General features: G+C 40.9%; 47 protein-coding genes (2 of these 47 cut by a window edge). 37 read left to right on the top strand and 10 right to left on the bottom strand.

The genetic code is table 11. The features are described from left to right. Window positions 1–824: the 3' portion of an acetate--CoA ligase gene (gene acsA, locus QT711_RS06595; protein ID WP_317942790.1), read on the top strand. The gene continues 895 nt to the left of window position 1, outside the view; the window shows 824 of its 1719 coding nt (coding positions 896–1719); the start codon falls outside the window, past its left edge; its stop codon occupies window positions 822–824. Between the two features lie 997 nt (window positions 825–1821). Here acsA and QT711_RS06600 read toward each other — a convergent pair. Continuing rightward, a complete protein-coding gene (locus QT711_RS06600; protein WP_317942792.1) occupies window positions 1822–4929 on the bottom strand; it encodes a transglycosylase domain-containing protein in 3108 nt (1035 codons plus the stop codon). A 362-nt stretch (window positions 4930–5291) separates the two neighbouring features. Between QT711_RS06600 and tyrS the strand changes: the two genes are divergently transcribed. Next, on the top strand, window positions 5292–6557 hold the full coding sequence (gene tyrS / locus QT711_RS06605) for a tyrosine--tRNA ligase (RefSeq protein ID WP_317942794.1): 1266 nt from the start codon (window positions 5292–5294) through the stop codon (window positions 6555–6557). Between the two features lie 95 nt (window positions 6558–6652). Here the strand turns inward: tyrS and ku are convergent, their stop codons facing one another. Further along, the gene (gene ku, locus QT711_RS06610; RefSeq protein WP_317942795.1) at window positions 6653–7480 is read right to left on the bottom strand and encodes a non-homologous end joining protein Ku; all 828 of its coding nucleotides are present in this window, start codon (window positions 7478–7480) and stop codon (window positions 6653–6655) included. 98 nt (window positions 7481–7578) lie between these two features. Here ku and QT711_RS06615 point away from each other — a divergent pair, with 98 nt between their 5' ends. The 3 genes from QT711_RS06615 (at window position 7579) to QT711_RS06625 (ending at window position 14027) form a co-directional block, all read left to right on the top strand. Continuing rightward, window positions 7579–9420 carry a DNA ligase D gene (locus QT711_RS06615; RefSeq protein ID WP_317942797.1) on the top strand — a complete coding sequence of 614 codons (1842 nt, stop codon included), beginning with the start codon at window positions 7579–7581 and terminating at the stop codon, window positions 9418–9420. 172 nt (window positions 9421–9592) lie between these two features. Further along, window positions 9593–12370, top strand: a complete 2778-nt coding sequence (locus QT711_RS06620; protein WP_317943013.1) for a sensor domain-containing phosphodiesterase — start codon at window positions 9593–9595, stop codon at window positions 12368–12370. A gap of 19 nt (window positions 12371–12389) precedes the next feature. Further along, window positions 12390–14027 (top strand): thiamine pyrophosphate-binding protein, encoded by a 1638-nt coding sequence (locus QT711_RS06625; RefSeq protein WP_317942799.1) that lies wholly within the window; start codon window positions 12390–12392, stop codon window positions 14025–14027. Between the two features lie 294 nt (window positions 14028–14321). Here QT711_RS06625 and QT711_RS06630 read toward each other — a convergent pair whose 3' ends face one another. The 3 genes from QT711_RS06630 to QT711_RS06640 all read right to left on the bottom strand — a co-directional run bounded on the left by QT711_RS06630 (window position 14322) and on the right by QT711_RS06640 (window position 16157). After that, the gene (locus tag QT711_RS06630; protein ID WP_317942801.1) at window positions 14322–15023 is read right to left on the bottom strand and encodes a hypothetical protein; all 702 of its coding nucleotides are present in this window, start codon (window positions 15021–15023) and stop codon (window positions 14322–14324) included. 371 nt (window positions 15024–15394) lie between these two features. Continuing rightward, window positions 15395–15997 (bottom strand): 30S ribosomal protein S4, encoded by a 603-nt coding sequence (rpsD, locus tag QT711_RS06635; protein WP_317942803.1) that lies wholly within the window; start codon window positions 15995–15997, stop codon window positions 15395–15397. A gap of 25 nt (window positions 15998–16022) precedes the next feature. Next, window positions 16023–16157: a hypothetical protein gene (locus QT711_RS06640; RefSeq protein WP_317942805.1), complete on the bottom strand. Its 135-nt coding sequence runs from the start codon at window positions 16155–16157 to the stop codon at window positions 16023–16025. Window positions 16158–16347: 190 nt separating this feature from the next. Here QT711_RS06640 and QT711_RS06645 point away from each other — a divergent pair, with 190 nt between their 5' ends. Both QT711_RS06645 and megL read left to right on the top strand, forming a co-directional pair. Beyond that, window positions 16348–18213, top strand: coding sequence for a sensor domain-containing diguanylate cyclase (locus QT711_RS06645; protein WP_317942807.1), 1866 nt, complete (start codon window positions 16348–16350; stop codon window positions 18211–18213). A 94-nt stretch (window positions 18214–18307) separates the two neighbouring features. Then, window positions 18308–19516, top strand: a complete 1209-nt coding sequence (megL, locus tag QT711_RS06650; protein WP_317942808.1) for a methionine gamma-lyase — start codon at window positions 18308–18310, stop codon at window positions 19514–19516. 97 nt (window positions 19517–19613) lie between these two features. Here the strand turns inward: megL and QT711_RS06655 are convergent, their stop codons facing one another. After that, window positions 19614–20096 carry a GAF domain-containing protein gene (locus tag QT711_RS06655; protein ID WP_317942810.1) on the bottom strand — a complete coding sequence of 161 codons (483 nt, stop codon included), beginning with the start codon at window positions 20094–20096 and terminating at the stop codon, window positions 19614–19616. A 204-nt stretch (window positions 20097–20300) separates the two neighbouring features. Here QT711_RS06655 and ezrA point away from each other — a divergent pair, with 204 nt between their 5' ends. The 10 genes from ezrA (at window position 20301) to QT711_RS06705 (ending at window position 31256) form a co-directional block, all read left to right on the top strand. Continuing rightward, the gene (gene ezrA / locus QT711_RS06660; protein ID WP_317943015.1) at window positions 20301–21992 is read left to right on the top strand and encodes a septation ring formation regulator EzrA; all 1692 of its coding nucleotides are present in this window, start codon (window positions 20301–20303) and stop codon (window positions 21990–21992) included. A 143-nt stretch (window positions 21993–22135) separates the two neighbouring features. Then, window positions 22136–23266, top strand: coding sequence for a cysteine desulfurase family protein (locus QT711_RS06665; RefSeq protein WP_317942812.1), 1131 nt, complete (start codon window positions 22136–22138; stop codon window positions 23264–23266). A 3-nt stretch (window positions 23267–23269) separates the two neighbouring features. After that, window positions 23270–24478 carry a tRNA uracil 4-sulfurtransferase ThiI gene (thiI, locus tag QT711_RS06670; protein ID WP_317942813.1) on the top strand — a complete coding sequence of 403 codons (1209 nt, stop codon included), beginning with the start codon at window positions 23270–23272 and terminating at the stop codon, window positions 24476–24478. 82 nt (window positions 24479–24560) lie between these two features. Then, window positions 24561–24767, top strand: coding sequence for an alpha/beta-type small acid-soluble spore protein (locus QT711_RS06675; RefSeq protein WP_317942814.1), 207 nt, complete (start codon window positions 24561–24563; stop codon window positions 24765–24767). A 189-nt stretch (window positions 24768–24956) separates the two neighbouring features. After that, on the top strand, window positions 24957–26540 hold the full coding sequence (mbcS, locus tag QT711_RS06680; RefSeq protein ID WP_317943017.1) for an acyl-CoA synthetase MbcS: 1584 nt from the start codon (window positions 24957–24959) through the stop codon (window positions 26538–26540). Window positions 26541–27081: 541 nt separating this feature from the next. Beyond that, window positions 27082–27987 carry an EamA family transporter RarD gene (rarD, locus tag QT711_RS06685; protein ID WP_317942816.1) on the top strand — a complete coding sequence of 302 codons (906 nt, stop codon included), beginning with the start codon at window positions 27082–27084 and terminating at the stop codon, window positions 27985–27987. Window positions 27988–28091: 104 nt separating this feature from the next. Continuing rightward, window positions 28092–29099 (top strand): signal peptide peptidase SppA, encoded by a 1008-nt coding sequence (gene sppA / locus QT711_RS06690; RefSeq protein ID WP_317942818.1) that lies wholly within the window; start codon window positions 28092–28094, stop codon window positions 29097–29099. A gap of 13 nt (window positions 29100–29112) precedes the next feature. Then, complete coding sequence (locus QT711_RS06695; protein WP_317942820.1) at window positions 29113–29697, top strand: RDD family protein; 585 nt, start codon at window positions 29113–29115, stop codon at window positions 29695–29697. Between the two features lie 33 nt (window positions 29698–29730). Continuing rightward, window positions 29731–30237, top strand: a complete 507-nt coding sequence (gene tpx, locus QT711_RS06700) for a thiol peroxidase (protein WP_317942822.1) — start codon at window positions 29731–29733, stop codon at window positions 30235–30237. Between the two features lie 101 nt (window positions 30238–30338). Next, window positions 30339–31256, top strand: a complete 918-nt coding sequence (locus tag QT711_RS06705) for a class I SAM-dependent methyltransferase (RefSeq protein WP_317942823.1) — start codon at window positions 30339–30341, stop codon at window positions 31254–31256. A 57-nt stretch (window positions 31257–31313) separates the two neighbouring features. On the opposite strand, the gene QT711_RS06710 is transcribed toward QT711_RS06705, so the two are convergent. Continuing rightward, entirely contained in the window at window positions 31314–31766 is a 453-nt protein-coding gene (locus QT711_RS06710) for a universal stress protein (protein WP_317942824.1), read from the bottom strand. Window positions 31767–32071: 305 nt separating this feature from the next. On the opposite strand from QT711_RS06710, the gene ald reads away from it, so the two are divergent. Further along, a complete protein-coding gene (ald, locus tag QT711_RS06715; RefSeq protein WP_317942825.1) occupies window positions 32072–33187 on the top strand; it encodes an alanine dehydrogenase in 1116 nt (371 codons plus the stop codon). A 235-nt stretch (window positions 33188–33422) separates the two neighbouring features. Here ald and QT711_RS06720 read toward each other — a convergent pair whose 3' ends face one another. Beyond that, window positions 33423–34523, bottom strand: coding sequence for a M24 family metallopeptidase (locus QT711_RS06720; protein ID WP_317942827.1), 1101 nt, complete (start codon window positions 34521–34523; stop codon window positions 33423–33425). Between the two features lie 103 nt (window positions 34524–34626). Between QT711_RS06720 and QT711_RS06725 the strand changes: the two genes are divergently transcribed. Together QT711_RS06725 and QT711_RS06730 are read left to right on the top strand one after the other, a co-directional pair. After that, window positions 34627–35307 (top strand): metal-dependent hydrolase, encoded by a 681-nt coding sequence (locus QT711_RS06725; RefSeq protein WP_317942828.1) that lies wholly within the window; start codon window positions 34627–34629, stop codon window positions 35305–35307. A 167-nt stretch (window positions 35308–35474) separates the two neighbouring features. Then, window positions 35475–36782, top strand: a complete 1308-nt coding sequence (locus QT711_RS06730) for a DRTGG domain-containing protein (RefSeq protein WP_317942830.1) — start codon at window positions 35475–35477, stop codon at window positions 36780–36782. 24 nt (window positions 36783–36806) lie between these two features. Here the strand turns inward: QT711_RS06730 and QT711_RS06735 are convergent, their stop codons facing one another. After that, the gene (locus tag QT711_RS06735; RefSeq protein ID WP_317942832.1) at window positions 36807–37127 is read right to left on the bottom strand and encodes a YtpI family protein; all 321 of its coding nucleotides are present in this window, start codon (window positions 37125–37127) and stop codon (window positions 36807–36809) included. A 93-nt stretch (window positions 37128–37220) separates the two neighbouring features. On the opposite strand from QT711_RS06735, the gene QT711_RS06740 reads away from it, so the two are divergent. From QT711_RS06740 to QT711_RS06775, 8 genes are all read left to right on the top strand, one after another. After that, the gene (locus QT711_RS06740; RefSeq protein WP_317942833.1) at window positions 37221–38165 is read left to right on the top strand and encodes a DHH family phosphoesterase; all 945 of its coding nucleotides are present in this window, start codon (window positions 37221–37223) and stop codon (window positions 38163–38165) included. Window positions 38166–38184: 19 nt separating this feature from the next. Next, entirely contained in the window at window positions 38185–41247 is a 3063-nt protein-coding gene (locus tag QT711_RS06745) for a DNA polymerase III subunit alpha (protein ID WP_317942834.1), read from the top strand. A gap of 183 nt (window positions 41248–41430) precedes the next feature. Then, the gene (locus tag QT711_RS06750; RefSeq protein ID WP_317942835.1) at window positions 41431–42075 is read left to right on the top strand and encodes a FadR/GntR family transcriptional regulator; all 645 of its coding nucleotides are present in this window, start codon (window positions 41431–41433) and stop codon (window positions 42073–42075) included. Window position 42076: 1 nt separating this feature from the next. Beyond that, window positions 42077–42934 carry an acetyl-CoA carboxylase, carboxyltransferase subunit beta gene (gene accD / locus QT711_RS06755; RefSeq protein ID WP_317942837.1) on the top strand — a complete coding sequence of 286 codons (858 nt, stop codon included), beginning with the start codon at window positions 42077–42079 and terminating at the stop codon, window positions 42932–42934. A gap of 1 nt (window position 42935) precedes the next feature. Beyond that, entirely contained in the window at window positions 42936–43889 is a 954-nt protein-coding gene (locus QT711_RS06760) for an acetyl-CoA carboxylase carboxyltransferase subunit alpha (protein ID WP_317942839.1), read from the top strand. Between the two features lie 69 nt (window positions 43890–43958). Beyond that, a complete protein-coding gene (gene pfkA, locus QT711_RS06765) occupies window positions 43959–44921 on the top strand; it encodes a 6-phosphofructokinase (protein WP_317942840.1) in 963 nt (320 codons plus the stop codon). 29 nt (window positions 44922–44950) lie between these two features. Further along, entirely contained in the window at window positions 44951–46711 is a 1761-nt protein-coding gene (pyk, locus tag QT711_RS06770; RefSeq protein ID WP_317942842.1) for a pyruvate kinase, read from the top strand. Window positions 46712–46813: 102 nt separating this feature from the next. Beyond that, window positions 46814–47197 (top strand): FxsA family protein, encoded by a 384-nt coding sequence (locus tag QT711_RS06775; protein WP_317942844.1) that lies wholly within the window; start codon window positions 46814–46816, stop codon window positions 47195–47197. Here the strand turns inward: QT711_RS06775 and QT711_RS06780 are convergent. Further along, window positions 47187–48161 carry an AI-2E family transporter gene (locus tag QT711_RS06780; RefSeq protein ID WP_317942846.1) on the bottom strand — a complete coding sequence of 325 codons (975 nt, stop codon included), beginning with the start codon at window positions 48159–48161 and terminating at the stop codon, window positions 47187–47189. The genes QT711_RS06775 and QT711_RS06780 overlap by 11 nt on opposite strands. A gap of 177 nt (window positions 48162–48338) precedes the next feature. Between QT711_RS06780 and citZ the strand changes: the two genes are divergently transcribed. From citZ to polA, 9 genes are all read left to right on the top strand, one after another. After that, window positions 48339–49454 carry a citrate synthase gene (citZ, locus tag QT711_RS06785; RefSeq protein WP_317942848.1) on the top strand — a complete coding sequence of 372 codons (1116 nt, stop codon included), beginning with the start codon at window positions 48339–48341 and terminating at the stop codon, window positions 49452–49454. A gap of 82 nt (window positions 49455–49536) precedes the next feature. Then, entirely contained in the window at window positions 49537–50796 is a 1260-nt protein-coding gene (gene icd / locus QT711_RS06790) for an NADP-dependent isocitrate dehydrogenase (protein ID WP_317942850.1), read from the top strand. A 176-nt stretch (window positions 50797–50972) separates the two neighbouring features. Further along, window positions 50973–51911, top strand: coding sequence for a malate dehydrogenase (gene mdh / locus QT711_RS06795; RefSeq protein ID WP_317942852.1), 939 nt, complete (start codon window positions 50973–50975; stop codon window positions 51909–51911). A 171-nt stretch (window positions 51912–52082) separates the two neighbouring features. Further along, window positions 52083–52559, top strand: coding sequence for a MaoC/PaaZ C-terminal domain-containing protein (locus tag QT711_RS06800; RefSeq protein WP_317942853.1), 477 nt, complete (start codon window positions 52083–52085; stop codon window positions 52557–52559). Window positions 52560–52625: 66 nt separating this feature from the next. Continuing rightward, on the top strand, window positions 52626–53333 hold the full coding sequence (locus tag QT711_RS06805; RefSeq protein WP_317943019.1) for a response regulator transcription factor: 708 nt from the start codon (window positions 52626–52628) through the stop codon (window positions 53331–53333). Beyond that, a complete protein-coding gene (gene pnpS, locus QT711_RS06810; protein WP_317942854.1) occupies window positions 53330–54733 on the top strand; it encodes a two-component system histidine kinase PnpS in 1404 nt (467 codons plus the stop codon). The genes QT711_RS06805 and pnpS overlap by 4 nt, the downstream gene beginning before the upstream one ends. Before the next feature lie 263 nt (window positions 54734–54996). After that, window positions 54997–55965 (top strand): FtsH protease activity modulator HflK, encoded by a 969-nt coding sequence (hflK, locus tag QT711_RS06815; protein ID WP_317942855.1) that lies wholly within the window; start codon window positions 54997–54999, stop codon window positions 55963–55965. Further along, entirely contained in the window at window positions 55965–56966 is a 1002-nt protein-coding gene (gene hflC / locus QT711_RS06820; RefSeq protein WP_317942857.1) for a protease modulator HflC, read from the top strand. Before hflK ends, hflC begins: the two co-directional genes overlap by 1 nt. 82 nt (window positions 56967–57048) lie before the next feature. Then, a protein-coding gene (polA, locus tag QT711_RS06825) for a DNA polymerase I (RefSeq protein ID WP_317942858.1) crosses the window boundary here: on the top strand, window positions 57049–57671 show its 5' portion. The gene runs 2005 nt beyond the window's last position; only the first 623 of its 2628 coding nucleotides appear in the window; its start codon is at window positions 57049–57051; the stop codon falls past the right edge of the window.

Genomic DNA, 57671 nt, shown 5'->3' on the forward strand with positions numbered 1-57671 from the left:
TATGGTACAGTGCACCTACAGCATTCCGTATGTTAATGGGAGCAGGCGTGGGACCAATTGAAAAACATGATTTGTCTACTTTACGCCATATTCTGTCCGTCGGAGAGCCCTTGAATCCTGAAGTCATTCGGTGGGGAATGGAAGTCTTTAAACTAAGAATTCACGATACATGGTGGATGACAGAGACGGGAGCACAAACAATTTGTAATTTCGGCTCTATGCCAATTAAATTAGGATCGATGGGTAAACCGGTACCAGGCATTGAAGCAGCAATTGTTGATCATCAAGGAAATGTTTTGCCGCCAAACCGGATGGGGAACTTGGCCATTAAAAAAGGTTGGCCAGCAATGATGCGTGCAATATGGAATAATCCCGAGAAATACGATTCGTACTTCTTAAACGATGAATGGTATGTTTCCGGTGATTCTGCTTACATGGATGAGGATGGTTATTTCTTTTTCCAAGGGCGCGTCGATGATGTCATCATGACTAGTGGCGAGCGAGTTGGACCATTCGAAGTGGAAAGTAAATTACTGGAGCACCCTGCGATTGTCGAAGCGGGAGTCATTGGTAAACCGGATCCTGTTCGTGGAGAAATCATCAAAGCATTTGTTGCACTACAAGAAGGATACGAGCCTTCGGTGGAGTTGGAAGAAGAGATTAAACAGTTCGTTAAAAAAGAGCTTGCAGCACATGCAGCACCAAGAGAAATTGAATTCAAAGACAAATTACCAAAAACAAGAAGTGGTAAAATCATGCGTAGAGTATTGAAAGCATGGGAGTTGAACTTGCCAACAGGCGACTTATCAACGATGGAAGATTGATGGACTAATTTTAGAGTAATAGAAAGAAGCGGAGCCACTCATTTGGTTCCGCTTCTTTGGTGTGCAAGAAATGTAGGGAATTTTTAACTGAGATGAATCTAATTGCCCGTTAGAGCTGAAAACCACTGCTAGCGGTTCAATAGAAGTGCTCTAATTGCCCGTTAGAGTAAAAAAAGTAGGTAGCGGTCAAATAGAAACAGTCTAATTGCCCGATGGAGCTGAAATCCACAGCTGGCGGTTCAATAGAAGTGTTCTAATTGCCCATTGGAGTAAATAAACGTAGGTAACGGTCAAATAGAAACAGTCTAATTGCCCGATGGAGCTGAAATCCACAGCTGGCGGTTCAATAGAAGTGTTCTAATTGCCCGTTGGAGTAAATAAACGTAGGGGACGGTCAAATAGAACCAGTCTAATTGCCCGCCAGAGCTGAACTCCACTGCTGGCGGTTCAATAGAAGTGTTCTAATTGCCCGTTAGAGTAAATAAAGTAGGTAATGGTCAAATAGAAACAGTCTAAATGCCCGATGGAGCTGAACTCCACTGCTTGCGGTTCAATAGAAGTGTTCTAATTGCCCGTTAGACTAAATAAACGTAGGTATCGGTCAAATAGAACCTAGAAGAACTATCAAAAGTCCTCTAAACACCTCTTACTTATATAGAAAGCCGCATAAACTGCTCAAACGCGGCATACTCCCGCCAAACGGCTCATAAATCCATCATTCGCGGCATAACCTTCCCAATCGCCGCATACTTGCCCGAAACGCCTCATAACCCATTAAAGAAAGCAGCCACCTTTTGAAAACTTTTATTTGCTGTGAATAAAAAAGGTATTCAGCTAGGTCCTTCTTAAATCTTGCCTAGCAGAAACATTTCTTCGATGAATAGGTTAAAAAAGTGTATTAGTTTTAAACATAGAAAAACGCACAAACCGAGTGGAGCTCTCAGTTCATGCGTTTTACCTTTATTAATGATTGTGTAGACGAGATGTACTTGGTTAATTAATCTTCATCATCGTCATCCGGTGGGTTCGGCTTTCCGCCGCCACTGCCGCTTCCGCCGCCGCCGCTCCCGCCGCCACTGCCGCTTCCACCGCCACTGCCGTTTCCACCGCCACTGCCGTTTCCATCGCCGCTGCCGTTTCCATCGCCGCCGCCGTTTCCACCGCCGTTGCCGTTTCCACCGCCGTTGCCGTTTCCACCGCCGTTGCCGTTTCCACCGCCGTTGCCATTTCCATCGCCACTGCCGTTTCCGTCTCCACTGCCGTTGTCACCGCCGCCATTGCCTGGTGGTTTTGGTTTCGTATCGTCATCGTCTTCACTAGGTGGTTCAGGAGTGGGCTCTGGTTTTTCAATCGTAATGACATTTGAACTGTTCGATTGGAGACCTGTAATGTCCACCGCTCGTACAGTATAATCTCCAGGTCCAATTTGCATGGACAGAGGGGAACCGTCCTTAATCGTTGCAACGCGCTCGTTACCTTTATAGACATAGTAACCAATTACGTCATTGGAAGGTGATTCTGTCCATGTCAGCGTTGAACCGTTCAGGGATGCTGACACCCCTGCAGGTGCAACATTGTCCGCTGGGAATTCCGCACCGGAGACAACATTTGATGAGAAAATCGAACCTGACGGGAATAGTTTTGACGGGTCCCCGCCCCATGGACCGAGCATCCGATCGATGAATGCTTGATTTACACCTGTTCCGCCTCCAACGATAAATTCGCTTGGCGTAGAAGGGAGCGCCATATAACGACTGCCTTTAACAGAGACATAGGAAGCATTGATAATGCTATCGTCAGCCTTAGTTGGGAGCATCACTTTTGAGTTAAATAAATCAGATCGGACAAGTCCTGCCGCTGAACATGCAGCTGAAGGCGCAAGGCCTGAAATCCCACAGAACGATCTCGATACGACACCGTCCGGCTTCTTAAATGTATTCGATGCACCAACGATGTCCGGTCGAACATCATTTGCCGCATTCATAATACGACCAAATAACATACTCGTCCTTGTTGTTGGATGCATTTGTCCGGTTCCACGTTTATAAAGTTTACGTGAATTGTCATAGTAGCCCAGCCATAATCCCATTGAGATATTCGGATTGTAACCTACGAGCCAAGCATCGCCGTAACCTTGCGTTGTACCGGTTTTTACTGCCAAATCTGTTTTGAAATTCATATAGGTAGGTACTTGTTGTCCTGTACCCCCAGCTTTAAGAACATCTCTTAGCATATCTGTTACGATATAAGACGTTTCTGGACTAAAGACTTCCACTGGTTCGACTTCATGTTGATACACGACATTGCCGGACATGTCTTCAATCCGTTCGATAATATACGATTCTACAAATTTACCTCCGTTGGCAAATGTCGCAAAAGCATTTGTATTCTCTTGAACGCTTACACCGATTGACATACCGCCGTAAGACGCAGACAAATTGACGTAATCACCAGGAGTCAGTTGAGAGAACTTCATTTTTTCCAAGAACTCTGCTGGGCGTCTATCGATAATATCCCGATACAATCGGGCGGTCGGTAAGTTCAATGACTCTGCTAGTGCTTGTCGTGCAGGAATGATGCCATTTTCAACTGAAGCGATATAGTTTGTAGGACTCCATATCTTTCCGTTATCTGGCACTTCAAATTTAACATCGACGACGGGACTACCTGCACCAATCATGCCATATTCTATTGCAGGACCGTACACAAGTAGTGGCTTCATGGAAGAGCCGTTTTGTCTGTACGCTTGCGTAGCGTGATTGAGTGCAATCAGATCATGATCACGTCCACCGATGAAAGAAAGGATTCTACCTGTACTATTTTCCATCATGAAGCCGCCGACTTGGACAGGATCGTCTTTTAATATCATCTCTCCTGTACTATAGTCTTTCTCTTCACGGGTGTACGTAAAGCCATAATGCTCAAACTCTTCAGCGACTTTATTCATCCGATCATATAAGTCTTTTTCAATCGTCGAATAAATTCGATAGCCGCCTGTCCGCATTTCACGTTCTGCTAGAATAGAATATTTCTCTCTTATTTTTTTCTCATCTTCCAAACGTTCTGCATCAATGCCATCTTTCTCTGCTAACATTTTCGCTAAGATTTCAATTGTGCTATTTTGAATTTCCTGCGTCAAATAGGGATAGCGCTCTTGCGCACGTTTTGTTTTTTCACGAAAATCTTTCTTGATGTCATACGCAATCGCTTCTGCATACTGCTCCTCCGTAATGTAACCCGTTTCCTTCATTCGGAAAAGTACGGTTTTCATGCGATCAATACCAGGTTTAATATTTTCGTCTTTTTTCAAACCACCGCCATAATAACTACTTTGGAAGGGTGTGTAGGCGAATGGAGCTTGAGGAATCCCAGCTATATAAGCTGCTTGAGGCAAGTTCAAGTCTTTCGCTTTTACACCGAAAATTCCTTCTGCTGCTGTTTCAATCCCTGCAATGTTTTGGCCAATTGCATTTCTACCATAAGGAATAATGTTTAAATAGGCTTCAAGAATTTCATCTTTCTCCATGAAATGTTCAAGTCGCATTGCCAGAAGGATTTCTTTTGCTTTTCGTTCATATGAAACTTCGTTCGTTAAAATCTGGTTTTTTATAAGTTGTTGGGTAAGTGTAGAACCGCCCGTTTGGTTGGATGAATTTGAAACATCTTGAAAAAGGCCTCTAAAAATAGCTTTTGGGACAATTCCTTTATGTGTTTCAAAATATTCATCTTCCGTTGCGTAGACTGCATCTATGACGAAAGGGGATACATCTTTTAATGTCGTTTCTTTCCGTTCAATATCTGCACTCACTCGTCCAAGATAAATGTCATTTGCAAAATAGATTTCAGATGTTTCTTCAAAGTTGAATATTTCATCACGCATTTCTTTTGATGAGCGAAGTGGCTCTTTTGCAACGAGTGAAGCGAAATATCCTGCGCCGACAGATGTTGCGAACACACCGAATGTCAACCCTACTACTAGAAATAGTAGAAATAGATTCCACATCACTCCTGAAGTGATACGCACACCTTTTGCCCATCGTTTCTTTTTTAGTTCTTCAAACTTCTCTTCTATTAGATCAATCCGATTTTTACGTTTATCGCTCAATTTGCTATCCCTCCTAAAAATCAATTTTATTATAACACATATCCTGGTAATCAAAATAATATGTTTGACAATTACTTAATTTACATTACAATATAGGGTATATAGCATCACATGTCGAAAAAGTCGCAGTAGTGACGGTGAATCCGTATAGAGAGGCAGCGGTTGGTGGAAGCTGTCCGGTACATCGTTTACGAATTACAACTTTGGAGTGTGACGCGTGCGCAGCGATAGAGCGCTTTGAGCGGAGGATTTTTATTCTCAAGCCGGGTGGTACCGCGTTATGTAACTGTATATGACGTCCCTGCATGATTCTTTTTGAATCGTGTAGGGACTTTTTTAATTTTACTGGAGGGGATTTTGTTATGACGAATGCATTATTGGATGATTTAAAATGGAGAGGTCTGTTGTACCAACAAACAGACGAGGAAGGTCTTGCAAACGTATTAAATGAAGAAAAGATTTCATTGTACTGTGGTGTCGACCCGACTGCAGATAGTATGCATATCGGTCACATCGTCCCGTTATTGACATTACGCCGCTTTGCCATGCATGGGCACCGTCCGATTTTGTTGCTCGGTGGGGCAACAGGTATGATCGGTGATCCTTCATTCAGAGCGGATGAGCGACAATTGCAAACAGAAGAACAAGTAGCGAATAACGTAGCAGGTCTTCGTAAGCAATTGGAAAGATTGTTTGATTTTAATGATGAAAATGGCGCCCTTCTTGTAAATAATAAAGACTGGATTGGAAAGATGTCTGCAATTGAGTTTCTCCGTGACTACGGGAAGTTGCTAAGTGTCAACTACATGCTGGCAAAAGAAAACGTTTCTTCACGATTAGAGACAGGCATTTCCTTTACTGAGTTTTCCTATATGCTCATTCAAGGGGCGGATTTCAATCATCTGTACAATGAATACGGTTGCCGTGTACAAATCGGTGGGTCCGATCAGTGGGGGAATATTACAACTGGCCTTGAAGTCATTCGAAAAACACACGATGAAAATGCGAAGGCGTTTGGCATTACGATTCCACTTGTAACAAAAGCTGACGGGACGAAATTCGGAAAAACGGCAGGTGGATCAGTTTGGTTAGATGCGCAAAAGACATCGCCGTATGAATTCTATCAGTTCTGGATCAATTCCACGGATGCTGACGTTATTAAATACTTGAAAATCTTCACCTTTATGGAGCGAGAAGTGATTGAAGCGTTGGAAGTGTCCGTTCAAGAAGAACCACATCTTCGCAAAGCGCAACAAGCGCTAGCTGAAGAGATGACTCGACTCATTCACGGACAAGAAGCACTTGACCAAGCAATCCGTATCTCTAAAGCTTTGTTCAGTGGTGACTTAAAGGCGTTGACTGTTGAAGAAATGAAAGATGCTTTCAAAGATGTACCAACATTCGAGACGACAAAAGAAGATAAAAACATTGTTGATTTCATCGTAGAAGCAGGTGTTTCTCCATCAAAACGCCAAGCACGTGAAGATGTTACGAACGGTGCAATTTCTCTTAATGGAGAAAAAGTTACAGATACTGGATACGAAGTGACTGCTGCAGATCGTTTGGAAGATGCATTTACTATCGTTCGTCGTGGTAAGAAAAACTATAAAATGGTGAAGTTTTCATAAGTCCTTTTCAACTAGTAAAGAACATAAAACCGCGTGAAACGGATGCATTGCCATCATCGTTTCACGCGGTGTTTTTTTAGCCAATCCAGTAGCATTTACGCATTTTTCTTCGCAGCCGCTTTTTTTCGTGTTGTTGGCTTCTTTTTAGTTGTTTTATCCAAAGACGCTTGCAAAGCGGCCATCAAATCACTTGCATTTGACGGTGAAATGGGTTGCTTTTCAGTTGGAGATATTCCGGCATTCGCTGTCTTTTTCTCCTCAATGAGTTCCATGAGAGCGGTTCGATATTCGTCTGTATATTTTTCAGGATCAAAAACAGTTGTCAATTGATCAACGAGCATTAATGCGGTATCAAGTTCTTTTTTAACGACTGTGTCTTCTTTCGGTAAGTTGGGTACGTCTTGCACATGACGTACTTCATCAGGAAAGTGAATGATCTCCATCAGCAAAGCTTCCTTGTAAACCCTAACGACAGCAAGTTGTTCTTTTGATCGGATCATTATTTTCGCGACTCCGATTTTTCCGGATTCCTGCAAAGCTTTCCGTAAAAGTGCATACGCCTTTCCGCCATTAGCATCAGGTGCCATGAAATAACTTCTTTCAAAATAAATCGGATCGATTTCCTCTAACTTTACAAAATCAATAATCTCAACCGCTTTATCCTCTTGTTCCTTTTTTAATTTTTCAAGTTCTTCTTCATCCAATACGACAAATTTGTTTTTTGTATACTCATATGCTTTCACGATGTCTTCACTTTGTACTTCTTTATCACATATTGGGCAAACTTTTTGGTAACTGATTGGTGAATGGCACTCTTTGTGCAGTTGGCGTAGTTTAATATCGTTATTTTCAGTAGCTGCGTGTAGTTTTATTGGAAAATTGACAAGCCCAAAACTTATGCTACCTTTCCAAATTGTATGCATAGGACACCTGCTTTTTATGCTAGTATGGAAAATTTGATGCTTATTATGTATATGAAAGTGAATCCGATGAACACTAAAGAAAAAAACGGAGAGACAAGATGAAACCTATGTTGTTAGCTGATGCAAATGAAATTCCTGTCGGTGAAGATTGGCTGTATGAAGCGAAATTTGACGGTTTCCGCTGCATTGTGGAATGGACCGAAGAAGGGGTACAACTTTGGAGTCGAAATAACAAATTGTTAAACGAGCAGTTTCCGGAAATCCTAACATTTTGTAAAAGCGTCCACCCAGTAGTCGCTCCTTATACGCCATTAAGATTTGATGGAGAAATTGTTCATCTTACCAATCAATTCGTGAGTGATTTCTCCAAAGTGCAAACGAGAGGACGAATGAAGAACGGGAACAGTATTTATCAGCATGCGCAATCCTTTCCTTGTCAATTACTCCTATTCGATATCCTTATCATCAAAGGAAAAGATGTTATGACAAGTGACTATGTTGTAAGGAAGCAAATGCTTATTGATTTCTTTAAAAGAACAAAGCTTCCTAACAGTAGTGAAAAGCAACATTTGAACCCCATTCAACTCATTAACAGTTACAAAGATGGTCAAAAACTTTGGAAACTGATTTGCGATCACAATGGTGAAGGGATAGTAGCTAAGAAAAAGAATGGCGCATGGATTCCTGGGAAGAGGGTCCCCTATTGGCAAAAAGTGAAGAACTGGCGAACTGTATCGGTCTTTATAAGAACATACGACCCGGAAAACAGCTACTTCACAGGTGCCGTTTTTAAAGGGGATGAAATAATTGAGATTGTGTCATTTCGTCATGGGTTAACTGAAGATGAGATGAGGACATTGCGAACATTGTTTCTGACAAAAGGTGCACAAACAAAAGATCAAAAGTGGGAGCTGCCTCCTTCTATCTGCGTGAGTGTCCATTGTATCGGTATTTTTGGGCAACAATTACGGGAACCACGATTCGCTGCTTTTACTCTCCATCATGAACCGATTTTGTGTACGTGGCGTTCAATAATGCGCCAATTGTATCCGATACCTCAAAAAGTACTTATTACGCATAGTGATAAACCGATCTGGCCGAATAGGGGATTGGTAAAAGATGATTATTTACTATATCTACAGACGGTTGCCCCTTATATACTGCCATGGCTGCAAGATCGTTTGTTGACGGCCATTCGCTATCCTCACGGTGTTGGAAGTGAGAGTTTTTATCAAAAGAATCGACCTGATTACGCTCCGGATTTTATTGCGACACACAAGGAAGAGGGAATTGAATATATCGTTTGCAATGACGTGAACACTTTATTGTGGCTTGGCAATCAACTCGCTTTGGAATTCCATATTCCATTTCAAACAGTTAAGACGAAGTACCCAACGGAAATCGTGTTTGATTTAGATCCACCCTCAGTTACAGAGTTTACTCTTGCGGTAGAAGGTGCGTTACGCTTAAAAGACATTTTTGATAAATTTCAATTACGTTCTTATATTAAAACGTCAGGTGGGAAAGGGTTACAACTGTATATACCGCTTTTTGGAGAAAGATGTTCCTATGAAGATACGCGCGTTTTCACACAATTTGCATGTGAATTTTTATGTGAGCAGGAGCCGAAGTGGTTTACGACAGAACGATTAAAGAAGAACCGCGGCGGTAAATTGTATTTGGATTATATTCAACATCAAGAGGGAAAGACAATTGTTGCTCCCTATTCTCCTCGGGGAACGCTTAATGCAACTGTCGCAACCCCTTTGGAATGGGAGGAGTTGAACAACACCTTACATCCTGAACAGTTTACAATTGAATCGGTACGTACACGACTCGAACAAAAAGGGGATTTATTCAGAGAGTGCTCAGTCAAGAGGAAACCCCAGAACTTGGCACTCATTGTGGATAGGTTAAAAGAACTTAAACGATTTAGATAAATTTTCTCATCTCTGCTACGTACCTTGCCATATACCCTTTTTTTGCGTAAAATTCAGTAGATACTTTAGATACATGCGCAAGAACCGATGATAAAAGAAAGAAAGAGGCAATTGAGCTTTCGATTGTCATTTTAGTGAGCATAGAGAGACGACTTGATGAGTGGAGGTATGAATAATGAAGGAACAAACCCGCTATTCCAGACTTGCTAATTTAACCAAATTGATAAATACAAAGCTTGAACTTCGGGAAGTGTTGGAGTACGTCGTATCCGCAATTTCAGAGGAAATCGTCCAATGTGATTCAGTTGGTATTTATTTGCCACAAAAAGATGGTACATTTAGAGGTTTTGTTGGTAAACCGGAAATAATCAATGGAATGACATTGGATATGCATGTTATTGATTTGGAAATGGATTTGCTCGCTAAAGAAGTCATTGAAACACAGAAGACTATTTACATACCGGATACGTCAAAAGATAACAGGCCAGATCCCCGTGCGGTATCCAGTTTTCAAATAAAATCTTTATTAGTATTACCAATATCATACGAAGAAGAGTTGTATGGGGTTGTTTTCCTGTTTGACTACGGAATTCCGATGAATCTCACGGAACTTGAAATACAAAGTGTGGAAGCGTATGTCAATATGGCAGCAGTCGCGATACAAAACGCAAACAATATGACGTATAAAGAAAATTTAATTGCAGAGAAACAGATGCTCTTGGATGCTATTAGAGACCTGTCGATGTGCTCTTCTCTGCAAGAAGTTGTCGAAAAATGCTTCTCATATATTTCAAAGACCATTAATAATATGAACGTCGGGATTCATATTATCGATCCGCTCGATGAAAAAAAGTTTAAGCCAGCAAAGCTCAGTGCGAGCAGTGACTGGTCTGAAGAGGACTGGTTAAAAACGCACGATGAAATCGCCATAAACCAGATAAATGATCTTGTATTCAAAGAAGTCGTCGAAACAAAGAAGCTGGTGATCATACCGGACGTTTCGTTGGATGAAAGACCTAACCATAAAATCTGCCAACATTTCGGCATTAAAGGCATACTCATGATTCCACTTGTCTCCATGGGTGAAGTATTAGGTGTAATCGCTGTTGTGAATCTTGAAAAAGCCGGGCACAAATATGAAGAAGTCGATTTACAGCTGGCACAATCCATCGCAGATGCTACTGCATCTACGTTATCCAATTTATTGTATATGGAAAAACAGGAATGTATCATTAATGAACGAACTGCAGAAATTCAAGTGAAAAACGATGAACTTGAAAAAGTTGTTACGGAAATACAATTACTTAGCAGAGAGAAAGAGTTGATCCTTAACTCAGCGGGTGAAGGAATTTTCGGATTGGATTTAAAGGGAAATATAACCTTTATTAATCCTGCAGGTGAAAGAATGTTAGGGTATACTAATAAAGGTGAGCTCATCGGTAAGTCATCAACCATAATCTTTAATGGAGAAGATAAACGGAACTTATTGACGTTAAGTGATCGTAAGTTGAATCATTACTACACAGATGAATATTTTTGCAGAAAAGACGAGACAAGCATTCCTGTTGAGTATGTCATTTCATTAATTCAAGAAGGGGAGCAGACGGTTGGGCATGTCGTTACGTTCCGGGACATTACTGAAAGAAAACGTATGGAAGAGGAAATAAAATACCATGCATACTACGATAGCTTAACGGACCTGCCGAATAGGATTCTATTGCAAGATAGACTTCATCAAGGATTGACTTACGCCCAATTGAATGGTGAGAGGGCAGCGCTTTTGTATTTGGATTTAGACCGATTCAAATACATTAATGATACACTTGGACATAGTTATGGAGATTTATTGCTTCGTGAAGTGGCCAATCGTATTAAGGCGTGTATGCCAAGAGGTGCAACATTATCACGACAAGGTGGGGATGAATTCACCGTCTTTCTGCCAACCGTGAAACGAGAAGAAGATGTCATGAGTGTCATCAATCTTGTCATCGATAGTTTCTCAAAACCCTTTTTATTGAACGAGCATGATGTGTACATTAAGACAAGTGTCGGCATCAGCTTGTATCCGGAACATGGCGAAACACCTGATGTTCTTATCAAAAATGCAGATACCGCAATGTACAAAGCGAAAGAGATTTCAGGGAACAGTTATCATTTCTTTAGTGCAGAAATGGATACACGCTCTTTTGAAAACGTGAAGTATGAAAATGCCCTTTACAAAGCTCTGGACAATGAAGAATTAGTGCTTTATTATCAACCTCAAATTAACTATCATACGAAACAGGTAGTCGGCCTAGAGGCATTGTTACGTTGGCATCATCCAACAGATGGTTTAGTACCACCGGATAAATTCATCCCATTGGCAGAAGAGACAGGGTTAATCGTTCCAATTGGGGAGTGGGTTTTAAAAGAAGCGTGTCAGCAGTTGAAAAAATGGCATGAAAAAGGCTATGCACATTTAAATATGGCCGTAAATTTATCCGTCAGACAATATGAGCAGGATAATTTGTTCTCCATTATTAAACAAACGCTTGAAGAGGTTCAGTTATCCCCGCAGTGTTTACACCTAGAGTTGACAGAGAATCATATTATCAAAAATACGGATTTGACTTTGCAAACAATGAAGCAATTGAAAGAATTAGGTATTCAAATTGCAATTGATGATTTTGGTACGGGGTATTCATCGCTCGGTTATTTAAAGAACTTGCCCATTAATATGTTAAAAATTGATAAGTCGTTTATTCAAGATATGACAGTCGATGAAGCAGCCATTACGAAAACAATTATTATGCTTGCCCATAATCTTAAGTTGGATGTAATTGCTGAAGGGGTAGAAACGCAAGAACAAGCAGAGTTTTTATATGCGCAAAGTTGTCATTTAATGCAAGGGTATTATTTCAGCAAGCCACTTTGTGCGGAAGAAATCGAAACAAAGTATTTACACAAATAAGTTGCAAGGGGGAGTTCGTGTGAAAGCGGCACGTATGTTATTAGAATGTTTACAAGCAAATGGGGTCCAGTATGTATTTGGCATTCCAGCAGGATCAGTTAACGCGATTTTCAATGAACTGTACGATATGCCCGAAATTACACCAATTGTTTCAAAACATGAAGGGGCTGCGTCCTATATGGCTGCAGCTTATGCCAAGTATACAAACGGTTTGAGTGTAGCAATCGGTTGTAGTGGACCGGGAGCGACGAATCTTGTAACCGGTGCAGCGAATGCGATGCGCGAACATTTACCGGTACTTTTCATAACGGGAGCGGTTCCTGTGAACACGCAAGGTTTGAATGCGTCACAAGAATTGGATGTTGCGCCAATCTTTGCACCGGTTACAAAATATAGTGTATTGGTGAATGATGCCAATGAATTGCAAGACGAGTTGATGAAAGCGATGGAAATTGCACTGTCTGGCGTACCAGGGCCTGTGCATATCGCAATACCAATTGATGTTCAACATGAAATGATTGAAGTGAAAAATCATTCCTATATAGTAGCGAAACAGCAACATGTGCCCGATTCTGAAGGGATCGAACGTGTTGCAAAACAACTGGCTGAACGGAATTCGGGAATCATATTCGTTGGACAAGGTGCTAGAAATTCAGTGAATGCTGTGATGGAGTTGGCTGAAATGCTGGATTGGCCGATCGTTACAACTCCTCAAGCGAAAGGCTATATCCCGCAAAATCACTCACTTGTAAAAGGTGTTTTTGGATTTGCCGGTCATGCAAAAGCTTCGGAACTCATCGCTGAAGGTGAAGGCGATGTGTTGCTTGTTTTAGGTTCGAGCTTAGGCGAGACAGCGACGAATAATTACAATGGCAACTTAGCAAAAGACAGGTATGTCATTCAATTCGATTATGATGAAACAGTCTTTAACCGAAAGTACCCTGTCGACGAGCCTGTGCTTGGCGACATCGATGTGTGTCTTCCGATGCTAGTAGAAAAACTAAAAGATTTAGGGTTTACTAGAAAAGCACACGAGCTAATTGAAGTAGACAATCAGTTAGAAAACCCGGATGAATTTAATACTAGGAACGTATTTGCCAAAATTCAAGCTGCTGTTCCAGCTTCAACAAGATATACCATTGATATTGGCGAATTCATGTCTTATGTCATTCATACTATGAAAGTGTACGATACGGATACGTATAACATCAATGTGCATTTCGGGGCTATGGGGACAGGAATTGGTTCCGCAATCGGCTCAAAGTTAGCGGACCCTGAAAGACCTGTCGTTTGTATTACGGGTGACGGTTGTTTCTTTATGCACGGCATGGAAATACTAACGGCTAAAGAATACAATCTACCAATCTTGTTTGTTGTCATGAATAATGCAAGACTCGGCATGGTGTACCATGGTCATTCATTGCAATTCAAACGCACGCATCCTACTTTTGAACAGGAAGCTGTAGACATTTCAGCAATGGCGGCAGCAATGAACATTCCGAGTGTCCGTGTGGAGAAACTTGAGGATCTCACCGAAGAGGTGTTACAGGACTTGATGAATAACAACGGCCCAGCACTATTGGAAGTGGCGTTAGTTGATCCGAACATTCCTCCGATGGGGGATCGCGTGAAATTCTTATCGTCTTTTGGAAAATAAGAAGTGCTAGAAATTGAAAAGCATGAGGACAATTCGTCTTCATGCTTTTCTTTACGCTTCTTGATGATGGAGTGTTTATTCGTGAGAAGCAAAGTCTACCGGTCGAATAGGAAGTTCTGAATGCCCGCGGGAGTGAAAAACTAAGTCTACCGGTCAAATAGAAGTAATCTAATTGCCTGGGGGATTGAAAACTAAATCACTAATTATGTTGCTAGTTTTAGTCTATTACTAAATAGTAGTTTAATAGATTTAGGTAAATGAAGGAATTCCCTTTTATGCGATGAATGTCTACTATTAATCGATACAAGAAAGAATTGCGCGCATCGTTCTTCCTTTAAATGCGTCTTCAACCGCCTCTCCAGTAGGATTGCAGTAGTACATACCTTGAATATCCGAATTGTATTCGTAGCCGATTGAGGCTAAATTTTGTTGCAGTTGTACTGGTAACTCTTTTAGTCCGGTTTGTTCAATATAATAGTCAGTTGGCAATACCCAAGCATCGATGTCGCCAATACCCGTATGTACGACAAATAAATCGCTAGCTTGTTGCACGATCCACTGTCCTTTTGAGTACAGTGAGATCTGTGTTTTTTCGAGTGAATCAATTGCATCCAAATTGATACCGAAAATGTCGTTAATGAGTAGTCGGATTTCCTGGCCGGTAAGCTGATTTTGTAATTCTTTTAAGTAGTTGTCGATTAGTCGTACATTAAATCCGCACACATAGTCCGCTCGTAAATCTCTCTTTTTAGGCAGTACATATTTTGAGTCGATTTGAATTCCGAAAACCTCTTTGACACATTGACAAATCTGTTTGCCGTCAATAGGGAACTTAAAAGTGCTGACGTACATGTCCATAATATTCACCTTCGGCATGTCGTCTATCTTGGTGATTGTCCCGATTGCCCCTTGCTGCTCATTCACTTCTAGTTCTAAAACTTTTGCGACCGCTTCTACAACGTTTTGCGGATATTTATTTGTCTCGTTCTCTTTCAACAGTACCCCTCCTGTATCTAGTAGGAAAATAAAATATTGTGACCATTTGTGTATTTTGAATTCAGTCACTACTAGAATTATACAGGAAACTAATTGTTTTTGGATGAATTTACTAATAAAATATACTATCTCCTATGGTTAGAGTAGGTCGGCCTTTAATTAGCGCATTTCAAATTGCGCGTAAATTTATTAACATAAGGCTCAATAGCAATAGATGATGGCAAAAGACATTCACCTGAATAGCGATTCGCTCTATTAAGAAACACTTCACTATTGAAATCGTCTTGTGGAAATAAAACAAAAAAGCCTTTGAAACCCTAGTAATAAGGGATTCAAAGGCTATTTCTACTTCACTTTGCAAAGTGAATTTATTAACGAGAGTAGAACTCAACGATAAGAGCTTCGTTGATTTCAGCAGCTAGTTCGCTACGCTCAGGCATACGTACAAATGTGCCGACTTTTGTGTCTGCATTGAAAGTAACGTACTCTGGTACGTAGTTGTTTACTTCGATTGCTTCGTTAACAGCTGTAAGGTTTTGAGATTTTTCACGAAGAGAGATCTCTTGACCTGGTTTTACGCTGTAAGAAGGAATGTCAACGCGTTTTCCATCAACTAAGATGTGACCGTGGTTAACAAGTTGGCGAGCTGCACGACGTGTGCGAGCAAGACCCATACGGTATACTAGGTTGTCAAGGCGAGTTTCAAGAAGGATCATGAAGTTTTCACCGTGTTTACCTGGCATTTTACCAGCTTTGTTGAACACAGTTTTGAATTGACGTTCGTTTACACCGAACATGAAACGAAGTTTTTGTTTTTCTTGTAATTGGATTCCGTATTCGGAAAGTTTTTTACGTTGTGTAGGACCGTGTTGTCCTGGTGCGTAAGGGCGTTTTTCGATTTCTTTTCCTGTACCGCTTAGCGAAACGCCAAGACGACGGGAAAGTTTCCAAGATGGACCTGTATAACGAGCCATGAAAGACTCCTCCTCTGTTTTGGTTTTATTTTGTTGTAAAATAAGAACCAGATGTATTCAATTCTTGCGCCATTCCATTATCTTGCACCTTCGCCTCAGCAGCCTCAAGGTTACGCGATGCACCTTTTTGAAAAGGAATGAACTGGTCAACATGAATCATACAACTGCTGCAACTATTTTACACAAGCTTTATCATAACAATTCACATGTATGGAGTCAAGCACTAATCGTTTTAGGGCTAAAGAAGATAAATGAATAGTCCTATACAAAACACTGTTAAAAATAGGTTTTATGCATTAGAATAGTAAGAAAGATATTTAGTAGTGGAACGGGACAAATGGGGTGACAGGATGGATAATCAAGAATTACTAGTTTTTGAAATGAAATCGGCTATTTTTAATTTATTTTCCAAAAGGAATAGTAAACGCCCGTTGGAAGAAAACTTAACGAATTTTAAATTAATTTTCATGAATTTGTTTGATATAGAATTTGCGGATATATTGTTATACGACAATAACCGATATATACCGATTGTCAAGGAAGGCAAAACGCTAGAACGTTCTTGGAAAAGTGGCGAACCTCAAGTGAAAATTGAGCACCCGCTTTTGCTTGCCTCGTTCATCTCTACTGTCGAGAGCAATGGATACGAATTTGCAGACGATTCCTTAATTATACGGGATGATCACCAATCTCCGCTAGGCGCCCTGCTATTTAAAGCGTCAGAAAAATGGCATGATTTTGCGTCGACGCCCTATTTGAAGGACTTGAAAACTGTTTTTGGAACATATCTAGATCAAAGCATACGGATGTATCAAATTACTGAAAAAGAGATGACGTATAGACGACTTTTTGAAATTGCTGAGTTATTCAACTCTACAATGGAAAGTGCTGTCATTTTGAATGGTATGATGGAAGCGATTCAGGACTCTTTCCCACTCTTTGATGTGCAACTTTTACTGTCGCAAGAACAAAAGGGGACAATGAAAACCTATCGATTGTTTGACTATCTAAACGAACGAGCATCCGCTGTCGATGCGTTTTTATCGGGAGATTTGACGATTGAGAATGTGAAGGATCAAAGTGTCAGTCTAGTGAATGCTCCGATTCGTGGTAGACAAGGGATCTATGGCGTAGTACAAATTTCAGCACCCAATGATGCAGAATTCACAGAGACAGAAAAAGGTTTTGTTCGGATGATTACGAACGCAGCAGGGACTGCCCTTGAAAACGCAAGTTTATATGAGCAATCGCATCGACTGGTCAATGATTTGCAATTGGTGAATGAAGCGTCTAGGAAATTAAATAGTAATTTGGATCTTGTAGAGATGATTGCCTATCTAAAAGGCCAATTTATTACTGCTTTTCAGCCAACTGAGATTGCGTTTGTCCTACGGGATGAGAGTGGAAATTGGAATATATCAGCTAGCAGTACGGATTTTTTTACAAAAGAAGTAGCGAAACAATACATTGAGATGGTAGTGCAACGGTTATCGAGTGGTGAAGAAGCAATATTTGATCCAAATGCGCCACAATCGTCTACAACAAATATTGTATTTAAATCACAAGTGGCACTTCCTATCATCGACCGTGATGAGATGATCGGCTTTGTCATCCTGCTGCATGAAGAGGAATACTTTTTCTCATTTGATAGCTTCAAATTAATGCGTTCGTTGATTAGCCATTCCTCGTTAGCCATTTCGAATATCTTATTGCGAGACCAATTGCAAGAATTAGTGAATAAAGATAATCTTACAAAGCTCTATACCCGAAGATATTTGGACAATGAAGTAGCGACTACCATTAATAATAAAGGAGAAGACTGTGTGTTTTTATTAATGGATGTCGATGATTTTAAACAAGTGAACGATACGTACGGCCATACGACCGGTGACGATGTCCTTCAACAGATTTCAACCTATATACTTACAGCGATAGATGGATTAGGAATCGCATGTCGGTGGGGTGGAGAGGAAATTGCCATCTTCCTTCCGTCGGCAAGTGTGCACGATGGAGTCCAATTTGCGCAAATGCTAGTGAGCTATATACCGACAGTCACAACTCCTCAAGTGACCGTATCGATTGGGATGTCCACCTGGTCAAGTAAAGAGGGAAAATCATATAACGAACTGTTTCAATCGAGTGACAAAGCACTTTATTATGCCAAAAATAATGGAAAAAACCAATTTGTCATGGAAGGAGTGGCTTCAGCAAAGTAATGTTGCTGAAGTTGCTCTTTTTCTTTTAGAAGAAACAAGGTAAAATGAAAACAGGAAATGTAAGTGCTTACAAAACGGGAGAGGTGGTCGTGAAATGAAAAGGAATAATCTTCATCAAGATACGATTGTCATTCATGAAGGGTATGAGGATGCGCAACATCATGGAAGTTTAGCTGTCCCATTATACCAAACTTCGACTTTTTCATTTGACAATGCATTACAAGGTGAACGAAGATTTGCAGGTGAAGAAGCGGGAAACATTTACTCAAGACTTGGGAATCCGACGGTAAGTGTGCTAGAAGAAAGAATGACTGCTTTAGAAAATGGCGAAGGCGCACTCGCATTTGGATCTGGCATGGCGGCTGTTAGCTCCATACTTGTACATTTAACAAAAGCGGGAGATCATATTCTTTGCTCTAGAGGAATCTACGGCTGCACGTTTGGTCTACTCGGTATCATGAAAGAAAAATATGGTATTACACATAACCTAATTGCAATGAATTCGGAGGAAGCGATTGAACAAGCCATTACACCAAAAACGGTTTGTATATACGTGGAAACCCCTATTAACCCAACAATGGAGCTAGTAGATTTGCACGCAGTTGTGAAGGTTGCGAACAGGCATGGTTTACGTGTTGTCGTCGATAACACATTTACTTCGCCTTACTTGCAAAACCCACTAACCATCGGAGCAGATTTTGTATTGCACAGTGCCACGAAATATATAAACGGCCATGGGGATGTCATTGCTGGAATTCTGGTAGGGAAAGATCGGGAAGAAATGGAGAAAATCCGTTTGACGGTCCAAAAAGATTTTGGTGCAATCATGTCACCATTTGATGCATGGCTCTTACTGCGCGGGCTTAAGACATTGCCAATTCGGATGGAGAGACACACGGCGAATGCAGAGAAACTGTTGGCCTATTTGCAATCGCAAAAACTTGTAGAGTCCATTTATTATCCATATGATATGAATAACCCACAATTTTCAATCGCACAGCGTCAAATGCGTGCTGGGGGTGGTCTCATTTCATTTACCGTACAAGGTGGGAAACAAGGTGCACAAACGTTCATGGATGCTTTAGAGTTAATTAAAATCGCAGTCAGCTTAGGAGATGCAGAGACACTCATTCAACACCCTGCAACGATGACCCATTCTGCAGTACCAGAACAGGAACGTTTAGAAATGGGGATTACAGATTCTTTGTTGCGTTTATCGGTAGGGTTAGAGCATGCAGATGATCTTATTGCAGACCTGGATGCTGCGTTCACAACGCTGCATCAGAAATTAGTCGCACATTGAACAGTAATTGATATACTTGCTGCATAAAAAAAGAAGCGTGAGAGCATTGACGAATTTTGTCAACGCTCTCACGTTCTTTTTGACTATCCTTTAGCGCTTAAAGGAATTTAACTAACACGTCTGTAAACTTTTCCAATCCAACTCGGTCTTCCTCAGTAAATCGGTTGACTTCAGGACTATCAATATCAAGAACGCCAATTAACTGACCTTCTTTCACAATCGGCACGACAATTTCTGACCTGGAGGCAGCGTCACAGGCAATATGGCCAGGGAACTGATGGACATCTGCCACAATGATCGTTTCTTGCTTCAGTGCAGAAGTTCCACAAACGCCTTTCCCGAATGGAATGCGAATACATGCTGGCAGTCCTTGAAAGGGGCCAAGGACTAATTCTTTATTATGATCATTCAAATAGAATCCGACCCAATTGATGCGGTCGAAAAATTGATTGAGCAGCGCAGACGCATTGCTTAAGTTAGCATAACGATTAGTTTCTCCAGTTAGCAATGCATCAAGTTGAAAAGTCAGTTGTTCATATTTTTCTTTCGGGTCAGCTGAATAGCTTGTCGAAGTGAACATGTTGCACCTCCAAAAATTAGTACGTTCATTATAAGGTGTGGACAAATATTCTACAAATTTCGAGCATGCTTTCTACAAAATATAACGTTTTCTCTATAAATCCGTCGTTTTCAGTATGAAAATACTTTAAACATGTTATTATATAAGATAATATTATTTTAACAGAGAATAGATTAGTGACTTCGGAATAGGGGGATCACAATGATGAAATATTTCATCATTCCAATTATTATAGTACTTATACTTGTAACCATCGCCTTTTTGTTTAGGCGTAAACATATTCGAGAAATTGGTAGATTAGAACACGAGAAGCTCCAAATTCAAAACAAGCCGATTTTTGAAGAGATGATGAAAGTTAAACAATTGAATATGACTGGAGAAACCGAGGAGAAATTTGAGCGGTGGCGCAATGAATGGACGGAAGTTATTGACGTCTTTATGCCTGAAATCGATTCTATGCTATTTGACGCAGAAGATATGATTGATCGTTTTAGATTCAAAAAAGCGACTGCTGCTGAGAAAGTAATTCAAGAAAAAATCCGTCACTGTGATAAACGTAAAAATGCTATCTTAGATGAATTAAATGAGCTGATTGGTAGCGAAGAAAAGAACCGAATTGAAATTGAAAAGTTACGGGAACAATACCGGTTGGCAAGAAAGACAGTTTTAGCTCACCAACATGCTTTTGGCATGACCGTCAAGCCGTTGGAGAAAGAATTAGAAGCATTTATGCCGAAGTTTGAAGAGTATGATGAATTGACTGCGAATGGAAATTACTTGCTTGCGCGTGAAATAGTCATTACACTCGCTGCAAAAGGTGATCAATTGTCTAAACTGATTCAAGAAATTCCTTCTTTATTAACGGATCTTCAAAACAAAATCCCTGCGTCTATTCGTGAATTGCGAAACGGAAGTAGGGAAATGGAAGAACAAGGGTATAATCTGCATCACCTTGAAATTACTAGGAAACTTCAGGAGATTGAAGTGTCAATTGAAGAACAGATGAACCGACTTGTAGAACTTGAAATTGACACTGTTCAACAACAAGTAACGGAAATGCTTGATATCATCGAGTCATGTTACGATGCATTAGAAAACGAAGTGAACGCAAGACATTATGTGGAATTGAATTTCGATACGCTGGAAACGTCCCTTGAACAAATTACAAAGTTGACGAGAGAAACTTCTGATGAAGCAGCTTATGTCCAACAAAGTTATCGCTTGGATGAAAAAGAAGCGAAATTACCTGAAATTAGCAGTAAAAAACTCGAGTCTTTGCAAAAGAAATATGACACATTAAAAATACTCGTAGCAGAAGAGGAATCTGCTTACTCCGCTTTGCAACTGGAACTTGCACAAATTACCGAGGAGCTTGAACTCATTGCTATGGAACAGGAAAGTTTAGCAAGTCGTATGAAAAATCTTCGCATTGATGAAAACAATGTGAGGAAAAGACTTGAGACACTCACGAGGGAATTGCAAAGTGTTGATCGCAAGCTGCATCGAGGAAACATTCCTGGCATTCCGGATGATATGGATGCACGATTAGAAGAAGCTGAAGAGCAGTTGTATTTAGTCAGTCAAAGTTTGCAGGAAGTTCCGTTAAATATGGCGGTAGCAGAAAATTATCTTACAAACGCTGAACGTGTTGTCCATGAAGTGAAAGGAAAAGTGGAAGAGTTGTTAGAAAACGTCATGCTGATTGAACGGATTATTCAATACGGTAATCGATACCGTGTGTCCAATCCTGAAATGAATGAACGTTTACTAATGGCAGAAGAATCGTTCCGACAATACCGATATGCGAAAGCGTTGGAAGAAGCCGCGACTGCAGTAGAAGCGGTTGAACCAGGTGCAATGAAGCGAATTGAGGAAATGTTAAAAGAGCATGCATAACGAATGAATAGATATAGCCACCGGCATAATGAGTGCAGGTGGCTTTATCGTGTGAATTTACAAATTGTCAAGCAAATTCATTAATTTAAATGAAATAGAGTGACCCAAACACTGCACCAAGAGAAGTGGAAAGGAAAATACGAATGATTTATTTAGATAATAGCTCGACCACGCAACCGGATAATGCTGTACTGGAGTCTTTTATTGCTGCAAACTTGGAGTATTATGCGAATCCTGCTTCCTTACATAGAATGGGAAGAGAGACTGACGTGCTACTACGAAGAGCGAAAGAACAAATGTTGCAACTTGTCAATAATCGAGAAGGGGAAGTAGTGATTACTTCAGGTGGAACCGAATCTAATAATTTGGCGCTTATCGGATTTGCTATGGCTTATCGCTCCAGAGGAAATCATGTAATTACGACGAAGATTGAACATCCGTCTGTTTTACTCGCTTGTAAGCACTTGGAAACACTTGGCTTTGAAGTCGATTATTTATCGGTAGATGAGCAAGGTATCATTTCAATAGAAGAGTTAGATGAAAAACTTCGCAAAGATACAATTCTTGTCAGCATTATGCATGTCAACAATGAACTTGGCTCCATTCAGCCACTTGCTGCTTGTGCTGAACTCATTCATAAAAAGAGTAGAGCCGTTTTTCATTCTGATTGTGTGCAAAGTATAGGTAAACTGCCAGTTAACATGCAACATCTTGGGGTAGATGCAATTACCGTCTCCGCACATAAATTAAATGGATTGAAAAATACGGGTGCGTTATTTTTGAAAAAAGGGATTAAACCTCAAGCAATCATGCATGGTGGTGGTCAAGAAAATGGTTTGAGGAGTGGGACAGTTTCGGTTCCGAATGCTGTCGCATTGGCGAAAGCGTTAAGGCTCAGTGTAGTTGAAAAAGAGAGAGCGGATTATCGAACGTGGCGGAATCGAGTGTTAGAAACATGCACGAAGTATGAAAATATTCAAGTGCTCTGTCCAAAGAATAGTGCACCACATATCGTATCCTTGGCTTTCCGCGGCATTAAAGGTGAAGTTGCTGTAAACTATTTTCAAGAAAATGGATTAATTGTCTCTACATCTAGCGCATGTTCTTCGAAAAATGGTCAAGCTGGTCATGTAATTGAAGCGATTGGTCTACACAACCGCTTTAAAAACGGGGTAGTGCGAATCAGTTTTGGGAACACTACGACTGATGAGCATATCGAACAATTAGTTAGTGTCATTGAGCGCTTTATTGACGTTATTGAGAAAGGGATGTAATGAATGGATTGGAACGAAATATTAATACGTTATGGTGAGATTTCATTAAAAGGAAGGAACCGTAATCAATTTGTCCGGAAGTTGAGATCCAATATAAAAAATGCATTACGAGATATAGGCTCAATCCAAATTCGAGCTGAACGTGATCGAATGTTTTTGCAAACGGAAAAGCAAGAAGAAATGAAAGAAGTAATCGAGCGTCTTCCGTCTATTTTTGGTATTCAATCTTTCAGTCCAGTTGCCCAATGTGAAGCTACCTTAGATAGTATTAAGCAAAAAGCAATTGAAGTTATCGGGTCTGGTGAAACTGTAGGATGTACGTTTAAAGTGGAAATAAAACGTGCAGACAAAAGTTTTCCTTATGTAACAAGTGAATTGCAACAAGAAATCGGCGGACATGTGCTTCGCCATTTTCCTGAGTTGGTCGTTCAAATGAAAAAGCCCGATATTCTTTTACTTGTTGACATCCGTGAGGAAGGCGCATTTCTGACAGCTAAAGTATATAAGGGTGCTGGTGGCATGCCTGTAGGTTCAAATGGTCATTCGTTGCTCATGTTATCAGGTGGAATTGACAGCCCGGTTGCAGGATATTTAATGATGAAGCGTGGCGTATCGATTGATGCCATCCATTTTGCGAGTCCGCCGTACACAAGTGAGTTAGCGCAGCGAAAAGTGATGGATCTCGCCGAAAAATTATGTTCTTTTGGTGCATCCGTGAGGTTACATGTCATTCCTTTTACTGAATTGCAGCAAGCTGTTGTCCAACAAGTTCCAGACAACTTATCGATGACGACAACACGACGTATGATGATGCAAGTCGCAGATCGTGTGCGAGCAGAGATCGGTGCAATGGCCATTATTACGGGGGAGAGTCTTGGACAAGTTGCGAGCCAAACATTAGAAAGCTTGACGGCTATAAATGAAGTAACGTCAACACCGATTCTACGACCGTTAATCGCAATGGATAAGCTCGAAATCATTGACATCGCTCAACGAATTGATACGTATGATATTTCGATTAGACCTTATGAGGACTGCTGTACGATTTTTACACCATCTAACCCTAAAACGAAACCGAAAATTGAGAAGGTAAATCGTTATGAGAGCTACTTTGACTTTGAGCCGCTTATTCAACAAGCTGTAAATGAACGTACAGTAATTGAAGCAGCCGAGTTGCGCGTAAAAGAAGAAGGATTTATGAACTTGTTGTAAGTTGGTAACAATTACCGTTTAAACCTCCTGTATGATTTTTCGGATACAGTCCATTCTATAGTCACAAGGAGGTGACAACGACATGGCTAACAACAACAACAGCTCAAACCAACTCCTCGTTCCAGGAGTACAACAAGCTCTTGACCAAATGAAGTACGAAATCGCACAGGAATTTGGTGTACAACTTGGACCTGATGCATCATCGCGTGCCAACGGATCCGTCGGCGGAGAAATCACTAAGCGATTAGTGCGTCAAGCTCAACAACAAATGAACGGTTACCAAAAATAACAAAAATGTAAAGAGGAGCTGTCCCGAATTTATTCGGGGCAGTTTTTCTGTTTAAGCGACATAAATTCTTTCTAGTATGTCCAACAATCATGTCACTTATACTTCTATTACGTTAGAAAAATGAATATGTTTTGAAATTTCCGCTTTAGCTTTGTATAATGAATGAAAAGTCGAAAAGGGGCGATCATTTTGAAGCGTGAACAACTACTTGCACCAGCTAACTATAATTTAGTATCGGAATTTGAACAGTACAAAGATACAAAGAAAAATGCATTAATTTATGTGGATGAAAAGGAGCAAGAAAGAACGATTACATACGAGGAATTGTTAGCTTCTGCAAACAAAGTGGCAAATGTTCTAACGGATAGCGGCTTGCAAAAAGGGGATGTCATACTCATCATGGTCCCACGCCTCCTTGAAGCCTACAGCACATATATTGGTGCCATTAAAGCGGGGATTGTTGTCATTCCGAGTTCTGAGATGCTTCGCGCTTCAGATATTGAATATCGACTAGCGCACAGTGGTGCAAAAGCGATTGTGGCGTATGAGTCATATATGGAACAGCTGGAGGCAGTGGAATCAATTGAAGATGTCCAATTGTTTGTCATCGGTCAAGCAAAAGCTGGCCAACAATCACTAACGCAGTTAATGGAAACGGCTTCGACAGACTTCAATGCCGTTGAAACAAAAAGTTCCGATATGGCGTTTTTATCATACACATCCGGAACAACGGGTAAGCCGAAAGGTGTAGTCCATACACATGCATGGGCGTATGCACATTTGCGGACTGCTGCACCAAACTGGCTCGGCATTCAAAGTGATGATATTGTCTGGGCGACAGCAGCACCGGGTTGGCAAAAATGGATTTGGTCCCCTTTCCTTTCTGTGCTCGGCAGTGGAGCGACAGGACTTGTCTATAATGGAAAGTTTAATGTGCAGACATATTTGCAGTTGATAAAGAAGTATGCAGTTAATGTGTTATGTTGCACACCGACTGAATATCGATTCATGGCAAAAGCTGAAGACCTTCAGAATTATGATCTCTCTTCCATTAGAAGTGCGGTATCGGCAGGAGAGCCGCTAAATCGTGAAGTCATTGATATCTTTGAGAAAACATTTAACTTTAGCGTCCGCGATGGATATGGGCAAACTGAAAATACGTTACTCGTCGGTACAATGCTTGGTATGGAAGCAAGACCAGGGTCCATGGGGAAACCGACACCAGGAAACAAAGTTGATATTGTGGATGATGAAGGAAATCCAGTCCAACCTGGTGAAGTGGGTGACATTGCAGTACACGTTTCTACACCTGCTTTGTTTAAAGAATATTTACATGATCCTGAGCGGACGAAGATGCAATTTAGAGGAGAGTATTATATAACGGGCGATCGAGCGAAATTGGATGAAGATGGATACTTCTGGTTTGAGGGACGTGGTGATGATATCATCATTAGTTCAGGTTACACAATTGGACCGTTTGAAGTGGAAGATGCGTTAACTAAACATCCAGCGATACGCGAATGTGCAGTTGTCGGGAGCCCTGATGAAGTGCGAGGGACTATCGTTAAAGCGTTCGTTGTGTTGCGTGATCCATCGATTCAGCAAGACGATCACCTCGTTAAAGAGTTGCAAGAGCATGTGAAACAATTGACCGCACCTTATAAGTATCCGCGAAAAATTGAGTTTGTAGAAGAGTTACCGAAGACTGCGTCTGGGAAAATTATGCGAGTCGAACTTCGCAAACTTGAACAAGCGAAAGAAACGGCAAAATAGTTCTGTTTGAAGTAAATTAAAGAGAAGCGAAGTTGATTCCGATCACTTTCGCTTTTCTTTTTTGTTAGAGGCAAGAGAATCAAACAGAGTAAAATATGTGTGGTAAAGAGTTTGCTGCTTGGTAAAGGGGTTAGCGTCTAAGTTGTAATGTATGAAAAGATAAGTTCTCTTTCTATACACATTCTCGCGACAATTTTTGGTGGAAGATGCTTTGTATCGCGCATAATGGGGTTTGACAAATTGACGGTTTTGTTGGGTGGCGGTTATGCTGTGTTAGGTAGCGGTTATGCTGTGTTTGGTGCGGATATGCTGCGTTTCGCTGCAGTTATGCGGCGTTTGACGCGAATATGCCGGGTTTGGAACGAATATGCCGCGTTTCACTCGAATATGCGGCGTTTGGCGGAAATATGCTTTGTTATAGAGGTTCGTGGTGTTCACTTAGAATACATAGGTAAGTGGAAAACCTCTTAGAACTCCTTTACGGAATGAAATGGAAGGTCTATAATTGGACTATTCTTTTTTGGTGTAAGGGGGTTTTTGGATGCAGACGGAAAAAGGTGGAGTTTTGTTTGTCGTGGGTTCTTTTTTATTGTGGGGATTCATGCCGATTTATTGGAAACATCTGGAGCACGTTGCGAGCGAAGAAATATTGTCAGGTAGAGTTGTTTGGGCATTCGTTTCCACTTTTCTTGCAGTCTTGTTGATGAAGAATGGTAAGCAATTGTGGTCGGATGTGAAAGAGTTATGGTCGAAGCAAAAGCAATTTTGGAGTTTATTTTTGGCAGCTGTTTTAGTGACAGGCAATTGGTTCATTTACATATGGGCAGTTAATCATGATTTTATTGTCCAAACAAGTCTAGGATATTACATAAACCCTCTCGTTTCGGTATTGCTCGGTCTGTTTTTCTTAAAAGAAAAATTATCTACTGCCCAAATGATTGCATTTTTGTTAGCCGTTATCGGTGTCGTGCTTTTGACGATTTCTTATGGGTCAATTCCTTGGATCGCTTTAAGTTTAGCGTTAACTTTTGCATTTTATGGTTTCATTAAGAAAAACATTCAGTTGGATGCGTTGAGAGGTTTGGCGATTGAGACGGCTTTCATTGTTCCGGTTGCTGCTGGCTATTATTTCTTCATTTTTGCAAAAGGGCAAGTTGCTTTTTTGCATGGCGATTTTAAGACTGATCTGTTACTTATCGGTACAGGAATTGCAACTGCACTACCACTTCTTCTGTATGCGAAAGGGATTCAAAAAATCCCGTTATACATGGCGGGTTTCATTCAATACATTGCACCGACTATGATGTTGTTTATTGGTGTGGTAATTTATAACGAGTCGTTTGGGAAAATGGAATTGTTATCTTTCTCAATCATTTGGGCAGGCTTGATTTTGTTTACTGTTTCCAAAGTGTATGAATCGGTTGTTACGAAAAGAAGTGTGCAATAACCGTTGTTTCCAGTAAAAAAGCATGGTTTCTTTTTAGAAATAATGAAACATTTTATCTTGTTAATTCGTATACAGTGTTGGAAAGAGAGAAGGAGGTATACAAAATGGCAATGAAACGATGGATCGCAATCATCGTAGCAACAGTGCTTATCTTTATATCGATAGGCATTAATTCACTTTCGTACATATTTACGAGAGATTTTAATTTGATATTTGAAGAAATGACAGCAAGTGGTGTAGGGTACAATGAAGTTGTTGTTGAACCGGGTACAGGCATGGATCGTATTGCTGTCTTGTCGTTGGACGGTGTCATCCAAGATGTCCAAGCAAGTCCGTTTTTAGGAACAGTCGGGTATAATCACCAAGCCTTTATGTCACAATTACAAGATGTTTTGGACGATCCAACTGTCAAAGGTGTTGTATTAGCTGTAAATACACCAGGTGGTGGTGTGCTGGAGTCTGCTGACATTTATGATGCCATTCGAGCAATTCAACTGGAAAAGGAAATCCCGATTTACGTATCAATGGGAGGGATGGCAGCGTCAGGCGGTTATTACATTGCAGCACCTGCGGAAAAGATTTTCGTTCATCCTGAAACCATCACAGGTTCAATTGGCGTAATCATGGAAAGTGTCAATTTTTCGAAACTGGCTGAAGAAATCGGTATTGATTTTAACACAATTAAGTCAGGGCCTTATAAAGACATGATGAGCGGCTCTCGTGAAATGACGAAAGAAGAACGAGCAATGCTCCAAGAAATGATTGATGACTCATATAATCGATTTGTCGATATCGTAGCGGAAGGCAGACAAATGTCTGTCGAAGAAGTGAAAAAGGTTGCAGATGGCCGGATTATGAACGGTAGGCAAGCAATTGAAGCCGGTTTGGCTGATGAGTTTGGTAAAACCGGAGATGTCATTGATGCATTGAAAGCAGATTATGAACTGGAAAATGCAACGGTGTTTGAATATGCCTCACTCGACAATTTCAGTTCGCTATTTAGTATGAAAGTGCAAAGTCTTTTCGGTAGAAATGTTGAAGCGGAGCTCATCGGAAAAATCCTGACAGATTATCAAGCGCCGCGAATGATGTATTTATACGGTGAAAGATAAGGGGGGAATCGCATTGGCAGATTCATTTGAAGAGAATCATGAACGGATGAATGTGGAAACAGCTAGCCATTCCCCTGTGTATGAAATTGTTCAAACGGAACGCTTTCGGAAACAATATGCAGGTTTTTGGACGCGCTTTTGGGCATATGTTATTGATTTGCTCATTGTGTCGGCTATTAGTGGGATAATCATTAAGCCCATTTTTAGAGTTGTTGATGCAACAATTTCAAATCCACCATTTTTGTTATTTAGCCCATATAAAATCATTGTGCTCGTTTTGTTCCTTGCTTATTTTACAGTAATGACGAGAATATTCAGTCAAACAATTGGAAAGATGATCATTGGCATTAAAGTAGTTCGAAAAGATGGTGAGAAGTTGACGTGGGGTACGGTTTTATTTAGAGAAGGAATCGGACGGTTTATCTCTAAGTTGCTTTTGCTCCCTTATTTGCTTGTCATCTTCATGCCGAAAAAAGAAGCACTGCATGATCTGTTCGCTGATACAATTGTCATTCACGAGCAATCCTATGAAAAAGAAGTGATTGAAGTGAGACAATTACGTGAGGGTGAACAGTTGCAAGGCGGAACGATTGTCTAGTAAAATGAACAGAAATGAAAAGGAGGCGTCGTAATGGCTAATGTTACATTCAACCAGGAGCCTGTTACATTGCTAGGCACAGCGTTAAAAGCAGGGGACAAAGCTCCTGATTTTACTGTGCTTACAACGAATATGAAACCTGTTACGTTAAACGATTCAAAAGGGAAAGTACGCTTAATCAGTGTTGTACCTTCCATTGATACAGGAGTTTGTTCTCAACAAACACGCACTTTTAGTGAACAAGCGACTTCACTTGGTGAGGACGTAGAAGTCTTAACTATTTCTGTAGACCTTCCTTTTGCGCAAGCGAGATGGGGAGCGACAGAATGCATTAAGAATGTGCAGACTTTATCTGATCATAGAGATTTGTCTTTCGGAGAAGCTTATGGAGTAGTGATGAAAGAATTACGCCTATTAGCTCGGTCGATTTTTGTCATTGATAAAGATGACACGATTGCGTATGTCGAGTATGTAAGTGAAGTTACCAATCACCCGGACTACGACAAAGCATTAGAAGCGGTAAGAAATCTAATAGCATAATATGCTGTCAGTAGCCCACTCGGAAAACGGGTGGGCTTTTCTAACCTTGCTAAGAATTGAAGGTGCAGGGAAAAAATGTTGAGTAAGGTAGAGGAGTAACCATGGCGACAAACACAGAACAAATTTTCACATTTATTGATGCATATGCTGCAAACGATCAAGATGGAATCTATTTAGAGGCTGTCATTCAAGCTTGTAATGAATGGTTGTCCGGCGAAGCAAAGCCGGATATTTCGGAAAGTGTAACAAAAGAAGATATTCGAAGAGGTATCCAACTTGCTGTCTTAAAAGGTATGAAACAGCAAGTGCAACCGAATCATCAAATGACACCGGATGCAATTGGTATGCTTATTGGCCATCTGGCTACAAAACTTATGCAAGCAAAAGATGAAGTGCAAGTTTTGGATCCTGCAGCTGGGACAGGGAATCTCTTATTCACTGTCATGAACGCGTTTGGACAAAAGGCATCTGCTTCATCTGTTGAGATTGATGAATTGCTTGTCCGATTAGCTGCCGTTTCTGCAGATTTGATTGAACAACCTGTACAGTTCTTCGTACAAGATGCATTACGCCCATTATTGATCGATCCAGTGGACCTTGTCATTTGCGACGTGCCGGTAGGCTATTATCCAGACGATGACAACGGATTGAACTTTGAAATGATGCCGGCTGAAGGTCATGCCTATGCACATCATCTTTTTATCGAACAATCAATGAAACATTTAAAAGAGGGTGGTTATGGGATTTTTCTTGCACCTGCAACACTATTTGAATCAGACCAAGCATCAATCTTCCATCAATATGTGAAGAAAAATGTACGGATTCGTGCAGTCCTACAGTTGCCAGAGTCGTTGTTTAAAAATCGTGCTCATGAGAAGAGTATTCTTATTCTACAAAAGCCAACCGAAAATATGAAAGTGACACCTGATGTATTGCTTTCAAAAGTACCAAATATGTCTAACAAGCAAGCTATGTCGTCTTTCTTACAAAAAGTTGATGAATGGGCAAATGACATGTAAAGATGTATGAAAAAAGGCAACCCCAGCATTCTGGAGTTGCCTTTTATAATTGATAAATTATACTTCATCTTCAGGAGTACGAACGACTAATACATCGCAAGTTGCTGATCGTACAATATTTTCAGATACACTGCCGATGAGGAAGCGTTCAACAGTATTCAAACCAGTAGCTCCACAAATAATAAGATCCGCTACAAGTCTTTTGGAGAGGTCACGAGAAATCATTGTTTTCGGGGAACCATATTCAACGAGAATATTCACTTTCTCTAAACCTGTTGCTTCTGCTTCTTGCTTATATTCTGTCAGTAGCTCTTCCGCATATTTGTGCGCGCGTTCTGCAATTGATCGATCATAAGCTTCGACAGCAGCGTATGAGCGTGTATCAATGATGTTGACAAGATTCAACACTGCATTGTTGCGCTTAGCAATTCCTACTGCTTTTTTAAATGCCCATTTGGATTCTTTAGACCCGTCGACGGCTACAATAATTTGTTCATATTTTAATACCAAGATTACCACTCCATTTCAGTGAGATTGGTCTTTCTATATACTATCTTCTAGTTAATGTTCAAATCTCCTGCTATCAAATAAAAAACCTTCAAAAAAACTTATTGAATTTGACGAAAATGTTACAACGCCACGGAAATTGTCGAGTGAGTAAGTTGAAAATTTCAATATAGTAAAAATTAAAGTTACATAATGTAAATAATTGAAGCAAATCTCTCATATATCTGATAGAATTGGACTGTACGTTGGTCAAATCGAATACTATTCGAAGCAATCAACCAATTTTCATTTATTTAGGAGGATCAGTTATGCGTATTGGGGTTCCAAAAGAAGTGAAGAATAATGAAAATCGAGTGGCGATGACACCAGCAGGTGCTTTTAACTTGAAGTCAGCTGGTCATGAAGTCCTTATCGAAACAGGCGCAGGATTAGGGTCAAGTTTCACAGATGAGGATTATGTTGCAGCAGGTGCGAAAATTGTCGGAACAGCGAAAGAAGCATGGGATGCCGACATGGTCATGAAAGTGAAAGAACCACTTGCGTCTGAGTTTGGATACTTCAGAGAAGGGCTAATTCTTTTCACATACTTACATCTAGCGCCAGAGTTGGAATTGACAAAAGCGATGCTTGATAACAAAGTTGTGGGAATTGCTTATGAAACTGTCCAAGTGAACAACACACTTCCATTGTTAGCTCCAATGAGTGAAGTTGCTGGCCGTATGGCAACACAAATTGGTGCACAGTACCTTGAGAAAATCCATGGTGGTAAAGGAATTCTTCTTTCAGGCGTTCCAGGGGTATCTCGTGGGAAAGTTACAATTATCGGTGGCGGACAAGCAGGAACAAATGCTGCGAAGATTGCGATTGGTATGGGAGCAAAAGTAACTGTGCTTGATCTTTCGGTTGATCGTCTTCGTCAGTTGGATGAAATGTTTGGAAACGATGTGCAGACGCTCGTTTCAAATCCATTCAACATTGCTGAGTCGGTAAAAGAATCGGATCTTGTCATCGGATGTGTATTGATTCCAGGTGCAAAAGCGCCGAAACTGGTCTCTGAAGAAATGGTGAAATCCATGAAGCCAGGTTCTGTTCTTGTCGATATTGCAATTGACCAAGGCGGAATTTTTGAAACGTCTGATCGAATTACAACACATGACAATCCTACTTATGAAAAACACGGCGTAGTTCATTACGCAGTTGCGAATATGCCAGGAGCTGTTCCACGTACGTCGACAATGGCATTGACGAATGTTACCGTACCTTACGCTTTACAGATTGCAAACAAAGGCTACAAGCAAGCTTGCTTGGACAACCTAGCTTTGCAAAAAGGTCTGAATACACTTGAAGGCCATGTAACGTATAAAGCGGTTGCTGATGCACAAGGGCTCGAATACGTTGCAGCAGAAACACTTTTGAATAAATAATAATAACGCTGTCCGTCAATAGCGGACAGCGTTTCAGACTGTAGACATACACCTTGAATTTTGGTGTTGGCCTACAGTCTTTTTTAAAAAAATAGAGATAAGTTTAACAGTGTTGAAATCCGCCAGAAACGGAAATTAACGCTATATTAGTCGACTAACCGATAAAGTTTACCTGTTTAAGCAAAAGGGTTGGAAATCTACGATTTCCAACCCTTTTGTCGATAATTCGGTTTTATTATTTTGCTTCGATGATTTTTAACTCTTTCGGGAATCTCGTTAGTACTTCTACTCCATTAGCCGTCACGACAACATCGTCTTCGATTCGGACACCAGTGATGTCGGGGTTGTAAATACCTGGCTCGATTGTGAAGACCATTCCTTCGACTAATTCCATCTCATTCGTTCCCGTAATGGACGGGAATTCATGCACGGAAATGCCTAAACCGTGGCCGAGGCGATGAGTGAAGTATTCACCGTAGCCTGCTTCCGTAATGACGTCTCTAGCAGCCTTGTCCAATTCTTTCGCTTTTACTCCTGGACGGACAAGGTCGATCGCTGTCTGTTCTGCTTTTTTGACAGTTTCATAAATCTCACGTTGTTTTTCTGAAGGCTCGCCAAATGCGACCGTTCGTGTAATGTCGGAGCAATATCCTTCATAAACGACACCAAGGTCAAATAAAACGAAATCGCCTTTTTGAATTTTTCGATCACCTGGTGTTCCGTGTGGAGAGGCTGTTTTAGGGCCAGATAACACCATCGTATCAAATGCCATTTTTTCGGCGCCTTTTTTCTTCATTTCAAATTCAATTGCCATTAAGATTTCAAGTTCAGTCTTGCCTTCTGCAATTTCTTTACAGCCAACTTCAATTGCATAATCCGCTAATTCCGCAGCCTTACGTAGTTTGTTTAGCTCATCTTCACTTTTAATATTCCGCATATTGTTTAATTGTTCATCTAAACGAGGGAACTGGGCACTTTGGAAAATTTGCTCCATACGTTCCAGTCTTTCAACGGTTAAATGTGATTTTTCAATCGCGATTTTTTCCAACTCTACCCCTCTTTTGGCAACTGCAGAAGATAGAATATCCCAAGCGTCATCTGTGTCAGCATGACCGACAGCTTCAAAAGCCCAACCAGATGCTTTAACATCAGGCACTTCCATAAGCGGGCAGATTAAGAAAGGTTCAGCTTCCTTGAAAATCATTACGCCTAATAACCGTTCATGTGGTTCGCTGGCGAAACCTGACACGTAGAACACGTTGTCCGGTGTAGTAATAAATGCAGCATCCACATCGTTTTTTTGTAAGTATTCTTGAATCGCTTTAACTTTGGTCACAAATATCCCTCCTAAATTGGGTATTGTTATCATATCAAAAAAAAGGGTATTGTGGTTGCGTGAAGAACTAGATACTAGAGAAAACATATGGAGGGATTTTTACATGAAAGTATCGTACCACGGACATTCGATTGTCAAAATTGAAACAGGTGGGAAGACAATCTTAATTGATCCGTTCATTACTGGCAATGAGTTGACGGATTTGCAAGCTGCTGACCAATCACCGGATGTTATTTTACTGACACATGGTCACAATGACCATGTAGGTGATACGATCGACATTGCAAAACGGTGCAATCCACTAATCATCGCCCCGAATGAACTAGCGGTTTATCTTGGTTGGCAAGGGTTGAATACACATGGCATGAATATTGGTGGTGCTTGTGAATTTGAGTTTGGAACTGTCCGTTATACACAAGCATTTCATAGTTCGTCTTATACGACGGAAGCGAATGAAATCATCTATACAGGTATGCCGGCTGGAATCATTTTTCAAGCTGAAGGGAAAACAATCTATCATGCAGGGGATACCTCATTATTCGGGGACATGGCACTGATCGGCAAAAGGAATGAGATCGATGTTGCCTTTCTTCCAATCGGAGACAATTTTACAATGGGACCAGAAGATGCAGCAATGGCTGTAGAATTACTTCAACCGAAACTTGTTGTTCCGGTCCATTATGATACGTTCCCACCTATTAAGCAAGATCCCGAGGATTTCAAAAAACTTGTCACTGCCCATGAAGTGAAAATCATGAAAGCAGGCGACGTATTAGAAATGTAAGTACAGAAACCGAGTCCCTTCAAGTCGTGAGGGATTCGGTTTTTTGAAGGATGCAGTTGGAGAAGTTTTATCGGTCAACAAACTACACGACAATAACTTCTTCTTACGCTATTTTCAAGGAACTATGCTAAAATGGTTGTAGGTGAAATAAGGAAAAAGGTGAAAACATGTCGACAAAACATGAATTGATATTACGCTATATCGAAGGGTTGGCAGTCGGCGAAAAAATTTCTGTCCGGCAAGTTGCTCGAGCGCTCTCGGTCAGTGAAGGAACAGCTTATCGAGCAATTAAAGAAGCTGAAAACCAAAAATTGGTCAATACGATTGAACGCGTGGGCACAATTCGAATTGAGAAGAAGAAAAAAGAAAATATTGAGCGACTGACATTTGCCGAAGTTGTCAATATCGTGGATGGTGTCGTTCTCGGTGGACGAGATGGTTTGCATAAGACGTTGACAAAATTTGTTATTGGTGCGATGCAGTTAGAAGACATGAGACGCTATATTGATGCGGGGAGTCTTCTAATCGTCGGAAACCGTTTGAAAGCTCATGAGCTTGCATTACGGGAAGGTGCAGCTGTACTCGTGACAGGCGGTTTTGATGCTGCTGATGAAGTAAAGCAGCTCGCAAACGAATTAAATCTCCCAATCATCTCTTCAAGTTATGATTCTTTTACCGTTGCAACGATGCTAAACCGAGCGATTTATGATCAGCTTATTGAAAAAGAGATACTTTTAGTAGAAGACATTGTAACACCACTGGCAGAGACGATTACTTTTTTTCCGAAGGACAGTGTCGCGCATTTTAACGAAGTGAATCGCCAAACCGTCCATTCAGGCTACCCGGTTATCGAAAAAAACGGTAAATTAGTTGGTATTGTCACGTCTCGTGATGCTGTTGGTAAGCATGAGTCAGAACTAATAGAGAAAGTGATGACACCCCATCCAATTACGGTAAGCGGTAAGACAAGCGTAGCGTCAGCTGGTCATAGTATGATTTGGGAAGGCATAGATTTAATGCCGGTTGTAAGTGAAAGCGGCTTATTGGAAGGGATCATTAGTCGGCAAGATGTATTGAAGGCCTTCCAGATGACGCAACGTCAACCTCAACAAGGGGAGAAAATTGACGACATCGTCAAAAACCAAATGAAAACCGTTCCGGAACACCCGCAAAACATTGAGTTTACGGTTGCTCCCCAAATGACGAACCAATTCGGGTCGTTATCGTATGGTGCATTGACAACTTTGTTGACAGATGTCGGTAACCGAGCGATTAAAATGAGGAAACGCGGAGAATCTGTTCCAGAGAACATGACGATTTACTTTATTAAACACGTACAACTTGGCAGTACGGTTGTTGTCGAACCTCGGATTTTACAAATGAGCAGAAGGTTTGTCAAAGTGGATTTCGATTTATTTACGGATTCCGAGCTTGTTGCCAAAGCAATGGTCATGTACCAATTGTTTGAGCGATAAATAAAAAAAACTGATGCAAACACATCAGTTTTTGTTTAGACTCGTCTCTTCATCAACGAATTGTTTATAATGCTTTGATGCTTTGTAGTTAAACGTTATAATGTATGCACCAAAAATGATAAAGAGGCCAGCGATTACATATGTAGCGGTTCCTCCAAAGAGTAAGACTTGATTCAAACCGAAGAAGAAAAGCAAAGTCCCTAAAAAAATACCGGCCTGGCTAGCAAACATTTTTTTGCGAATAGGGAATACTTGACTCGTTCTGAATTGTCTTGTTTTGAAATAAAAATAAAAGACGCCCGAAGCGACAATGAAAAAGACAAGAAAGAAATTTAGAGTTTTCATATGTGTGAGCCTCCATCAAAGAACTTCTTCCATTGTAGCGGCTTTTTGATCGGAATGCGAACAGAAATCATCGAATAATGGAGGATTCAAAATTTGAAAAGACAAATCATCGACACAATTGAAAAATATGACAAAATCATTATTCATCGTCATGTCAGACCAGATCCTGATGCGTACGGTTCACAAGTAGGCTTAAAAGAACTTATTTTAGCGAATTACCCTGAAAAGCAAGTTTTTGCCGCTGGAGTACATGATGAGCAACTAACTTACTTGGCAAGTCAAGATCAAATTGACCCGTCCGATTATGAAGGTGCACTCGTTATTGTGACAGACACGGGTAACACTGAACGAATCGATGCTGCTTCATGCTACCAAGAGGCTGCTTGTCTATGTAAAATTGATCATCATCCGAATGTTGACCCATATGGTGATATTAGGTGGGTCGATACAGAAGCGAGTTCTACTTCTGAAATGATTTATCTGTTGTTTGAAGCAGGACGGGATCATTATGACTGGAAGATGTCAGACGTATGTGCACGGTTGCTCTTTGCAGGAATTGTCGGCGATACGGGTCGATTTATTTTCCCTAGCGCGACGGTGAGGACTTTTGAAATTGCTAGTGCGTTAAGTAGGTATGCGTTTGATCGAACTAAATTGTATGCAGATATGTATGAGGAAGATCGACGATTGTTGCATCTAAAAGGGTATATTTACCAAAACTTTACGATGGATGAACACGGAACAGCGTATATTAAGATTAACAAATCGCTTTTACAAGAGTATGGTGTGACAGCGAAAGAGACGTCGCAGCTTGTTGGCGTCCTTGGGGATGTAAAAGGCATTTGTGCATGGGTCATTTTCGTTGAAGAAGAAGATCAGATCCGTGTTCGTTTACGCTCAAAAGGGCCAATCATTAATCAGCTTGCAGCACAATATAATGGTGGTGGCCATCCGTTAGCGTCCGGTGCATCGATCTATAAATGGGAAGAGGCGGATGAAATCATTCGGAAATTGAGGGACTTATGTGTGACACATTAACAAGTCGGAGGGATGCGCTGTGACACTTGTCTATCCGCAAATTGTAACCGGCGCTGATCTGCTGCGCGGAATTATTAAGCTTGATGAATTGGCCCCGCTTCTAAAAAGAAGAGGGGCTCGAGCTGTTGGTATCGTCAATTCTAAAATGTACGGTGTCCGATCGTTTACGAAGGTGATGAAAAAATATGACATTCATGCAGTCATCGGTCTATCGATAACACTTGAGCTTCCAGATGAGCGTGAAGTACTTCTTTACGTTTATGCAAAAGATGACAGCGGGTATAAGAATTTGTTGAAAATCAGCAGTGCGAGCTCGATTCGAAATCAAGAGACATTCCCGTTCAAGTGGTTGCAGGCGTACAGTGCGGGCTGCGTTTTTGTTTGTCCAATGACAGATGCTTCATGGGAAGGATTACGAAATAGTGAAACAGTAAAACTTTTACAGGATGCTTGTCAAACGATTTTCATCGGAATTTCTCGCCCGGGTGGACAGGTGCATTCAGAAGAACAAGTAATGACAGCGATTGCCCAAGAAATAGCTGCCCCAATCTGTGCGGTGCAAGAAGCAAGGTATATTCATCGCGAGGAAGCGTTCACATATGAGATAGCGACTGCCATTCGCCTAGGGTGCAAATTGAACGATCCCACGCGACCGAAGATGGACTTTACGCATGCCTATTTGCCTGATGCACAAACGTTTGCCCAATGGTTTGCTGATTGCCCTCAATGGCTGGAGAACATGCAAGACCTTTTGCTAGCTTGTAATGCTGAATTACCGCCTGGCGAAACGCTCATGCCCACTTTTCCGATTGAGACCGGTATGTCTACGGTCGATTTGTTAAAAAGGAATTGTGAAAGGGGACTAAAAAAGAGGGTCGGGCAATTACGTGAACAGTATGTAGTTCGGTTGCAAAAAGAATTAGATGTCATCGGCTCAATGGGGTATGCTGATTACTTTCTCATCGTTGAAGATTTTATGCGCTTTGCGCGAGAACATGGAATTTTAACTGGACCAGGAAGGGGGTCCTCAGCTGGTTCGCTTGTCGCGTTCTCATTAGGAATTACAGATGTTGACCCGTTGCAATATGGTTTAATCTTTGAACGGTTTTTGAATCCTGGACGTATTACAATGCCGGATATTGATATTGATTTTGCAGATAACAGACGTTCGGAAGTCATTGCGTATGTTGCAAAGAAATACGGTAAAGCACATGTCGCCCAAATTATTACTTTTGGTACATTGTCAACAAAAGCGGTAGCTAGAAATGTTGCAAGGGTATTTGATTTTTCATCAGAGGAAATGTCTTTCATCTCTAAACAAATTCAAGAAGGACAAACGAAATCTTTGGAAGAAGCCGTGCAACAATCAAAGCCGCTACAAGACTGGATTGCAATGGATGTGATAAGAAATAAGTGGTATGAAGCGGCGGTGAAATTGGAAGGATTGCCAAGGAATGCATCGACACACGCTGCAGGTGTCATATTGTCTCCAGTGGCGTTAGTTGAAACGGTCCCTGTCCAAAATGGAGGAGATGAGCTCTATTTAACACAGTGGGCTATGGGAGATGTGGAAGAAGCCGGCTTGTTGAAAATGGATTTCCTAGGTCTCCGGAATTTAACATTAATGGATCGTATTAAGTCCATGATTGAGCATGACAAAAGCATAACCATGGATTTTCAAAAGATTCCTTTAACGGATCGACGCACGTTCGATTTATTCAAAGCTGGCGATACGACAGGCGTGTTTCAATTTGAATCAGCTGGTATGCGTGATGCCCTCCGACTCATACGACCTGAAACATTCAGTGACTTGTATGCAATTAACGCCTTGTATCGTCCGGGCCCTATGGATAATATTCCGTTATATAGCAAAAGGAAAAATGAGGGTCAGCCTATTGAGTATGTGCACCCTCAATTGAAGCCGATTTTAGAGGAGACAAAAGGAATAATCGTCTATCAAGAACAGATTATGCAAATTGCTGTACATGTTGCTGGTTTCACTTTTGCAGAAGCAGATTTACTTCGACGTGCTGTTAGTAAAAAAAATAGGGATGTATTAGAAAAGGAAAAAGCTCACTTTGTAGAAAGTGCGGTTGCTAACGGGTTCCCTAAGCAACCTGCAACAATAATTTATGAACTGATTGTAAAATTTGCTGATTACGGTTTTCCAAAAAGTCATGCCGTTGCTTATTCGTTAATTTCTTATCAATTGGCTTTTCTAAAGGCAAATGAACCGACGTATTTTTATGCTGCACTCTTATCAATGGTAGCAGGAAGTCCAGAAAAGACGACGGAAATCATGCAAGAAATCAGAAAAAAAGGTATCCATGTACTTCCTCCTTCCGTAACAAGAAGTAAATACTTACATATTGTTGAAGGGCAATCCATTCGAATTGGATTAGGAGCTATTAAAGGCATTTCCTTTGCATTTTATCAACAGTTGAAAACTGCTAGAACCGCTCAAAAATGGGATTCGATGTTTGACTTTGCTGCGGCAATTGGAGGACAACACTTTACAGATAAAACAATCCAACCACTGATTAAAGCAGGAGCATTGGACGAATTCCATGAGAATCGGGCAGTTTTACTCGCTTCCGTGGAGGCAGCAAAAAACCATGCTATGTTTATCGGGGCAGAAGATGACTTGCTTCATGAAGTCATGAACGCTGTTGCAAAGCCGAAATATTCACCAGCTGGAAAGATGCCGAGATTGGCATTGCTCGAATATGAGCGGGAAGTGCTAGGTTTCTACTTATCAGAACATCCTGCTACCGAGATGAAAAAGCGGTTGAAGCATCATGTATTGGACATAGTGGACGCTCAGACTTCGGGGAAACGTTCGGTTGTGAATATGCTTGGAATGATTATGGAAGTGAAAAGAATTCGGACAAAAAAAGGCGAAGCAATGGCATTCTTTACATTACAAGATGAGACTGGCGAAGTATCTTGTACGCTCTTTCCAAAGCAATATGCTTCCTTGAATGTCCATTTGCAAGAATTGATTATCGTCCAGGCGAAAGGAACAGTAGAGAAGAGAAATGGACAACATCAGTTGATCATTCAAGACATTTCACCAATATGAAACTGTCGACAGCACATTTGTAAGGATGATGAAGCGGAGTGGGTTCATCCTCAAAGTGCTGGGTGGCAGTTTTTTTGTGAAATTTTTCACGTTATACTTTACGGCTTGGTTTCTTTTCTGTATGCTTATAAACAATAGTGGTCTGACCACTTTTCAACAAAAGACGTCCAAAGGGGCACCAAAATGGAAACTATAAAACCTTCATCTAAAATGTTTCTTGATATTGTTGGAGAACTACGTCTGATGATTAAGGCGGAAGGCATTGCTGTTGGTGATAAACTCCCGTCTGAACGCGTGTTAGCTGAACGGCTTCAAGTTGGGAGATCCACGATTCGCGAAGCGCTTAGAAGTTTGGAGTTATTAGGTTTAATTGAAACGAGGCGTGGAGAAGGGACATTTTTATCGGATTTTAAAAAGCATCAACTTGTCGAAGTGCTCTCTACTTTCATTATGCAGCAACCGAATTCGGCGATGGATGTAAAGCAGACGAGGATTATCCATGAAAAAGCGGCAATTCGTTCAATATGCAAACAGGAAGAGAAGCGACAATTACCTGTTTGGCAAAGCCTTTTAGTAAGGCTTGAGGAAGACGGAGCGGTTTTGAGAGAGGACATCATCCGTGAGATGATTGTAGTGACTGATAACCGGTTGTCATTAAAAATTTGGTTTTTGTTGAAGCGATATAGTAGAGTTCCCTATGAAGAATTGACAACTGCTGCAGAAAAAGAAACTGTAAAAGTGTTGTTGGAAAATATAGTAAGTGGTCTTGAGGAAAAAGCAATTACTGCCTATGACAATTGGATTGAAATAATTGAGGGGGAAGTATGATATGATTCGTGATTTGTTTAAGAAAAATAGCCATAAAGCTGTGACCATACCTTCTGAAGAGGCTAAAAACGATGTGCCTGAAGGGTTAATGACAAAATGTCCAGCGTGTAAAGAAATCATCTTGACGAAAGATTTGATGAAGACTGCAAAAGTATGTCCAAAATGCGATCATCACTTCAAGATGACAGCTTGGGAGCGTGTTGATTGTTTATTTGATAAAGATACTTTTGAGCCAATGGATAGCCATTTACAAACGGAAAACCCATTACGTTTCCCATCTTATACAGAAAAGGTGAAATCGGATGCAGCGAAAACAGGCCTAAATGAAGCTGTTCTTACGGGTGTCGGAAAAATTGGCGGTTGCGAAGTTGCAGTTGCCATTATGGATTCGCATTTCAGAATGGGTTCTATGGGTTCGGTAGTCGGTGAAAAAATAACAAGAGCGGTGGAGAAAGCGACAGAGAAGAATATCCCTGTTCTTATCTTCTCAGCGAGTGGTGGCGCACGCATGCAAGAAGGAGTCCTATCCTTAATGCAAATGGCCAAAACGAGTGTTGCATTAAAAAGACATTCGGATAAAGGCTTGCTATTTATCTCCATTATGACGTATCCAACAACTGGTGGCGTGTCTGCGAGCTTTGCATCTGTTGGGGATATTAACCTTGCAGAACCAAAAGCACTGATTGGATTTGCGGGAAGAAGAGTTATTGAACAGACTGTAAGAGAGAAATTACCTGAAGATTTCCAAACCGCGGAGTTCCTTCTGGAGCATGGTCAAGTAGATGCAGTCATCCATCGTTGTGATATGGCTGAAGAACTTGCAAAATTGCTCAAGTTGCATGAAAGAGAGGGTAATTGAAATGAGTAAGACATTAGCCTTTGAAGAACCAATTGTTAAATTGCGCGAGAAGATTGCAGAGTTGGAAGAATTCACTTCATCCAATGATGTCGACCTCACAGCAGAAATTACAAATTTGAAAACACGTTTAAGCAATTTGGAAACTGAAATTTATACAAACATGGAACCTTGGGATCGTGTTCAAGTAGCAAGACATCCTCAACGCCCGACTACAAAAGAGTACATAGAAGAGTTGTTTGAGGATTTCTTTGAACTACACGGGGACCGCTGCTTCGGTGATGATGCTGCGATTGTGGCAGGAATTGGATCATTTGAATCCAAGCCAGTTACAATTATTGGTCACCAACGTGGAAAAGATACAAAAGAAAATGTGAAACGGAATTTTGGAATGCCTCATCCTGAAGGCTATCGGAAAGCTCTTCGTTTGATGAAACAAGCTGAAAAATTCGGTCGACCAATTATTTGTTTCATTGACACAAAAGGTGCGTATCCCGGTAAAGCAGCTGAAGAACGTGGTCAAAGTGAGGCGATTGCACGTAATTTGGTCGAAATGGCTGGCTTGAAAGTCCCTGTCGTTTCAATTGTGATCGGTGAAGGTGGAAGTGGTGGAGCGCTTGCACTAGGGGTTGCCAACCATGTCCACATGCTTGAACATTCCACTTACTCGGTTATTTCGCCTGAAGGCGCAGCTTCAATTCTCTGGAAAGATTCAAGTTTGTCGAAGCAAGCGGCTGAAGCTATGAAGATAACTGCTCAGCATTTGAAACAAATGGAGATTATAGACGAAATTATTCCTGAAGTATTAGGAGGCGCGCATCGTGATGCAAAAGCGCAAGCTGAAAATATGAGAAATGTTTTACGTAATTCGTTAGAAGTGCTTGGTAAGATGGATGAAAATGAAATCATTGAAAACCGGTATAAGAAGTTCCGGAATATAGGGGTATTTACTGAATAAGTCGAGGTGCGGGCAAGTCCCCGCATCTTTTCGTGTTTTCCACAACTACTTGTAAAGGATGTGCTCGCGTTGAAGAAAATAGCTGTTTTGACAAGTGGCGGTGACGCGCCTGGAATGAATGCTGCAGTCCGTGCTGTTGTTCGTAAAGGAATTTATGAAGGTCTTCAAATAGCAGGAGTGTATAATGGCTATCAAGGATTGATTCAAGGGAAAATTGAACAGTTGGAACTTGGTTCGGTAGGAGATATCATTCAACGTGGAGGAACAATGCTCCGGTCAGCGCGCTCTCCTGAATTTATGACAGAGGAAGGTCGAGCAGAGGCTGTCAGACAACTTCATGCAAATGGGATTGATGGACTTGTTGTAATCGGTGGTGATGGATCTTTCCGTGGGGCATATGAATTAGTCAAGTTGGGTATTCCGTGTGTATGTGTGCCTGCAACAATCGATAATGACATCAATGGAACGCAGTTTACAATTGGTTTCGACTCGGCATTAAATACAGTCATTGATGCAATTGACAAAATACGGGATACGGCGACTTCACACGAACGTACTTTCATCATTGAAGTGATGGGTAGGGATGCGGGTGATTTAGCGCTTTGGTCAGGTCTTGCAGGGGGAGCAGAAACCATTCTGATTCCTGAAGAAGGCTTTGCAATTGATGAAATCATTACAAGATTACAAAGCGGTTCTGGTCGTGGGAAGAAACATAGTATCATCATTGTTGCTGAAGGTGTGATGACTGGATCAGCCCTCGCTGAAGTCTTAAAGGAAAAAGCAGGGATTGAAACACGTGTGTCTGTACTGGGACATATTCAAAGAGGCGGCTCTCCTTCAGCGAGAGATCGTGTCATTGCGAGTCAGTATGGTGCGAGAGCTGTGGAAGTGCTTTGTGAAGGACGAAGTGGCATCGCGATTGGAATGCAGAACAATATGGTGGTAGACTATGACTTGGATGTAGTTTTTAACCCTTCTGACCATACATTTGACAAACAATTGTATAAGTTGTCGAAAGAGTTATCAATTTAAAGAAGAGTAGACGAAAGGGCGTTGAAATGATGAGGAAGACAAAAATTGTATGTACAATCGGACCTGCTAGTGAATCACCAGAAACTCTGGAACAATTGATGGAAGCAGGTATGAATGTAGCGAGGCTTAACTTTTCACATGGTTCACATGAAGAGCATAAAGCGAGGATTCTAGCCATCAGGGAAGCGTCTAAAAAGACAGGTAAAGTAGTAGGGATCTTGCTCGATACGAAAGGACCCGAGATTCGAACGCACTCCATGAAGAACGGGCTTGTTGAACTCGTGACAGGACAAAAAATTGCGATTTCCATGTCTGAAGTTGAAGGGACAGAGGAGATGTTCTCTGTTACCTACGACAAGCTGATTGATGATGTGGATAAAGGCTCTGTCATTTTATTGGACGATGGCCTCATTCAACTGGAAGTCATCGAGAAAGATGTGGCGAATGGACTGATTCATACACTTGTTATCAATTCAGGTCCTTTGAAAAATAAAAAGGGTGTAAACGTACCAGGTGTTTCTGTTCAATTGCCTGGTATTACCGAAAAGGATAAGGAAGATATTTTATTCGGTATCGACCAAGGTGTTGACTTCATTGCGGCTTCTTTTGTCAGAAGAGCATCTGACGTTATGGAGATTCGTGAATTGTTGGAGAAAAACAGCGGTGGCCATATCCATATCATCCCGAAAATCGAGAATCAGGAAGGTGTAGACAATCTCGATGATATTTTAAACGTTTCAGATGGTTTGATGGTCGCTCGTGGAGATCTCGGTGTGGAGATTCCGGCAGAAAAAGTTCCTCTCGTTCAAAAGAACATGATTGAGAAATGTAACCAAGTCGGAAAACCCGTTATTACAGCAACTCAAATGTTAGATTCCATGCAACGCAATCCTCGTCCGACGAGAGCGGAGGCGAGTGACGTAGCGAATGCAATTCTAGATGGTTCTGATGCCATTATGCTATCTGGTGAGACAGCTGCTGGACTATACCCGGTAGAGTCAGTACGCACGATGGATCGAATTGCACAAACTGCAGAAAGTGCTGTTGACTATCGAGCTGTCGTTTCTACACGTCGGAAAGAAAAACAAGGCAATATGACAGAAGCAATTGGTCAAGCCGCAGCATATACAGCCATTAATTTGAATGTAAAAGCTGTTTTAGCACCTACTGAAAGTGGTCATACTGCCAAAATGATTGCGAAATACCGTCCAGGTTGTCCAATTATTGCAATGACTTCATCAGAAATTTGTTCACGTAAACTTTCACTTGTTTGGGGAATTTATCCGATCATTGGTGAACGAGTGCATTCGATTGATGAAATTTTACAAGAATCTGTAGAAGAAAGTGTGAAACACCAATATGTGACGCACGGTGATGTCGTCATTATCACTGCAGGTGTTCCTGTTGGTGAAGCGGGCACGACGAATCTGATGAAAATCCATGTCATTGGTGATATGCTTGCCAAAGGTCAAGGAATCGGAAAATCAGTTGCTTTCGGTCAGGCAGTCATTGCGCATAATGCACAAGAAGCATTGGCACACGATGTCGACGGTAAGATCATCGTCACAAACTCTTCTGATCGTGACATGATGCCGGCAATTGAGAAGTGCGCTGGATTAATTACCGAAGAAGGTGGATTGACGAGCCACGCAGCGGTTGTCGGTTTAAGTTTAGGCATTCCGGTCATTGTTGGAGTGGAGAAAGCGACCGAATTGATTATCCACGGAAAAGACATTACAATGGATGCGGAGTCTGGAGTCATTTATAATGGACATGCAAGTGTCCTATAAGTATTTACGAAACGATTACAGGAAAATGTAGTCGTCACATTTCAAAAGGCTGTCTTTCGTTCAATCGGAAGCAGCCTTTTCAGGATTGGAGGAAATGCAGAATTGAAATGGCTAATTGCAGCGTTTATCCTCGTACCAACTGCAGAAATTGCGCTTTTGTTATATTCCGGAAATCAATTGGGCGTAATGCCGACTGTCCTCCTTATTTTGCTAACTGGTTTAGGCGGCGCTTATCTTGCAAAACGACAAGGGTTAAAAGCGTGGAAGGAACTGCAAATAAGAATGTCGTCCATGGAAACACCAGGTAATGCAATTATTGATGGCCTATGTATTTTCATTGGAGGAATTCTTCTCATGATGCCTGGCTTTTTGACAGACTTCGCCGGCCTGTTGCTATTGTTCAATGGACCAAGAAATCTCATTCGACCATTCATCGTGAAATGGATATACAATAAAATGAAAAAAGGCCAGATTATTATTCGATGAAATAAGGATGCTTCTTTAACTTTAACGCAGCGAACAAAAGAAAAGGTGTTAGTAGGATTCCGGGAAGTCCGAACAAATAGAAAGAGCAAACGGTTATGAAAAACGCATGAATCGGTTGTACACGAAAAGCAGATGCCCACATGAGCGACTCGGCCATCTGTCTTGCGATGATGACAAAGATGTATAAGAGCAATAATGCGATCGCGACAATCATTTTATTTGAATAAAAGAAGAAAGCAGCCATTGGAATGAGGAAGAGACCGATTCCAAGTAATGGCAAACTGTCAACGAGTGATACAAGGAAAGCGCTTCCGATTGGAGAGCTAAAATCCAGAAGTGTAAAACCAATCCCCAAAATGATAAAGGTCAACAAAAATAGTCGAGCTTCCACAAAAACAAAAGTTCCGATCAGTTCCCCCGCTTTTGTAAAAATCTTTTTGGCTGGTTTCTTCATGCTGATAGGGAAATAGACTAGAAACCAGAATCGATTCTTTCCTGATTCACGCAACGCAAAAAAATAGGCGACAAGAAAAATGAAAAGGCTAAATAATCGTTGGAATAATGTAGTCGTAAATGCAATGGCATGTTCGAGTAGTGCGTGTCCGTATTCGGCAACTTTTTCTTCTAGGAACGTAAATACTTTTCCTGAAACATCGGAGTTGGCAGTGTACGGAGCAAGGTGCTTTTCTACAATCGGGACGGTATCAATGAGCCCGTGAATGGCAATGAACGAAAACGTGCTTACAATAAATATGATAGATAACATAACAAACAAAGTGGCAATTGTTAGCGGTAGCTTAGTGACGGTGCGTAGTGCAGTCAATATTGGAGCTGTGAAATAGGCAATAATGATTGCAATGCCAACTGGCGGGACAAAGTAAATGAAAATGATTGCGAAGATTGCAGGAAACCAACTTAGTGACAACTGTTTAATCGACTCATGTTGTACGTGTTTTTTGATCAAATTTCCACCCTTTTTCACTTTTTTACAATGAAAACAAGCGTTTTCATTCACAAAACTGTAATATTTGCTTATAATGGTGAATGTAAGCGTTACACACTGAAGTAAATAAGTAGATTTGTCTATGTTTACAAGGTTTTTGTAGATATATAGACAAAATTGAGTGAAGGAGCGATTCAAATGACAGCAACAAAAGGATTAGAAGGAATCGTAGCGACACAATCTGCCATCAGTTCTATTATTGATGACACCCTTACATATGTCGGTTACGATATTGATGATCTTGCTGAAAATGCAAGCTTCGAGGAAGTTGTGTATCTACTTTGGCATCAACGTCTGCCAAAAGCAGATGAACTTGCTGAATTCAAACAACAACTAGCGGATAACATGTCGATTCCACAGCCTGTACTTGATCATTTCAAGACGTACCCAATCGACAAAGTGCATCCTATGGCTGCGGTAAGAACAGCTGTAACTCTTCTTGGATTATACGATGAGAATGCAGAAGATATGTCTGACGAGGCGAACTACGAGAAGGCGATTAAGCTCCAAGCGAAAATCGCAACAATTGTTACTGCTTTTTCACGTATCCGTAAGGGACAAGAACCTGTTGCACCTAAGAAGGATCTCGGTTACGCAGCAAACTTCTTATACATGTTGACAGGAGAACAGCCGCAAGAGATTGCAATTGAAGCATTCAATAAGGCACTCGTACTGCATGCGGATCATGAGTTAAATGCATCCACATTCACTGCACGTGTTTGTGTAGCTACTTTATCTGATATGTATTCAGGTGTTACCGCAGCGATCGGCGCTCTTAAAGGTCCACTTCATGGTGGAGCGAATGAGCAAGTGATGAAGATGTTAATGGAAATCGGTTCTGAAGACAAAGTTGAATCTTTTATCAGAGAAAAACTTGATAACAAAGAAAAAATTATGGGCTTCGGTCACCGTGTCTATCGTAAAGGTGATCCACGCGCGAAACATCTACGTGAAATGTCTAAAAAGCTAACAACTCTTCGCGGAGAAGAGAAATGGTACAACATGTCACAACAGATTGAGTCAATTGTTACAGGTGAAAAGAATTTACCGCCAAATGTTGATTTCTATTCAGCTTCGGTTTATCATTCACTTGGTATCGATCATGACTTGTTCACGCCTATTTTTGCAGTTTCACGTTTCTCTGGATGGACGGCACACATTTTAGAGCAGTATTCGAACAACAGATTGATCCGTCCACGTGCAGAGTATATCGGTCCGGATATGCAAAAATATGTACCAATCAATGAGCGATAACAGTTGTTTAACTGAATAGACAAGCTTTTTGGGGCAGTATCCGGTATACTTGCCCTCTCATCATGAATTGGAGGAATTATCAATGGCGAAAATTACAGTAACTAACGGTGTTTTAAATGTTCCAGATGAAGCAACAATTCCATTCATTATCGGTGACGGTACAGGTCCTGATATTTGGCATGCAGCTTCCCGCGTAATTGAAGCGGCTGTAGAAAAAGCTTATGAGGGAAAAAAGAAAATTGAGTGGAAAGAAGTTCTTGCAGGTGAAAAGGCATTCAACGAAACAGGTGAATGGTTGCCACAAGAAACGCTTGATACAATCGAGGAATATTTGATTGCAATTAAAGGTCCTTTAACAACTCCAATCGGTGGAGGTTTCCGTTCATTGAACGTAGCTCTTCGTCAAGAGTTGGATCTCTACACTTGCCTACGTCCGGTACGTTATTTTGAAGGTGTTCCTTCTCCAGTGAAACGTCCTGAAGATTGTGATATGGTTATTTTCCGTGAAAATACGGAAGATATTTATGCGGGTATTGAATACAAAGAAGGTTCAGAAGAAGTAAACAAGCTGATTTCATTCCTTCAAACAGAAATGGGTGTCAATAAAATCCGTTTCCCTGAAACTTCTGGTATTGGTATTAAACCAATTTCCAAAGAAGGAACAAAACGTCTTGTTCGTGGCGCATTGAACTATGCAATTAACGAAGGTCGTAAATCATTGACACTTGTTCACAAAGGGAACATTATGAAGTTCACTGAAGGAGCTTTCAAAAACTGGGGCTACGAAGTGGCTGAAGAAGAATTCGGTGACAAAGTATTCACTTGGAACCAATACGATAAAATCAAAGAAACAGAAGGTACGGAAGCTGCAAACAAGGCACAAGCTGATGCTGAAGCAGCTGGTAAAATCATCGTAAAAGATTCAATCGCTGACATCTTCTTACAACAAATTCTTACACGTCCAAAAGAGTTTGATGTTGTTGCAACAATGAACTTGAATGGTGACTATATTTCTGACGCACTTGCTGCACAAGTTGGTGGAATCGGTATTGCTCCAGGAGCGAACATCAACTACGTAACAGGACATGCGATCTTTGAAGCAACTCACGGAACTGCACCTAAATATGCAGGTCTTGACAAAGTAAACCCTTCATCTGTATTGCTTTCTGGTGTTATGATGCTCGAGCATATGGGTTGGAACGAAGCGGCTAAAATGATCATGGCTTCCATCGAGAAGACAATTGCTTCTAAAGTGGTAACATATGACTTCGCGCGTCTAATGGACGGTGCGACTGAAGTGAAGACTTCTGAGTTTGCTGATGAATTGATCAAAAACTTATAATTCATGAATCCATCCTCCTTTATTGTCTTTGGACAATGAAGGGGGATTTTTCTTTGCTTCATAGGACTTTCCAATGGGACGTTGCCTAAAGCCGTTAGGAGTTTACGGTTTTGTGGTAGACTATGGTAGAGGGCATACCCTTCGAATACTTGCAACAGAAAAAGGAGAGTTTTCTAATGACATTGAAACGGAAGAAAGTCTCAGTTATCGGTTCAGGTTTCACAGGTGCAACAACAGCATTTCTGCTTGCGCAAAAAGAATTATGCGATGTAGTACTTGTCGATATTCCACACATGGAAAATCCGACAAAAGGAAAAGCACTCGATATGCTCGAAGCAGGACCTGTACTAGGTTTTGATGCGCAAATTACTGGTACAGCATCATACGCTGATACTAAGGAATCCGATATTGTCATCATAACAGCCGGTATTGCACGAAAGCCAGGTATGAGCAGAGATGACCTCGTGCAAACAAATCAACAAATCATGAAAGATGTAACAACTGAAATTGTGAACTATTCTCCGAATGCGATCATACTTGTTTTGACAAATCCTGTAGATGCTATGACGTATACCGTCTTCCGTACATCAGGATTCCCTAAAGAACGGGTCATCGGGCAGTCAGGCGTTTTGGATACCGCTCGCTTCCGTACGTTTGTTGCACAGGAATTGAATGTGTCCGTGAAAGATGTCACCGGATTTGTACTCGGAGGACATGGGGATGATATGGTGCCACTCATCCGCTATTCAGCAGCAGGAGGGGTTCCCATCAAATCATTGTTAAAGCCCGAACAAATAGAGGGAATTGTGGAACGGACTCGAAAAGGAGGAGCTGAAATTGTCAATCTCCTTGGCAATGGCTCTGCATATTACGCGCCAGCAGCATCACTTGTTGAAATGGCTGAAGCGATTCTGAAAGACCAAAAACGAATTCTCCCGTCCATCGCCTATTTGGAAGGTGAATATGGAATGGAAGGTATTTATTTAGGCATGCCAACGATTCTTGGAGCAAATGGGATTGAACAGATTATTGAGTTAGAACTGTCAGATGATGAAAACAAAGCCCTCTTGAAATCCGCATCTGCTGTCAAAGCGGTCATGGAAGTATTGGCATGATAGAAATAACTAATCCGAGTGGCATTGTGCAACTCGGATTTTTACAATTGTAAACACAATGTTAAATTTACTCAAATATGAACGAAACCTTGTATTTAGCACGGAAGAAGCTTGCTCTTTCTGATGAAATATTGATACAATTTTTATGACGGAATGATGAGGGGGAAAACAATGATACTGGGCAAGAAAAGACGTTTAGGTCGTAGTATTGATAAAATCGATACAGGGGAAAAGTTGAAATTGACAGAGAAGATAGAGGATAAAGATCTACTCGTTTATCTTGGGTTAACGAACGATGCGAATCCACTCTATATTCAGCATGATTATGCTTCTCAAACTGCGTATGAACGACCAATTGTGCCAACAATCATGTTAACCGGAATTATTACTGCTGCAATCTCCAAATACATGCCTGGTCCGGGGTCACATGTCACAGAACAACATTTGCAATTTCCAGAACACGTTTACCATTACGAAACAATCGATATTCAATTGGAAGTTAAGCAGGTTGATAAAGAAAATAACTTCATTGTCATTCAAGTAGAAGCGACAAAAGAGGATGGAAGTGTAGTCATAACTGGCTCGATGACCGTCATTCCACCTGTCATGAAGGACCACTTGACAACACAAGCAATGGAGAATTTTTAAGATTTGAATATGAGATAAAACAATATAAAACGAATGTAGAGTAGACAGCTAAGGGGGATGAAGAACATCGTTAGCAAAATATTAATCGTCGATGACGAACAACCGATTCGCACATTGCTCGACTATAACTTAAAACAATCCAATTTTGAAACGGTAATGGCGGCCGATGGAGAAGAAGCTGTTCGTAAAGTGGAGACTGAAAAACCGGACTTAATACTCCTTGATTTGATGTTACCGAAAATGGATGGTATAGAAGTATGCAAAGTGTTGAGGCAAAGGAAAAGTAATATTCCAATTATCATGCTGACTGCAAAAGGCGAAGAGCCAGATAAAGTGCTCGGATTGGAAATCGGTGCGGACGATTATATGACAAAGCCCTTTAGTCCACGTGAAGTGATTGCGCGTGTAAAAGCTGTATTGCGTAGAAGTGGGGATCGTTCTGATATCGAAACAGATGGTGATGAAATCCTGGCATCCGGTTCACTGACAGTACATCCTGAGCAGTACGAGGCTTATTTAGATGGAAAAGCATTAGAATTCACACCAAAAGAATTTGAGTTGCTGGTCTATTTCATTCAACATAAGAATCGTGTGTTAACGCGTGACCAATTGCTAAGTGCTGTGTGGAATTACGACTTTGCGGGAGACACAAGAATTGTTGATGTTCATGTGAGTCATTTACGTGAAAAGATTGAGGAAAACACAAGAAAACCGTTATTCATAAAAACGGTAAGAGGTATCGGTTATAAATTTGAGGAGCAAAAGACGCAATGAGCAGCCTCCATTCACGACTATCAGTTGCATTTGCAGTGATGCTTTTTATTTTATTGGCTGGTCTAGGCATCGTCCTCGGCCAGTTTTTTCAACTGATTGACCATGAAATAACAAAAGAAGTAGAGATTAAGTATTGGTACTTTCTATTGTTTTTTCTTTTGATATCTTACTTGATTACGTTGTTTATTGGTATACGTGTCATTCGACAATATACCAAACCGATTGATCATGTAAAAAGGACAGCGCAACTCATTGCCAAAGGAGACTATTTGGCAAGAGCGCCGATCGATAAGAATGGTGGTCAAGACGAACTTGCACTCGCTGTGAATCAAATCGCAAGAAATTTACAAGAAACGTCCATTTTACGAGCGATGGAGAAGGAACGCTTAAAAACATTAGTTGAAAGCATGGGGAGCGGTCTGTTAATGTTCGGGCGAGAGGGCTCCGTCAATTTGCTAAACGGTGCATTTGAAGAAACATTTGGTGTCACGCGTGAGCAACTGATTGGCAAAACGTATATGGAAATTGGTTTGCCAACAGATTTTGAGCGAATCATAGAAGATGTCTTTTTGACCGAACAAGTACAAGAGCGTCAAATCCGTCATCGCCAATCCTTTTTGAGTGTTTATGGTGCGCCTGTCATTGGCCGCCATGGGAACTGGCTGGGTATCATCGTCGTCTTACACGACATTACGGAAATCATCCGATTGGAGGAAATACGGAAAGATTTTGTGGCAAACGTTTCCCATGAATTAAGAACACCCATCACTTCCATAAAAGGTTTTATTGAAACGCTGTTGGATGGTGCGATGAAGGAACCGGTACTATTAAAGGACTTTTTGGAAATCATCCAGAAGGAAAGTGAACGCCTTCATGTGCTCGTAAATGATCTCCTCGAATTGTCAGGCATTGAGCGTGAAGGTTTCCAGTTGAACAAGCGACAAGTAAGTTTGCAGGAGATTGTAAAGGACGCTAAAAAAATCACATCGGGTTTGGCAGAGCGCAAAAACATGCGTATTATCGATGAGACAGCTGCAATTACAGTAATGGCAGATGCTGACCGATTAATTCAGGTGATGGTCAACTTGCTGACGAACGCCATTAATTATTCGAAAGAAGGTACAACGATTACAATTGCAGCTTTAGAGAATGCGCATGAGGTAATTCTCTCTGTAACGGACGAAGGGATGGGTATTGAAGCTAAAGAGCTACCACGCCTTTTTGAAAGATTTTACCGCGTAGACCGTGCACGAAGCAGGGAGTCAGGTGGTACCGGGTTAGGTTTAGCTATTGTGAAACATTTGATCGAAGCGCATGGTGGGAAAGTTGCTGTAGAGAGTGAAATAGGGAAAGGCACAACATTTACAATTTATATACCTAAACGTACGAAAGAACTTTGAGTGTGTCATAATTTTAGAATATAAGGAAAAAAGACGAACGGTTTGTGCCGTTCGTCTTTTTGCCTATGTTTGTAAAGAGGAGACCTCGATCAATCTATTTCTACCCTGCAATACATCGAGCGTCTAAGATACAACAGTATTTGTCAAGGTAGTTGGTAGGGGTACAGAATATCTAGATAAAATTTTTATAAGTCGATTCTGAAACTTATTTGTGATAAATCCGTACATGTAGTAGATACATAGAAAAAGGGGGAACTTCAACGATGAGTACACGCCGTGCATCGATAGCAGCCGGACTGGTAATTGCGGGAGTCATACTACTCGTAGTTGCATTTACGACTTGGTACACAATTGATGAATCAGAACAGGCTGTTGTCATTACATTTGGAAAAGCCGATACTCCGGTCACTGAATCGGGTTTGCATTTTAAACTGCCTTGGCCGATTCAACAGATTGAAAAGTTATCGAAAGAGACGTATAGTCTGCAGTTTGGTTACAAGCAAGACGCTAGTGGAGAATTAGTGTCGTATGACAAGGAAACAAAAATGATTACAGGTGACGAATATATTGTCCTTGCAGATTTGATTGTGCAATGGAAAATTACGGATCCAGAAAAGTATTTGTTCAATGCGCAAGATCCACAGGAAATCTTGCATGATTCAACATCAGCATCTATTCGATCTATCATTGGCAGTTCAACAATCGATGCTGCTTTGACGGATGGAAAAGCCGAAATTGAAGCGAAAACGCGCGAACTATTAACTTCACTTGTAAATACGTATGACATTGGTATTTCTATACAAGGCGTTAAGTTGCAAGACGTAGAACTACCGAATGCAGAGGTGCGAGCTGCCTTTACAGCTGTTACAGATGCAAGAGAAACGAAAAACACTAAAATAAATGAAGCAAACAAGTACCGAAACCAACGGACAAGTGAAGCGGTTGGAGAAAGAGACGCTATTAAATCAAGGGCAATTGGACAGAAAACGGCACGTATTGAACAAGCACTGGGAGATGTAGCGTTATTTAACGATTTGCATGCCGAGTATAAGAAGAATACGGCAATCACACGTCAACGTTTAATCATTGAAACGCTCGAGCAAGTGTTACCTAAAGCGAAAATCTATATTATGAACGATGACGGAGAGACGTTGAAATATTTACCTTTACAACAAATGGAGAATCAGACTCCACCACCTGCTGAAACAAAAACAGAAGGGGGGAATAATTAATGACCAACGATAATAACCCATTCAAAAGCATAGAAGAGAAATTCATGGAAAAACAACGTGCAAAACAAAAAGGTACATCGGATCCAAATAAAGTCATTACACCAAAGCGTCCTGTAAATGTGAAGAAATATGTTAGAACCGCAGTTTTGTTAACAGTATTCTTTACCGTCGCGGTAATTCTGCTAGCAAATGTCTTTGTTGTAAAGGAAGATGAGTACAGAGTGATTAGCCAGTTTGGAGAAATTAAAAGGACAATTCAAGAACCTGGCCTAAATATGAAAGTACCTTTCATTCAAACAGTGACCGTGTTACCTAAAAATCAAATGACGTATAATGTTTCAGAAGCAGAAATCAATACAAGAGACAAAAAACGAATCATTATTGACAACTATGCAGTATGGAAAATTAATAATCCAAGAGAAATGATAACGAATGCTAGAAATATTATTAATGCTGAGTCAAGAATGGAGGAATTCATTTATTCGGTTATACGGAATGAGATGGGTCAGCTGGACTACGTGGATGTCATTAACGATGAAAACCCATCACGAGGAAGTTTGAATGATCGTGTGACTGAGCAAGTGAACACGTTTTTAAAAGAAGGGAACTTTGGTATTGAAGTAATAGATGTACGTATGAAGCGAATTGATTTGCCAGAGGAAAACGAACATTCGATCTACACCAGAATGATTTCTGAACGTGATTCAACTGCTCAAACATATTTGTCCCAAGGGGATGCAGAAAAGAAGAAGATTGAAGCGGAAACGGATCGTGAAGTTCAAGAGATGCTGGCGACAGCAAAGAAAGACGCAGCGATCATCCATGCTGAAGGGGAAGCAGAAGCAGCGAAAATTTATAATAATGCTTTCTCAAAAGACCCTGAGTTTTACAATCTTTATCGAACGTTGCAATCATACTCAAGAACGATTGGTGATGATACAATGATCATTATGCCTGCAGATTCACCATATGCAAAATTACTAACTGGATACTTAGAGTAATCAGTAGCGTCATTTTCAATTATTCTGCCCCTCGTGGTAAGATAAATGAAGATGACGTTTTTAATTAAGGAGTGAATCGGATTTGTCAAAAGAGAAAGTGGTCCTTTTAGATGGAAATAGTTTAGCGTATCGCGCATTTTTTGCATTGCCGCTTTTAACGAATGATAGTGGAATTCATACGAACGCCGTATATGGATTTACAATGATGCTACAAAACATTTTATCCGAGGAAAAGCCGACACATATACTTGTTGCGTGGGATGCGGGAAAAACAACATTTAGACATGCGACGTTCGGTGAATATAAAGGTGGTAGACAGAAGACGCCACCTGAGCTTTCGGAGCAATTCCCTTATTTGCGTAAATTGCTTGATGCATATGAAATTCCTCAATATGAACTTGATCAATACGAAGCAGATGACATCATTGGAACCTTGAGCAAAGTGGGCGAAGAGAAAGGTGTTGAAGTTGTCGTTATCTCTGGAGATAAAGATTTGACGCAACTCGCTAGTGATACAACTACCGTTTGCATTACACGAAAAGGGATAACGGATCTGGAAAAATATACACCAGCACATATTGAGGAGAAATATGGGCTGACACCTGAGAAGATCATCGATATGAAAGGACTCATGGGGGATGCTTCAGACAATATACCTGGTGTGCCTGGTGTCGGAGAGAAAACAGCCATAAAATTATTAAAACA

It is taken from the genome of Sporosarcina saromensis, from assembly GCF_033253735.1.
GTDB classification, from domain to species: Bacteria; Bacillota; Bacilli; order Bacillales_A; family Planococcaceae; genus Sporosarcina; species Sporosarcina saromensis.

Coding starts and splice junctions, on each gene's coding strand:
- thiI (WP_317942813.1), top strand. CDS start 23,270: ATGGATTGGAACGAAATATTAATACGTTATGGTGAGATTTCATTAAAA.
- accD (WP_317942837.1), top strand. CDS start 42,077: ATGATTCGTGATTTGTTTAAGAAAAATAGCCATAAAGCTGTGACCATA.
- rpsD (WP_317942803.1), bottom strand. CDS start 15,997: ATGGCTCGTTATACAGGTCCATCTTGGAAACTTTCCCGTCGTCTTGGC.
- QT711_RS06675 (WP_317942814.1), top strand. CDS start 24,561: ATGGCTAACAACAACAACAGCTCAAACCAACTCCTCGTTCCAGGAGTA.
- ald (WP_317942825.1), top strand. CDS start 32,072: ATGCGTATTGGGGTTCCAAAAGAAGTGAAGAATAATGAAAATCGAGTG.
- rarD (WP_317942816.1), top strand. CDS start 27,082: ATGCAGACGGAAAAAGGTGGAGTTTTGTTTGTCGTGGGTTCTTTTTTA.
- QT711_RS06750 (WP_317942835.1), top strand. CDS start 41,431: ATGGAAACTATAAAACCTTCATCTAAAATGTTTCTTGATATTGTTGGA.
- hflK (WP_317942855.1), top strand. CDS start 54,997: ATGAGTACACGCCGTGCATCGATAGCAGCCGGACTGGTAATTGCGGGA.
- QT711_RS06735 (WP_317942832.1), bottom strand. CDS start 37,127: ATGAAAACTCTAAATTTCTTTCTTGTCTTTTTCATTGTCGCTTCGGGC.
- QT711_RS06730 (WP_317942830.1), top strand. CDS start 35,475: ATGTCGACAAAACATGAATTGATATTACGCTATATCGAAGGGTTGGCA.
- hflC (WP_317942857.1), top strand. CDS start 55,965: ATGACCAACGATAATAACCCATTCAAAAGCATAGAAGAGAAATTCATG.
- QT711_RS06615 (WP_317942797.1), top strand. CDS start 7,579: ATGAAACCTATGTTGTTAGCTGATGCAAATGAAATTCCTGTCGGTGAA.
- QT711_RS06800 (WP_317942853.1), top strand. CDS start 52,083: ATGATACTGGGCAAGAAAAGACGTTTAGGTCGTAGTATTGATAAAATC.
- citZ (WP_317942848.1), top strand. CDS start 48,339: ATGACAGCAACAAAAGGATTAGAAGGAATCGTAGCGACACAATCTGCC.
- icd (WP_317942850.1), top strand. CDS start 49,537: ATGGCGAAAATTACAGTAACTAACGGTGTTTTAAATGTTCCAGATGAA.
- megL (WP_317942808.1), top strand. CDS start 18,308: ATGAAAAGGAATAATCTTCATCAAGATACGATTGTCATTCATGAAGGG.
- ezrA (WP_317943015.1), top strand. CDS start 20,301: ATGAAATATTTCATCATTCCAATTATTATAGTACTTATACTTGTAACC.
- tpx (WP_317942822.1), top strand. CDS start 29,731: ATGGCTAATGTTACATTCAACCAGGAGCCTGTTACATTGCTAGGCACA.
- QT711_RS06760 (WP_317942839.1), top strand. CDS start 42,936: ATGAGTAAGACATTAGCCTTTGAAGAACCAATTGTTAAATTGCGCGAG.
- QT711_RS06640 (WP_317942805.1), bottom strand. CDS start 16,157: ATGATTCATGTTGACCAGTTCATTCCTTTTCAAAAAGGTGCATCGCGT.
- QT711_RS06665 (WP_317942812.1), top strand. CDS start 22,136: ATGATTTATTTAGATAATAGCTCGACCACGCAACCGGATAATGCTGTA.
- QT711_RS06705 (WP_317942823.1), top strand. CDS start 30,339: ATGGCGACAAACACAGAACAAATTTTCACATTTATTGATGCATATGCT.
- QT711_RS06725 (WP_317942828.1), top strand. CDS start 34,627: ATGAAAGTATCGTACCACGGACATTCGATTGTCAAAATTGAAACAGGT.
- QT711_RS06655 (WP_317942810.1), bottom strand. CDS start 20,096: ATGTTCACTTCGACAAGCTATTCAGCTGACCCGAAAGAAAAATATGAA.
- ku (WP_317942795.1), bottom strand. CDS start 7,480: ATGCATACAATTTGGAAAGGTAGCATAAGTTTTGGGCTTGTCAATTTT.
- pyk (WP_317942842.1), top strand. CDS start 44,951: ATGAGGAAGACAAAAATTGTATGTACAATCGGACCTGCTAGTGAATCA.
- tyrS (WP_317942794.1), top strand. CDS start 5,292: ATGACGAATGCATTATTGGATGATTTAAAATGGAGAGGTCTGTTGTAC.
- sppA (WP_317942818.1), top strand. CDS start 28,092: ATGGCAATGAAACGATGGATCGCAATCATCGTAGCAACAGTGCTTATC.
- QT711_RS06645 (WP_317942807.1), top strand. CDS start 16,348: ATGGATAATCAAGAATTACTAGTTTTTGAAATGAAATCGGCTATTTTT.
- pnpS (WP_317942854.1), top strand. CDS start 53,330: ATGAGCAGCCTCCATTCACGACTATCAGTTGCATTTGCAGTGATGCTT.
- mdh (WP_317942852.1), top strand. CDS start 50,973: ATGACATTGAAACGGAAGAAAGTCTCAGTTATCGGTTCAGGTTTCACA.